At 68.0% G+C, this 47,634-nt stretch carries 49 protein-coding genes (1 of these 49 only partly in view); 25 read left to right on the plus strand and 24 right to left on the minus strand.

Going from position 1 to position 47,634, the window contains the following annotated elements; genetic code table 11:
• Window positions 1–878, plus strand: the 3' portion of a protein-coding gene (gene mmsB, locus ACV22V_RS19220; RefSeq protein WP_448015098.1) for a 3-hydroxyisobutyrate dehydrogenase. 13 nt of this gene lie to the left of the window's left edge; the window shows 878 of its 891 coding nt (coding positions 14–891); its start codon lies beyond the left edge, outside the window; its stop codon occupies window positions 876–878.
• Between the two features lie 112 nt (window positions 879–990).
• Here mmsB and ACV22V_RS19225 read toward each other — a convergent pair whose 3' ends face one another.
• On the minus strand, window positions 991–1,323 hold the full coding sequence (locus tag ACV22V_RS19225) for a hypothetical protein (RefSeq protein ID WP_059524879.1): 333 nt from the start codon (window positions 1,321–1,323) through the stop codon (window positions 991–993).
• Window positions 1,324–1,671: 348 nt separating this feature from the next.
• On the opposite strand from ACV22V_RS19225, the gene ACV22V_RS19230 reads away from it, so the two are divergent.
• Window positions 1,672–2,436: a DUF4397 domain-containing protein gene (locus ACV22V_RS19230; RefSeq protein WP_059524878.1), complete on the plus strand. Its 765-nt coding sequence runs from the start codon at window positions 1,672–1,674 to the stop codon at window positions 2,434–2,436.
• Between the two features lie 51 nt (window positions 2,437–2,487).
• Here the strand turns inward: ACV22V_RS19230 and ACV22V_RS19235 are convergent, their stop codons facing one another.
• Together ACV22V_RS19235 and ACV22V_RS19240 are read right to left on the minus strand one after the other, a co-directional pair.
• On the minus strand, window positions 2,488–3,036 hold the full coding sequence (locus tag ACV22V_RS19235) for a DUF3005 domain-containing protein (RefSeq protein ID WP_223962699.1): 549 nt from the start codon (window positions 3,034–3,036) through the stop codon (window positions 2,488–2,490).
• A 194-nt stretch (window positions 3,037–3,230) separates the two neighbouring features.
• Window positions 3,231–3,485, minus strand: a complete 255-nt coding sequence (locus tag ACV22V_RS19240) for a hypothetical protein (RefSeq protein WP_059524876.1) — start codon at window positions 3,483–3,485, stop codon at window positions 3,231–3,233.
• A gap of 236 nt (window positions 3,486–3,721) precedes the next feature.
• Between ACV22V_RS19240 and ACV22V_RS19245 the strand changes: the two genes are divergently transcribed.
• The 3 genes from ACV22V_RS19245 to ACV22V_RS19255 are packed head-to-tail and all read left to right on the plus strand — an operon-like array spanning window position 3,722 to window position 7,208.
• The gene (locus ACV22V_RS19245) at window positions 3,722–5,254 is read left to right on the plus strand and encodes an NCS1 family nucleobase:cation symporter-1 (RefSeq protein ID WP_448015100.1); all 1,533 of its coding nucleotides are present in this window, start codon (window positions 3,722–3,724) and stop codon (window positions 5,252–5,254) included.
• Between the two features lie 22 nt (window positions 5,255–5,276).
• The gene (locus ACV22V_RS19250) at window positions 5,277–6,005 is read left to right on the plus strand and encodes an aspartate/glutamate racemase family protein (protein ID WP_059524874.1); all 729 of its coding nucleotides are present in this window, start codon (window positions 5,277–5,279) and stop codon (window positions 6,003–6,005) included.
• 24 nt (window positions 6,006–6,029) lie between these two features.
• Complete coding sequence (locus ACV22V_RS19255; protein ID WP_448015102.1) at window positions 6,030–7,208, plus strand: LysR family transcriptional regulator; 1,179 nt, start codon at window positions 6,030–6,032, stop codon at window positions 7,206–7,208.
• A gap of 63 nt (window positions 7,209–7,271) precedes the next feature.
• Here ACV22V_RS19255 and ACV22V_RS19260 read toward each other — a convergent pair whose 3' ends face one another.
• The gene (locus ACV22V_RS19260) at window positions 7,272–8,840 is read right to left on the minus strand and encodes an MFS transporter (RefSeq protein WP_448015104.1); all 1,569 of its coding nucleotides are present in this window, start codon (window positions 8,838–8,840) and stop codon (window positions 7,272–7,274) included.
• A 100-nt stretch (window positions 8,841–8,940) separates the two neighbouring features.
• Between ACV22V_RS19260 and ACV22V_RS19265 the strand changes: the two genes are divergently transcribed.
• Complete coding sequence (locus ACV22V_RS19265) at window positions 8,941–9,819, plus strand: LysR substrate-binding domain-containing protein (RefSeq protein WP_448015106.1); 879 nt, start codon at window positions 8,941–8,943, stop codon at window positions 9,817–9,819.
• 217 nt (window positions 9,820–10,036) lie between these two features.
• Complete coding sequence (locus ACV22V_RS19270) at window positions 10,037–11,026, plus strand: ABC transporter substrate-binding protein (RefSeq protein WP_448015107.1); 990 nt, start codon at window positions 10,037–10,039, stop codon at window positions 11,024–11,026.
• Between the two features lie 16 nt (window positions 11,027–11,042).
• Here the strand turns inward: ACV22V_RS19270 and ACV22V_RS19275 are convergent, their stop codons facing one another.
• On the minus strand, window positions 11,043–11,183 hold the full coding sequence (locus ACV22V_RS19275; RefSeq protein ID WP_448015108.1) for a hypothetical protein: 141 nt from the start codon (window positions 11,181–11,183) through the stop codon (window positions 11,043–11,045).
• A gap of 265 nt (window positions 11,184–11,448) precedes the next feature.
• Here ACV22V_RS19275 and ACV22V_RS19280 point away from each other — a divergent pair, with 265 nt between their 5' ends.
• Both ACV22V_RS19280 and ACV22V_RS19285 read left to right on the plus strand, forming a co-directional pair.
• Entirely contained in the window at window positions 11,449–12,525 is a 1,077-nt protein-coding gene (locus tag ACV22V_RS19280; RefSeq protein ID WP_448015110.1) for a glycosyltransferase family 2 protein, read from the plus strand.
• A gap of 16 nt (window positions 12,526–12,541) precedes the next feature.
• A complete protein-coding gene (locus ACV22V_RS19285; RefSeq protein ID WP_448015111.1) occupies window positions 12,542–13,804 on the plus strand; it encodes a glycosyltransferase family 87 protein in 1,263 nt (420 codons plus the stop codon).
• Here the strand turns inward: ACV22V_RS19285 and ACV22V_RS19290 are convergent.
• From ACV22V_RS19290 to ACV22V_RS19350, 13 genes are all read right to left on the minus strand, one after another.
• Window positions 13,768–14,808 (minus strand): TadG family pilus assembly protein, encoded by a 1,041-nt coding sequence (locus ACV22V_RS19290; protein WP_448015113.1) that lies wholly within the window; start codon window positions 14,806–14,808, stop codon window positions 13,768–13,770. The two genes, ACV22V_RS19285 and ACV22V_RS19290, sit on opposite strands and share 37 nt — an antisense overlap.
• Window positions 14,801–15,229 (minus strand): TadE/TadG family type IV pilus assembly protein, encoded by a 429-nt coding sequence (locus ACV22V_RS19295; RefSeq protein ID WP_448015115.1) that lies wholly within the window; start codon window positions 15,227–15,229, stop codon window positions 14,801–14,803. The genes ACV22V_RS19290 and ACV22V_RS19295 overlap by 8 nt, the downstream gene beginning before the upstream one ends.
• Window positions 15,226–16,083: a tetratricopeptide repeat protein gene (locus ACV22V_RS19300; protein WP_448015116.1), complete on the minus strand. Its 858-nt coding sequence runs from the start codon at window positions 16,081–16,083 to the stop codon at window positions 15,226–15,228. The genes ACV22V_RS19295 and ACV22V_RS19300 overlap by 4 nt, the downstream gene beginning before the upstream one ends.
• Window positions 16,080–17,024: a type II secretion system F family protein gene (locus ACV22V_RS19305; RefSeq protein WP_059818837.1), complete on the minus strand. Its 945-nt coding sequence runs from the start codon at window positions 17,022–17,024 to the stop codon at window positions 16,080–16,082. The genes ACV22V_RS19300 and ACV22V_RS19305 overlap by 4 nt, the downstream gene beginning before the upstream one ends.
• Window positions 17,021–17,998 carry a type II secretion system F family protein gene (locus ACV22V_RS19310; protein WP_059700004.1) on the minus strand — a complete coding sequence of 326 codons (978 nt, stop codon included), beginning with the start codon at window positions 17,996–17,998 and terminating at the stop codon, window positions 17,021–17,023. Before ACV22V_RS19310 ends, ACV22V_RS19305 begins: the two co-directional genes overlap by 4 nt.
• Window positions 17,995–19,434 carry a CpaF family protein gene (locus tag ACV22V_RS19315; protein ID WP_448015118.1) on the minus strand — a complete coding sequence of 480 codons (1,440 nt, stop codon included), beginning with the start codon at window positions 19,432–19,434 and terminating at the stop codon, window positions 17,995–17,997. Before ACV22V_RS19315 ends, ACV22V_RS19310 begins: the two co-directional genes overlap by 4 nt.
• Window positions 19,416–20,639 carry an AAA family ATPase gene (locus ACV22V_RS19320; protein ID WP_448015120.1) on the minus strand — a complete coding sequence of 408 codons (1,224 nt, stop codon included), beginning with the start codon at window positions 20,637–20,639 and terminating at the stop codon, window positions 19,416–19,418. The genes ACV22V_RS19315 and ACV22V_RS19320 overlap by 19 nt, the downstream gene beginning before the upstream one ends.
• A gap of 22 nt (window positions 20,640–20,661) precedes the next feature.
• Window positions 20,662–21,045: a CpaD family pilus assembly lipoprotein gene (locus tag ACV22V_RS19325; protein WP_059524851.1), complete on the minus strand. Its 384-nt coding sequence runs from the start codon at window positions 21,043–21,045 to the stop codon at window positions 20,662–20,664.
• A gap of 14 nt (window positions 21,046–21,059) precedes the next feature.
• Window positions 21,060–22,442, minus strand: coding sequence for a type II and III secretion system protein family protein (locus tag ACV22V_RS19330; RefSeq protein ID WP_448015122.1), 1,383 nt, complete (start codon window positions 22,440–22,442; stop codon window positions 21,060–21,062).
• Between the two features lie 54 nt (window positions 22,443–22,496).
• Window positions 22,497–23,537 (minus strand): Flp pilus assembly protein CpaB, encoded by a 1,041-nt coding sequence (gene cpaB / locus ACV22V_RS19335; RefSeq protein WP_448015124.1) that lies wholly within the window; start codon window positions 23,535–23,537, stop codon window positions 22,497–22,499.
• A 19-nt stretch (window positions 23,538–23,556) separates the two neighbouring features.
• Window positions 23,557–24,036, minus strand: a complete 480-nt coding sequence (locus ACV22V_RS19340) for an A24 family peptidase (protein WP_448015126.1) — start codon at window positions 24,034–24,036, stop codon at window positions 23,557–23,559.
• Between the two features lie 88 nt (window positions 24,037–24,124).
• Complete coding sequence (locus ACV22V_RS19345) at window positions 24,125–24,307, minus strand: Flp family type IVb pilin (RefSeq protein ID WP_044843866.1); 183 nt, start codon at window positions 24,305–24,307, stop codon at window positions 24,125–24,127.
• 485 nt (window positions 24,308–24,792) lie between these two features.
• Entirely contained in the window at window positions 24,793–24,966 is a 174-nt protein-coding gene (locus ACV22V_RS19350) for a hypothetical protein (protein WP_448015128.1), read from the minus strand.
• Between the two features lie 94 nt (window positions 24,967–25,060).
• Here ACV22V_RS19350 and ACV22V_RS19355 point away from each other — a divergent pair, with 94 nt between their 5' ends.
• From ACV22V_RS19355 to ACV22V_RS19380, 6 genes are all read left to right on the plus strand, one after another.
• The gene (locus ACV22V_RS19355) at window positions 25,061–26,143 is read left to right on the plus strand and encodes an ABC transporter substrate-binding protein (protein ID WP_059524843.1); all 1,083 of its coding nucleotides are present in this window, start codon (window positions 25,061–25,063) and stop codon (window positions 26,141–26,143) included.
• Between the two features lie 15 nt (window positions 26,144–26,158).
• Window positions 26,159–26,998, plus strand: coding sequence for an ABC transporter permease (locus tag ACV22V_RS19360; protein ID WP_059689795.1), 840 nt, complete (start codon window positions 26,159–26,161; stop codon window positions 26,996–26,998).
• Between the two features lie 22 nt (window positions 26,999–27,020).
• Window positions 27,021–27,845, plus strand: a complete 825-nt coding sequence (locus ACV22V_RS19365; RefSeq protein WP_448015130.1) for an ABC transporter permease — start codon at window positions 27,021–27,023, stop codon at window positions 27,843–27,845.
• Window positions 27,846–27,880: 35 nt separating this feature from the next.
• Window positions 27,881–28,738 carry an ABC transporter ATP-binding protein gene (locus ACV22V_RS19370; protein WP_448015131.1) on the plus strand — a complete coding sequence of 286 codons (858 nt, stop codon included), beginning with the start codon at window positions 27,881–27,883 and terminating at the stop codon, window positions 28,736–28,738.
• Between the two features lie 163 nt (window positions 28,739–28,901).
• On the plus strand, window positions 28,902–29,858 hold the full coding sequence (locus ACV22V_RS19375) for a TauD/TfdA dioxygenase family protein (protein WP_059524839.1): 957 nt from the start codon (window positions 28,902–28,904) through the stop codon (window positions 29,856–29,858).
• A gap of 172 nt (window positions 29,859–30,030) precedes the next feature.
• On the plus strand, window positions 30,031–30,978 hold the full coding sequence (locus ACV22V_RS19380) for a TauD/TfdA dioxygenase family protein (RefSeq protein ID WP_059818827.1): 948 nt from the start codon (window positions 30,031–30,033) through the stop codon (window positions 30,976–30,978).
• Between the two features lie 43 nt (window positions 30,979–31,021).
• Here ACV22V_RS19380 and ACV22V_RS19385 read toward each other — a convergent pair whose 3' ends face one another.
• Complete coding sequence (locus ACV22V_RS19385) at window positions 31,022–32,683, minus strand: ABC transporter substrate-binding protein (protein WP_448015133.1); 1,662 nt, start codon at window positions 32,681–32,683, stop codon at window positions 31,022–31,024.
• A 360-nt stretch (window positions 32,684–33,043) separates the two neighbouring features.
• On the opposite strand from ACV22V_RS19385, the gene ACV22V_RS19390 reads away from it, so the two are divergent.
• Both ACV22V_RS19390 and ACV22V_RS19395 read left to right on the plus strand, forming a co-directional pair.
• Complete coding sequence (locus tag ACV22V_RS19390; RefSeq protein ID WP_059524833.1) at window positions 33,044–33,451, plus strand: DUF427 domain-containing protein; 408 nt, start codon at window positions 33,044–33,046, stop codon at window positions 33,449–33,451.
• A 213-nt stretch (window positions 33,452–33,664) separates the two neighbouring features.
• Entirely contained in the window at window positions 33,665–34,657 is a 993-nt protein-coding gene (locus tag ACV22V_RS19395; protein ID WP_059524830.1) for a sulfonate ABC transporter substrate-binding protein, read from the plus strand.
• Between the two features lie 20 nt (window positions 34,658–34,677).
• Here the strand turns inward: ACV22V_RS19395 and ACV22V_RS19400 are convergent, their stop codons facing one another.
• From ACV22V_RS19400 to ACV22V_RS19415, 4 genes are all read right to left on the minus strand, one after another.
• The gene (locus tag ACV22V_RS19400) at window positions 34,678–35,262 is read right to left on the minus strand and encodes a putative glycolipid-binding domain-containing protein (RefSeq protein ID WP_448015135.1); all 585 of its coding nucleotides are present in this window, start codon (window positions 35,260–35,262) and stop codon (window positions 34,678–34,680) included.
• A 188-nt stretch (window positions 35,263–35,450) separates the two neighbouring features.
• Window positions 35,451–36,608 (minus strand): iron-containing alcohol dehydrogenase, encoded by a 1,158-nt coding sequence (locus tag ACV22V_RS19405; RefSeq protein ID WP_448015136.1) that lies wholly within the window; start codon window positions 36,606–36,608, stop codon window positions 35,451–35,453.
• A complete protein-coding gene (locus ACV22V_RS19410; protein ID WP_059525651.1) occupies window positions 36,605–36,940 on the minus strand; it encodes a putative quinol monooxygenase in 336 nt (111 codons plus the stop codon). Before ACV22V_RS19410 ends, ACV22V_RS19405 begins: the two co-directional genes overlap by 4 nt.
• Window positions 36,941–37,116: 176 nt before the next feature.
• On the minus strand, window positions 37,117–37,833 hold the full coding sequence (locus tag ACV22V_RS19415) for an SDR family oxidoreductase (RefSeq protein ID WP_448015138.1): 717 nt from the start codon (window positions 37,831–37,833) through the stop codon (window positions 37,117–37,119).
• 133 nt (window positions 37,834–37,966) lie between these two features.
• Between ACV22V_RS19415 and ACV22V_RS19420 the strand changes: the two genes are divergently transcribed.
• The 4 genes from ACV22V_RS19420 (at window position 37,967) to ACV22V_RS19435 (ending at window position 41,297) form a co-directional block, all read left to right on the plus strand.
• Window positions 37,967–38,962: a LysR family transcriptional regulator gene (locus tag ACV22V_RS19420; RefSeq protein ID WP_448015160.1), complete on the plus strand. Its 996-nt coding sequence runs from the start codon at window positions 37,967–37,969 to the stop codon at window positions 38,960–38,962.
• Window positions 38,963–38,998: 36 nt separating this feature from the next.
• Window positions 38,999–40,387 (plus strand): nucleobase:cation symporter-2 family protein, encoded by a 1,389-nt coding sequence (locus ACV22V_RS19425; protein ID WP_448015140.1) that lies wholly within the window; start codon window positions 38,999–39,001, stop codon window positions 40,385–40,387.
• A gap of 98 nt (window positions 40,388–40,485) precedes the next feature.
• On the plus strand, window positions 40,486–40,908 hold the full coding sequence (locus ACV22V_RS19430) for an NUDIX hydrolase (RefSeq protein WP_448015141.1): 423 nt from the start codon (window positions 40,486–40,488) through the stop codon (window positions 40,906–40,908).
• Window positions 40,909–40,994: 86 nt separating this feature from the next.
• Complete coding sequence (locus ACV22V_RS19435) at window positions 40,995–41,297, plus strand: hydrogenase maturation factor (protein ID WP_448015142.1); 303 nt, start codon at window positions 40,995–40,997, stop codon at window positions 41,295–41,297.
• A 50-nt stretch (window positions 41,298–41,347) separates the two neighbouring features.
• On the opposite strand, the gene ACV22V_RS19440 is transcribed toward ACV22V_RS19435, so the two are convergent.
• Window positions 41,348–41,560, minus strand: coding sequence for a hypothetical protein (locus ACV22V_RS19440; protein WP_059524815.1), 213 nt, complete (start codon window positions 41,558–41,560; stop codon window positions 41,348–41,350).
• Between the two features lie 365 nt (window positions 41,561–41,925).
• Here ACV22V_RS19440 and ACV22V_RS19445 point away from each other — a divergent pair, with 365 nt between their 5' ends.
• The 4 genes from ACV22V_RS19445 to ACV22V_RS19460 form a co-directional block, all read left to right on the plus strand.
• Window positions 41,926–43,086: a DUF4382 domain-containing protein gene (locus ACV22V_RS19445; RefSeq protein ID WP_448015144.1), complete on the plus strand. Its 1,161-nt coding sequence runs from the start codon at window positions 41,926–41,928 to the stop codon at window positions 43,084–43,086.
• 811 nt (window positions 43,087–43,897) lie between these two features.
• Window positions 43,898–46,231, plus strand: coding sequence for a GH92 family glycosyl hydrolase (locus tag ACV22V_RS19450; RefSeq protein ID WP_448015146.1), 2,334 nt, complete (start codon window positions 43,898–43,900; stop codon window positions 46,229–46,231).
• Window positions 46,232–46,562: 331 nt separating this feature from the next.
• Window positions 46,563–47,309: a hypothetical protein gene (locus ACV22V_RS19455; RefSeq protein WP_448015147.1), complete on the plus strand. Its 747-nt coding sequence runs from the start codon at window positions 46,563–46,565 to the stop codon at window positions 47,307–47,309.
• Between the two features lie 85 nt (window positions 47,310–47,394).
• The coding region (locus ACV22V_RS19460) for a transposase (protein ID WP_448015162.1) at window positions 47,395–47,634 on the plus strand (240 nt) is incomplete at its 3' end.

Genomic DNA, 47,634 nt, shown 5'->3' on the forward strand with positions numbered 1-47,634 from the left:
TCATCGGACTCGGCAACATGGGCGGCCCCATGGCCGCCAACCTGCTCAAGGCCGGCCACACGCTGGCGGTATTCGACCTCGATGCGAACGCGGTCGACGCCGCCGTGCGTGCGGGCGCGACGGCGGCCGCGTCGCCGCGTGACGCGGCCGCCCGCGCGTCGCTGGTGATCACGATGCTGCCGGCCGCGCAGCACGTGCGCGCGGTTTATCTCGGCGACGACGGCGTGCTGGCCGGCGCGCGCGCCGGCGCGACGTTCGTCGACTGCAGCACGATCGATCCGGACACCGTGCGCGCGCTGGCCGACGCCGCCGCGCAGCGCGACTTCCCGCTCGCCGATGCGCCGGTGTCGGGCGGCACCGGCGGCGCGCAGGCCGGCACGCTGACCTTCATGGTCGGCGCGGAAGGCGCGCTGTTCGAGCGCATCCGCCCGGTGCTGCTCGACATGGGGAAGAACGTCGTGCATTGCGGCGGCACGGGCACCGGGCAGATCGCGAAGATCTGCAACAACCTGCTGCTCGGGATCTCGATGATGGGCGTGTCGGAAGCGATGGCGCTCGGCGCCGCGCTCGGCATCGATCCGGCCGTGCTGGCCGGCATCATCAACACGTCGACCGGCCGCTGCTGGAGCTCGGACGCGTATAACCCGTACCCGGGCGTGAACGACGCGGCGCCCGCCGCGCGCGGCTACTCGGGCGGTTTCGCCGCGAACCTGATGCTGAAGGATCTCGGGCTCGCGACCGAAGCCGCGCGCAGCGCACGGCAGCCGGTGTGGATGGGCGCGCTCGCGCAGCAGCTTTATCAGTCGATGAGCCAGCAGGGGCTCGGCACGCTCGACTTCTCCGCGTGCGTGAAGCTGTACGAGGCGCAGCCCGCGTAACGCGGCCGGCGGACGTGCGTCGACCCGCGATGCCCGTCAACGGCATCGCGGGTCGATTCACTTCCGGAGCAGCACGGGCGTGGCGGCCACGGCCGCGCGGGCGACGCGGCGCTTATCCGCGCGGGTTCGACGCCGTCTCGAAGGTCGGATGGCACTCGAACGCGAGTTCCGAGCGCGCGTCGACGCGGCGGCCGCCGGTCACCGACTCCTGCTTCAGGCTCGCGCGCATGCCGCGCTGCGTGCAGTAGTTGGTCGCTTCGTTGACGGCTTTTTCATGGGCGTCGGCCCACGTCGTCGACACGCCGAGCGTGCGCGTCGTCACGGTGAAGACGTTCGGGTTCGACGTCGTGGTCACGTCGGAGGCGGTCGAACACGCGGCGAGCAAGCATGCAGCGGCCGCGATGGTCAACCCTCGCAGGGATCGAAAAGGTACTGGGATGGACATGGGGGGCAAGCGCACGTCGATTCGACGGCATTGAGCAACATAGGCGACAGTATGCCTGCCCGATTGCCGGAGATCATGCCCTTTTCGGTGAACACATTGTTTCGAATGGTTAAACGATGGGTGTCCGCGGCAAGATTTACGGGGCCGCGGCGCGCCCGGCGTTGCCGCCGCACCTCCGCCACACGGGCGCCCGCGCCGATTCCGTCGCGTGGGCACATCGCTTGCGACATCCATCCGCCCGCCGCCCCGGCGGACGGCAATTCCTTCCTTCAATCCGGCGCTGCGTACCGCGCGATGCCTCGCGCGGCGACCGTATCGCAATCAGGTTCCCTGAATGAGAGGACGACAATGAAATCCATTCGAACAATAGCAGCCCTGTGCTCGGTCGTTTCCATGCTCGCGGCATGCGGCGGAGACGGCAACGACGTCGGCACCGAACTCGGCATCTCGAAACCGCAGGCGCGCTTCATCAACGCGGTGCCGGCCGGCCCGAATCTCGATTACTACCTGAATGCGAAGGTCGATGCGTCGGGTGTCGCGTACAAGGGCGTCACCCGCTATCACGACATCGACTCGGGCACGCAGACCGTCAGCTACGACGTGTCGGGAACGACCACGACCGTCGCGTCGCAGTCGTTCGGCGCGGCGAACGGCCATCACTACACCACGATCGCGTTGCCGAGCACGTCGTCGGCGATTTCGGTGATCGACGATCCGTTCGACAAGAAGCTGCTGTCCGACAAGGCGCGCGTGCGCAGCTTCAACGCGTCGCCGAACGCGCAGAACGTCGACGTGTACGTCGTGCCTCCCGGCACCGACATCAACGCGCAAAGCCCGACGCTGGCGGGCGCCGCGTATCAGAACGCCGTGCCGGCATCCGGGCAGGATTCGGTCTACCTGAACGGCGGCAGCTACCAGGTGATCGTCACGACGGCCGGCAGCAAGTCGCCGATCCTGAAGACCGCACCCGTGAGCATCAACAACAATGCCGACTGGCTGCTGGTGACGATTCCGTCGGGCGGCATCGGCGACGTGACGCCGAACGACGTCCACGTGCTCGTCGCGCAAGGCAACGATGCGGACACGTCCGCGCAGGAACTCGGCCCGCAGTAACGGCCATCGGCGGACCGCCGGCCGGCGGTCCGCCTCGCGTCCATCGATACGTCAGTCGGTCCGCTCGAGGCGGATCACGTGCTCGGCCCGCGTGCCGTCGCCGTGCTCGACATCGACGTCGCCGACATAGCGGACGCGCCAGCCCGGCCGCGTCGCGATTTGCGGCATGTTGCCGCCCGGGCGGCTCTCGATCCCGCCGAGCCCTTCGTCGGGCGTGTCGACCGCGTCGTCGAGCGACGCGTTCGAATAAATCACGTTGTCGTGCCATTCGGTCGCGCCCGCACGCGCCTCCAGGCCCTTGCCGTCGACGTCGACCGTGTTGTCCGTCATCGCCATGTTGGCGTTGTCGAGCGTGACGATCCGGCCGGCCGCGCGACGCACGGGGTCGCCGCTGTCGACCGCATGCGCGTCGACGTCGATCGGCGGCAGGCCGGTCGGCGTTTTCGCCGCGACCGCCTCCGGCGTCAGCGGATGCTTCGCGACTTCGGCTGCCTGGGTCGCCGCATCCGGCATGTCGCCGGCCGCCGGCGTCTTCACCGGGCTCTTCCGGATCTGTTCCCGCTGCTGTTCCGGGGTTGGGTTCGATTCCGCGTTCTGCATCGCACCTCCTGTTCCCGACGGCGTGCGCCGGCATGACGCGGCCGGCGCCGCTCCGGGAATCGCTACAACGGTCCTTGCAAATCTTTCACGCGCAGCGCGCCGCCCGCGCACGTCCTGCGACGCACGTGCCGAGCGGCATGGCGTGACGGCGGCGCACGGGCGATCCGCCCGCGCACGCCGCCCGCTCCCGCCGATCAACCGCCGCTTGCGCCCGTCGGCGCGGATGCCGCGCCCGGCATGCTCGCCGCGCCGCCGGCCGTGCCGCTGCCCGGCATGCCCGACGGTGCGGTGGACGGCGCCGGCGCCATGCCGCCGGTGGCGCTCGTGTCCGAACTCGCGCCGGTGCCGGTGTCGCTCTTTTTCTGACAACCCGCACCCGCCGCCAGACCGGCGATCAGGATGCCGGCGAAGACGGCCCGCGATACGTGACGAATGGAATATCGCTGCATGACACCTCCGCTGATGTCGATGTGGATGGAGCCCTTCAATACGCAATTCGCGTGCCGCGCGGTCGATCCATCCCCATTCATTTTTCAAATGACGCCCAGCCGAATATTTAATTTCCCATCGCCGCGCCCGCCGCCCATACTCGCGAACAAATCCGAGACATAACGTCCACGGCGGCCGGCCCGCGCTGCGTGCACACGCTGCCGGTTCGCGCCCCGCACATGGAAGGAGACAAGGCGTGCAACTGGAAGCCATCCACCGCGCGGGCATCGTGCCCGGCGCGCACGACGCACTGCATCGAACCGATACGCCCGCGCGCGATCCCGCGTTGAGCCCGCGGCTGCACAACGCCGACCTCGCGCCGACCAAGGCCGAGGGCCGCACCTGGGGCCGCTACAGCATCTTTGCGCTCTGGACCAACGACGTGCACAACATCGCGAACTACTCGTTCGCGATCGGCCTGTTCGCGCTCGGCCTGTCGGGCTGGCAAATGCTCGCGTCGCTCGCGATCGGCGCCGTGCTCGTGTATTGCTTCATGAACCTCACCGGCTACATGGGCCAGAAGACCGGCGTGCCGTTCCCGGTGATCAGCCGGATGAGCTTCGGCATCTACGGCGCGCTCTTGCCCGCGATGATCCGCGCGGTGATCGCGATCGCATGGTTCGGAATCCAGACCTATCTCGCATCGGTCGTGCTGCGCGTGCTGCTCACCGCGATCTGGCCGGGCCTCGCCGCCTTCGACCACGATGCGATCCTCGGGCTGTCGACGCTCGGCTGGATCACGTTCGTCGCGATCTGGCTGGTTCAGATCGGCATCCTGACTTACGGCATGGAGATGGTCCGCAAGTACGAGGGGCTCGCCGGCCCGGTCATTCTCGTCACGACGCTGTCGCTCGCCGCGTGGATGTTCAGCCGCACCGGCGGCCATCTCGCGATGTCGATCGGCAAGCCGATGACCGGCCTGAAGATGTGGACCGAGGTGTTCGCGGGCGGCTCGCTGTGGCTCGCGATCTACGGCACGCTGGTGCTCAACTTCTGCGATTTCGCACGCTCGTCGCCGAGTGCGAAGACGGTGCGGGTCGGCAACTTCTGGGGCCTGCCGGTGAACATCGTGGTGTTCGCGGCGATCAGCTTCGTGCTCGCGGGCGCGCAGTTCAAGCTGAACGGCCAGATCATCCACAGCCCGACGGAAATCATCGCGACGGTGCCGAACAAGCTGTTCCTCGTGCTCGGCTGCCTCGCGTTCCTGATCGTGACGGTCGCGGTGAACATCATGGCGAACTTCGTCGCACCGGCCTTCGTGCTGACGAGCCTCGCGCCGCACCGCCTGACGTTCCGCCGCGCGGGCCTGATCAGCGCGACGGTCGCGGTGCTGATCCTGCCGTGGAACCTGTACAACAGCCCGATCGTGATCGTCTACTTCCTGTCCGGCCTCGGCGCGCTGCTCGGTCCGCTGTACGGGATCATCACGGTCGACTACTGGGTGGTGCGCAAGCAGCGCGTGAACGTGCCGGATCTCTATACCGAAGCGCCGACCGGCGCCTATTTCCATACGCGCGGCGTGAACCGCAAGGCGCTGGCGGCCCTGGTGCCGTCCGCGCTGATCTCGATCGCGCTCGCCGTCGTGCCGGCCTTCGGCGCGATGACGCCGTTCTCCTGGCTGCTCGGCGCGGCCGTCGCGGGCGGCGTGTACTGGCTGACGGCCGATCGCAAACGGCAATACGAGGAGCGCTCGGGCGAACACATCGCGGTCGCCTGCGCCCGACACTGAACGCAGCATACGGAGTGCACCGATGAGAATCCTGGTAGTCAACGTCAACACGACCGAATCGATCACCGACGCCATCGCCGCGCAGGCGCGCGCCGCCGCGTCGCCCGGCACGGAGATCGTCGGGCTGACGCCGCGCTTCGGCGCGGAGTCGGTCGAGGGCAACTTCGAGAGCTACCTCGCGGCGATCGCCGTGATGGACCGCGTGTTGAGCTACGACGAGCCGTACGACGCGGTGATCCAGGCCGGCTACGGCGAACACGGCCGCGAAGGGCTGCAGGAACTGCTGACGGTGCCCGTCGTCGACATCACCGAAGCGGCCGCGAGCGTCGCGATGCTGCTCGGCCATCGCTATTCGGTCGTCACGACGCTCGACCGCACGGTGCCGCTGATCGAGGATCGCCTGAAGCTCGCCGGGCTCGATGCGCGCTGCGCATCGGTGCGCGCGAGCGGTCTCGCGGTGCTCGAACTCGAGGAGAACCCGGCCCGCGCGATCGAGTCGATCGTCGACCAGGCCGCGCGCGCGGTGAAGGACGATCACGCGGAAGTGATCTGCCTCGGCTGCGGCGGGATGGCCGGCCTCGACCGGCAGATCGAGGAATGCACGGGCGTGCCGGTCGTCGACGGCGTGTCGGCCGCGGTCGCGCTTGCCGAATCGCTGGTGCGCCTGAAGCTGAAGACGTCGAAGGTCCGCACGTATGCGCCGCCGCGTCCGAAGCGGATCGTCGGCTGGCCGGGCACCTTCGCCAAATGACGGGCCGCGCGAACGCGTAGCGACATGCGGGACGCACCGGAGCCGAACGGCGTTGCCCTCGACGCGTCCGACGCAACCGGCGCGCTCGACGTGCTGGACGCGCGGCTGATGCGCATCCTGCTCGTGCTGCTCACCGAGCGCACCGTGTCGCGCGCGGCCGTGCGGCTGAACATGTCGCAGCCGGCGACGAGCGCCGCGCTCAAGCGCCTGCGCACGCTGCTCGGCGATCCGCTGCTGGTGCGCAGCCGCTACGGGATGGTGCCGACCGAGTTCGGCGCGCGGCTGATCGAGCCGCTGCGCAACGCGCTGCGCGTGATCGACTTCATCCGCATCCAGCAGCCGACCTTCGACGCGCGCACGTCGGTGCGCACTTACCGGATCGGCTGCCCCGACTACCTGAACGTGCTGTTCGTGCCGAAGCTCGTCGCGCTGTTCCGCGAACGCGCACCGAACGCGCAGCTCGTGTTTCATCCGCTCGGCGACGGCTTCGACGACGAACGGGCACTCGCCGACGGCGAGCTCGACGTCGTGATCGACAACCGCCCTGCCCGCTCGTCGCGGTTCCGTCAGGACGACCTGTTCGACGATCGCGTCGTGTGCCTGATGCGCGCGACGCATCCGCTCGCGCGGCGCGGCGCGATGACGGCCGCCGACTTCGCGCAGGCGCCGCAACTGTGCCCGACGCCGTCGTGGCTCGAAGCGTCCGGCGCGATCGACCGGCAGCTCGAACGCGTCGGCCTGCAACGGCGGATCGTCGTCACGCTGCCGCACTTCGAACTCGCCGCGCATGCGCTGGTGCGCTCCGACCTGATCCTGACCACCACGTACCGGCTCGCGCGCCACTACGCGAAGCTGCTGCCGCTCGGCACGGTCGCGCTGCCGGCCGAGCCGCCCGACATCGTGTACCGGATGACGTGGAACGAATCGGGCGCCTGCGTCGACGGTGTGCGCTGGCTGCGCGGGCTGATCGCCGAGGCGACGCGCGGCTGGCTCGATGCGGAAGCGGCACGGCCGGCCGTTGCGGCGGTCGCCGCGAGTGCGGATGCGGATGCGGACGCGCGAACGAACGCGCCGATCGCCGATGCCCCGCCCGAGCCGACGCGGCGCACACGCCGCCGGCAGGCGACGCATTGCGGTGCATCGCAGCGACCGCACGTCGCGCGCGCTGCGCGCATCCATCGCCTCGCGATGAAATCGCGCTGAACCGCGGGCTCGACGACGCCGCGTCGTCGTGTGCAACGGGCAGTACACGCATCGCGACAGGCGTCACGCATCGCGCATCGGTTGCGCAAGCAACGTGTATGCAATGGCGGCGACAGCAAGCGCGAGCACGCCGCTCACCGTCAGCGCGGCGGCGAATCCGCTCGCGAAGGCCGCGGGCGCCGCGTCGGCGAGCGTGCGCGCGGCCGACGGCGGCACGTGCGCCAGCGCCTGCCCGAGATCGCCGGCCAGCAGGCTCGACATGAACGGCGCATCGACGAACGCGCGCACGTCCGCCACGGCGGACAACATCCGGTCGAGTCGCGCGTGCGTGCTGGCGGCCAGCACCGCGCCGAGCACGCCGACGGCCGTCACGATCGCCGAGAAGCGGGTGGTCGTGCTGATGCCCGACGCCATTCCGGTCCGGTTCGGCGGCACGCACGCCATGATGGCCTTCTGCGTGTCGCCGTTCATGATGCCGGCACCGCAGCCCGTCACGAACATCCCGAGCGCGACGAGCCGGTAGTCGCCGAAAGCGGTCAGCGCCGCGGTCGCGAGATTGCCCGCGCCAATCAGTGCGAGCCCGCCCGCCAGCACGCCGCCGGACGACACGCGCGACGCGAGCATGCCGCCGAGCGACGGTCCCGCGATCATCGCGAACGCGAACGGCAACATCCCGAGCCCCGCGTCGATCGCCGACATTCCGAACGCGTTCTGCAGGTACAGCGGCAGGAACGTCATCATCACCTGCGCGCACGCCGCGTAGCCGAACATCGCGAGCACGGCGCCGACGAAGCGCGGCTGGCGAAACAGCGCGAGATCGATCATCGGCCGCGCCTGCCAGCGCTCCGCGCCGATGAACGCGGCCAGCAGCGCGCCGGCGAGCGCGAACCGGCCGAGCGTCGCGGCCGACAGCCAGCCGTGCGACGGCGCGCCGATCAGCGCCGCGATCGCGCACGCGAGCGCCGTGCCGAACAGCAGGCTGCCCGCGGCGTCGACCCGTTTCGCATGCGGGTCGCGCGACTCGTCGATCGCCACGCGCGCGCCGACCGCGAGCAGCGCGCACACCGGCAGATTCAGCAGGAACACCCAGCGCCAGCCGATCCACTGCGTGATCGCGCCGCCGACCAGCGGCGCGACGGCCGTCGCGATCCCCATGCACATTCCCCAGATCGCCCACGCGCGGGCGCGTTCGCGCCCGTCCGGAAAGCGGTTCGCGATCACCGCGAGCGCGGCCGTCAGCAAGAGCGCGGCCCCGCCGCCCTTCACCGCGCGCGCGGCGATCAGCCAGCCGGCCGACGGTGCGATCCCGCACCCGAGCGACGCGAGCGCAAAGAGCGCGAGCCCCGCGCCGAGCATGCGTTTGCGCCCGAAGCGATCCGCGAGCCCGCCGGCCGGCAACAGGCATGCGGCGAACGCGGTCATGTAGGCGCTCACGACCCACTCGATGTCGGCGAAACTCGCATGAAAGCTGCGCGCGACACTCGGCAGCGACACGGCGACGACGTTCGTGTCGAGCACGATCAGCGAGCACGTCGCCGAGGCGACCGCGAGCGTCGCGGCGGCCGGCAGGCGGGCATGCGCATGCGCGGCGGCGGGCGCGCCCGCGCGCGGGGCGGGAGAAGACTGGGACATCGACGGGCTCCGGAGCAAGAGGGACGAGCCGTATGCTAGGCTGGCCCGTATTGCCTGTCATTGACATACCCATGCAGTTTCATTGACGAAAATCGCAATCATGAATCCGCTCGAATTCCGTCACGTGCGCGCGTTCCTGGCCGTCGCGCAGCACCTGCATTTCGCCCGCGCGGCCGACGCGCTCGACATGGCGCCGCCCGCGCTCACGCGGCAGATCCAGGAAGCCGAGCGGGTGCTCGGCGCGCGGCTGTTCCAGCGCTCGCGCCGCGCGGTCACGCTGACGGCGGCCGGCGAGGCGTTTCTCGCCGAGGCGAGCGCCGCGTTCGAGCATCTGCAGCGCGGGCGCGAACTCGCGACGCTCGCCGAGCGCGGCGAGCTCGGCCGCCTCGAGATCGGCTATGTGTCGTCGGCCGTCTATTCGGGCACGCTGCAGCGCACGGTCGGCGCGTTCCGCGCCGCGCATCCGCGTATCGAGCTGAACCTGCGCGAGGTGCCGATGGACGACGTCGCGAAGCAGCTCGACACGGGCCGGCTCGACCTCGCATACGTGCGCCCGCCGTTGCCGCTGCCGGGCGGCCTGCGGATCGTCACGCTGCAACGCGACGTGTTCGTCGCGGCGGTGCCGGCCGATTCGCGTTACGCGGCGATGACCGCCGTGCGCGCCGCCGATCTCGCCGACGCACGCTTCGCGGTGCCGGAACAGGAACGCGGCACGCTCGAAGTCGCACGCCGCGGCCGCTTCGCGCCGGTGATCGCCGCGCGGCCGGGCGGGTTGCTCGCGGTGCTCGCGTGCGTGTCGGTGAACGGCTGGGTCGCCGTGATCCCGGACGCGCTCGCCGGCTGCGTGTCGTTGCCGGGCGTCGTGTACCGGCCGATCGCCGGCAAGCCGATCATGTCCGAGCTCGCGCTCGCGCATCGGCGCTTCGAAAAGGCGCCCGCGGTGCGCGCCTTCCTGCGCACCGTTCCGGCCGCTGGCTAGGGCCTGGGCCTGTTCGCGCCAGCAACGGACTGGCGCCGCCCCGCCGCCGCCGAGCATGCGTCGAGGGCGGCCGCGGCCGTGGCTTCTCCACACCGCCACTCACCACCCTCGCGTGAATAAGCATTTCGCGATTCGATGTTTGCCGGCGCGAAACCGATTCCGTAATCTGCCCGGCAGCCGCGCGGCTTGCGCGCGGATCACCGAGGACCTGCCGCCGATGACTTCGCCCCCCGCCCCGGCCCGCCGCCGCGCCCTGCTGCGCGTCGCCGCCCTGGCCGCCGCACCGCTGGCCGGCGCCGCCGCATCGCCCGTGCGCGCGGCCGGCCCCGACCTGTCGAACGTCACGCTGGTGCTCGGCGACCAGGCCGGCGGCCTGCGCGCGCTGGCCGAAGCCGCGCGCGTGCTCGACGGCGTGCCGTACCGGTTTCGCTGGGCGAATTTCCAGGGCGCGGCACCGTTGTTCGAAGCGCAGCGCGCGGGCGCGATCGATCTCGCGCCGGCCGGCGATCTGCCCGTGTTGACGGCCGCGCTCGGCGATCCGGCGCTGCGGATCGTCGCGACGCGCGTCGGCTCGCCGACGTCGCTCGGCATCGTCGTGCAGCCCGATTCGCCGGTACGCACCGTCGCCGACCTGAAGGGGCGCACCGTCGTCGTGTCGTCGGCGCGCGGCAGCATCTCGCAATACCAGCTGTACGGCGCGCTGCGCGAACACGGCTTCGCACCGGGCGACGTCGAGGTGCGTTTCGTGCTGCCGGTCGATGCGTTCGCCGCATTCGAGGCGAAGCAGATCGGCATCTGGGCGACCTTCGATCCGTATTACGGACACGTGGTGCGGCGCGGTGCGCGCATCGTGCGCGACGGCAGCGGGATCAATTCGGGGCTCGCGTTCCTCACGTCGCCCGTCGACACGCTCGACGATCGATCCAAGCGCGCGGCGCTGTCGGACGTGCTCGCGCGCCTGACCCGCGCCGGCCAGTGGGCCTTGTCGCACTCTTCCGATTACGCGGCCGTCTATGCGTCGCTCACGCGCCTGCCGCGCGATGCGGCCGCCGACATCGTCCGCCGCGCGGCGCTCGCGCAGCGAGGCGTCACCGGCGCGGACATCGACGTGCTGCAACGTGTCGCCGACCGTGCCGCCGCGGACGCGATCCTGCCGAAGCGCGTCGACGTCGCGTCGATCGCGATACGCAACCTGTCGGCCGCCTAATCGGTTTCGCGCGCGTTCAGCGCGGTTTCGGCACCGGCGTGCCGCCCGGTTCGCGAATGACCGTGCACCGTGCTGCGTCGACGCGCGGCGCGCCGAGGTCTTCCGCCATCGCCACCCAGAAATCGGGCGGCGCACCGGCCAGATCCTGAACCTGCATCGCGCCCTCCAGCGGTCTTGAAAACGCCATCCTGGCGCCGCCGTCCGATGTTTTCCCCGGCAAACCGGCCAGGCATGCAAATCCACCGATACGTGTTACGAATCGGCGATTCCTGCCTACAATGAACGCAATGCCTGTCGTCCGGTACGCGGTGGACGAACAGGCCGGAACCGACTTCACGCCGAACCGGGCCGGGCCCGCTCGGCGAACGACAACCGGAACCATACGGTGCAGCGCAGGCCGGATCTCTCGGGGGAACCGCAGCATGTCCACGCACGCCAGGAAGCCGCTGATATCGCTCGTCGTGCCGTTTCACGACGAAGAGGAAACGATCGACGCATTCTTTGCAGAAACGCTGCCCGTTCTCGAGTCGGTCGCCGGGGTGCGCTTCGAGATCGTCTGCATCAACGACGGCAGCCGCGACCGCACGCTCGACCGGCTGGTCGCGGTCGCCGCACGCGACCCGCGCGTGCACGTCGTGGATCTCACGCGCCGCTTCGGCAAGGAAGCGGCGCTCACCGCGGGCCTCGACGAGGCCGCCGGCGCCGCGGTGATCCTGATCGACGCCGACCTGCAGGACCCGCCCGCGCTGATTCCCGCGATGATCGAACACTGGCGCGGCGGCGCCGAAGTCGTCGCCGCGAAACGCACCGACCGGATGTGCGATCCGTACCTGCAGCGCGCGGCGGCGGCACTTTACTATCGCGTGCACAATGCGCTGTCCGAAGTCGAAATGCCGGAAAACGTCGGCGATTTCCGCCTGATGGATCGCGAGGTCGTCGATGCGCTGCGCGCGCTGCCGGAGCGGCGGCGGTTCATGAAGGGGCTGTTCGCGTGGGTCGGCTTTCGCACCGCGATCGTCGAATACACGCGCGCGCCGCGCAGCGGCGGCCGCTCGAAGTTCTCCGGATGGCGCCGCTGGAACTTCGCGCTCGAGGGCATCACGAGCTTCAGCACCGTGCCGCTGCGTGTGTGGACCTACGTCGGCCTCACGTTCGCGATGCTGTCGCTCGTGTACGGCGCCTTCATCGTGGTGCGAACGCTGCTGTTCGGCAATCCGGTGCATGGCTACCCGTCGCTGATTTCCGTCGTGCTGTTCGTCGGCGGCATCCAGTTGATCGGCATCGGCGTGATCGGCGAATACCTCGGCCGGATCTATCACGAGTCCAAGCAGCGCCCCGTCTATCTCGTGAGGCGACGCTATCGTGCCGAGCGCGATGCCGCCGGGCAGCCGGCATCGAAGCTGCTGCAGTTCCCGCTGAAGCGCGCGAACGCCGCGCGCCGCCGGACGGCGCTGCCGGCGGCAACCGGCGTCGCCGCTCGCAAGGCGTCGTCCAAGTAGAACCGGGCGGCCGCAATTGGACATTCCCCGGCAATCGCTGCGCTCGGCGGAGCGCCCGATCGTCGCGTGGCTCACACCGCGACGCGTCATCCTGTACAGCACGCTGATGCTGGCGTTGTCCGCGCTGTTCGTCGCGATCTGGATATCCGTCGTGCGTCATGCGCACGGCAGCGTCCTGTCGCGCGCCGGCGCCGACTTCTCGGTGTTCTGGTCCGCGTCGTATGTCATGCTGCACGGCTCGCCCTCGCAGGCATACGATTTCTCGGTATTCTCGCGGCTGACGGCCGAACTGTTCCCGAATCTTCGTCGCGACGCCTTCGCCCCGTGGCTGTACCCGCCCACGTATCTGCTGCTCGTGACGCCGCTGGCGCTGCTTCCGTTCGCGCTCGGTTATCCGCTGTTCGTCGCGTCCGGTGTCGCCGCGCTGGGCCTCGCCGCATGGCGCGTGGCGCGTCTCGGCGTGATTCCCGGCGCATGGCGCGCCGGCATCGTTGCGCTGCCCGTCGCGCCGTGCGTGTTCGTCACCGGGGCGCTCGGGCAAAACGCGTTCCTGACCGCATCGTGCGCGGCGCTGGCCGTCTACTGGACCGAGCGGCGGCCGATGTGGGCGGGCCTTTGCATCGGACTGCTGTCCGTCAAGCCGCAGATGGCGCTGCTGTTCCCGTTCGTGCTGGTGGCGACACGCGCATGGCGCACGATCGCGTGGGCTGCGCTCGCCACCGGCACGTTCGTCGCGCTGAGCGTCCTGGTCTGCGGCATCGAGTCGTTGCGCCTGTTCGTGGCCGGCACGGACCTCGTACGCTCGATCGTCCTCGAACACGGTGTCGTGTTCTGGCTCGCGTCGCCGACGCCGTTCGCGACATTCCGCCTCTCGGGCGTGCCGCTCGGCGCCGCGTATGCGGCACATGCGGGTATTGCCGCGATCGCGATCGCGGCCGCCTGCATCGCATGGACGCAGTCGCGCGATACCCGCGTGCGCGCCGCCGTGCTGACGGTCGCGACGCTCGTGGCCACCCCGTACCTGTGGCACTACGAACTCACATGGCTCGCCATCGCGATCGCCTGCATGCTGTCGATCGGCTGGCACGACGGCTGGCTGCGCGGCGAACAGACCGCGATCGCGCTGATGTGGGCACTGCCGATCGTCGAATACCTGAACCCGTGGCTCCAGTGGCCGCAGATCGGCCCGGCCGTGACGCTCTTCGCGCTGCTCGTGCTGCTGCGCCGCGCGCGCCACGACGCTCACAGCGCGAGCCGCGGCGGCACGTATACGCCGTAGTACGGCCCGACGCCCGTCGCGACGCCGGTCATCTTCACGCCGGCGACGAAGTGCCCCTGGATGTACTTGTACGTCCCGCCGAGCGACACGTCGATGTGGAACGCCGCGAACGCGACGATCGGCACGTAGGTGCTGCTCGCCGTCTGCGTGACGACCGGCAGCACGACCGTCGTGCCGACCGGCACCGACGTGTAGAGCGTGGCCTTCACGCCGGTCGCAAGATAGATGCTGTCGCCGATGTTGAGCGTCGTCGGGTTGCCGGTCACCATCAGACCGCCCATCGTCGTCGTGTCGGTCGCGGTCGACTGGAACGACGTCCACTGGCCGCCCATGCACAGCGCGCCGTAGGTCTGGCCGTTCGTGATCGAGAATTCGTACGGCAGGCCGGTCAATGGATTGATCAGCGGCTGGTTGGTCGCCGCGTTCCAGTACTGGTTGTACACGCACTGGTCGATCGCGATCGGAAAGAGCCCGCCCGCCGCGACTCCGCCAGGCGCGGCGAGCACCGCGATCGCCGTCGCGCTGCCGGATGCGCCGGGAATGCCGAGCAGCCCGCCGAGCAGCAGCGGAATCGACCCGCCGTTCACGCCCGGCGCGCGCGACACGGTCACCTGCACCGCGGGCACATCGTAAGAGCCGGGCGTGATGGTGGTCGGCTGCATCGACGCGGGGCTGCGCGTCACGTTCCAGTAGCCGGTCGTCACCGTGCCGGTCGCCAGCGGTGCGCCTGCCGCCGCGTTCTGCGCGATCACGCCGTTCGCCGCGGGCGCGGCCTGCGACCAGTTCAGCACGCCGCCGGTCGGCGACATCATCGCGTCGGCCCCCGCGAGCGCAGCCGCGTCGGCGGCGTTCTGCAGCTGGTTGCGCACGGTGGCCACCCACGCGATGTCGATCGCCAGCGCGCCGAACGACAGCAGCGGAATCAGGAACATCAGGAAGAACAGCGCGACGGAACCGCGCTCGCGTACGGCGCCGATCCCCGGCGCGTCGGCGGCGTCATTCATAGAGCATCACCGAGCTGGCCGAGATCGTCACCGGGCCGGTCAGCGCGCTGAATGCCGAACCCAGCACCAGCCCCGAATACGTGTAGGTCACCGTGACCGTCAGCGCGGTGCCCGCCGTCGTGCCGTTCGCCTGCGTCACGGTCACGGTCGGCGGCGTCGCGGCGCCGCCGGTGATCAGGCTGTTCTGCGTGTAGCTCGATGCGACGCTGGCGATCTGCGTCGTGGTCAGCATCGGCACGCGCAGCATGACGCCGGCGCGCGCGGCTTCGCGGCTCGCGTTCGTGATGACGGCCTTGTCGCAAAGCAGCAGGCTGGTGTCGATGATGCCGATCAGCACCATCAACAGGAACGGCAGCATCAGCACGAATTCGAGCGACACGACGCCGCGCGCGCGGCGCGCGCCCATCGCCCCGCGTGTCATTTTTCGGCCTCCGCGGCGGGCCACACGGCGCGCGGCTCGAGCGCGGCGCCCGTCGACGGCCGCGCCGAGGCGGACGCCGGGCGCGACGCGAGCTGCGCGCGCACCGCCTGGTAGACGCGCAGATTGTCAGCCACCGCCGACGCGGGCAGATCCGCGGACAGCAACTTCTTCGCCGAATCGATGTTGCCGAGCACGCCATACGCGAACGCGAGATTCTGGCGCGCCTGCCACGGCGCGTCGGGCAGCCCGGCCACGTCGAGCAATACGTTCACGCCCTCGCGCGGCCGGTTGCCCAGCACGAGCGACAGCCCGAGGTCGACACGCAGCCCCTGCGCATCCGGATGCGCGCGCAGCGCATCCCGGTACACGGCCTGCGCGTCCTCGTGACGGCCCTGCAGATCGAGCACCGTGCCGAGCCCTTCGGCCGCGAGCGGAAGGTTCGGCTGCGCGGCGAGCAGGTCGCGGTAGCGCCGTGCGGCCTCGTCGAGCCGACGCTGCCGCAACGCGACACGCGCAAGCCCGATCTGCGGCCCGAGTTCGGCGGGCGCCTGCTGCCGTGCCTGCTCGTAGAGAATTCGCGCGCGCTCCAGATCGCCCGCGCGGTAGTTGACGTCCCCGAGCCCCAGACGCGCCGGGAGCGAATCGGGATGCCGGGCAAGCACCTTCTCGTACAGCGTCGATGCGAGATCGACGTTGCCGCCAGCCAGCGCGCTGTCGGCAATGCGCAATTCGGCCTGCGGATCGTCGCTCTTGTGCGACAGCGCCGGCCGCGTCTGGATACCCGGCGCGCAGCCGCCGGCCAGCACCGGCAACACGGCCGCGAACGCGAGCGCACGGAGGACGGATCGTGTCATTTGAATACCTCGAGCAGGCGGATCGCCGCCGGGCCCGCCGCGATCAGGCCGACCGTCGGCAGGATGAACAGCATCATCGGCAGCGTGATCTTCGGCGCGAGCTTCGCGGCCTGTTCCTCGAGCGCGACGATCTGCTCGGTCCGCTCGCTGCGCGACAGCGTCCGCAGCGCCTGCGTGATCGGCGTGCCGAATCGCTGCGATTGCGTAAGCGTCGTGGCAAGCGAACGCGCCGACGCGAAGTCGACGCGTATCGAAAAGTGCGCAAGCGCTTCGGCCACGTTGCCGCTCAGCGTCAGCTCGTCCGCGCACACCTTCAGCTCGTCGGCGAGCGGCGGGCAAATGCGCTCGAGTTCGCGCGCGACACGCCGCACGCCCGATGCGAGGCTGTTGCCGGCCATCGTGCAGATCACGAGCAGGTCGAGCGCATCCGGAAAGCACGCGGAGATGATGCGCCGGCGCCGCCGGATCATCGCGCCGAGCACGTATTCAGGCACGATCACGCCGATCACGAACGCGGCGACCATCGCCAGCGCGCGGATCACGAAGTATTCGCCGAAGCGCGGAATGTACGGGCTGAACACGATCGCGACACCCGCGAACAGCACGCCGCAACTCAGCTTGATGCCGATCATCGACGACACCGCACGCCGCTCGCGAAAACCCGCGCGCGTGAGCTGCAGCCCGAGCTTCGCGCGCTGCATCGGGTCGAGCACGGGCAGCCGCTCGCCGAGCTGCGCGAGGCGCCGGGTCAGGTCCTGACGCACCTCGCCCGGCTGCAGCCGCCCCGACGCCAGCGACAGCGAGCGCTGCCCGGCCGCCTGCTGCACGCGTTCCGCGATCCGCCGGCGCGTGCCGCCGCCGGGCGGCGCGAGCGCCGCCGCGACGCACGCGAGCAGCAACAACAGTTCGAGGCCGCGGGCGGCCAGCATCGACATCGTCATCGCGCGGTATCCAGTTTCGAGATCTTGCGGATCATAAGCAGTCCGATCGTCAGCAGCGCCGCGGCGATCGTCAGCATCACGCGTCCGGGATGCGTGTCGAACAGCAGCATCACGTACGCGCGGTTCACGAGGAACAGCGCACCGATCATCACGAACGGCACCGCCGAAATGATCTTCGTCGTGATCCGCCCTTCGGCGGTCAACGCGCGCGTCTTCAGGCGGATGTCGCGGCGCGTGCGAATGATGCTCGACAGCTCGTCGAGCGTCTCGCCGAGGCTGCCGCCCGTCTCGCGCTGCAGCAGCAGATAGACGGTGAAGAACGAGAAGTCCGCGATCATCAGCCGGTCCGCCGCGAGCGTCAGCACGTCCTTCAGATCCGCGCCGACGCGCAGGCTGTCGCCCATCGTGCGAAAGGTCGAGCGCACCGGCTCCGCCGCGCTGTCGCCGACCGTGCTGATCGCCTGCGTGACCGGAATGCCCGCGCGCACCGCCCGCACGATCAGGTCGATCGCGTCCGGGAACGCTTCGAGAAAGCGCAGCCGGAACCGCTCGACCAGCGCGCGGTAACTGGCGCGCATCGCCACGAGCGGCAACCCGACGTAGATCAGCGGATGAAGTACGCTCGGCAGCGCGACGAGCTCCACCACGGCGATCGCGGCGATCGCGCCGGCGAGCGTGCCGGCGACGACGATCCGCATCCCGCGTTCGCCGCCGACCGCCCGCACGCGCGTCACGTAACGCTGCAGCCACGCGCGCGCGCGGCTTTGCCGGCGCGGCAGGTTGAACAGCGCGACGCCGGGCGCCGCGGCCGCACCGGCCTCCCGGCCCGCCAGCGATGGCGCAAGGTGCCGCATCCGCGCGCGAATGCGCTGCTCCGGCGTGTGGCGCGCGCGATCGAGCAGCGCGGACAGCGCGAGGCCCACCGCGAGGATCACGACGAATGCGCCGAGCGCGAACAGGTCCGCGGCGCTCATTGCCGGAATACCTCGGACAGCGCGTCCTCGACGCCGTAATACGCGGCGCGCGGCGCGAACGCCGGCCGCAGCGACGACGCCTCGAACACGCCCTTCACCACGTCCCGCGTCGTGTCGCCTTCCTGGCGGAACGCGAAGAGATCCTGCGTGATCACCACCTCGCCCTCCATCCCGACGATCTCGGTGATCCGGGTCACGCGGCGCACGCCGTCGCGCATCCGCTCGACCTGCACGAACAGGTGCACGGCGCTCGCGATCTGGCGCCGGATCGACAGCAGCTGCAGGTTCGCGTTCGCCATCATGACCATGCTTTCGAGCCGGCTGATCGCGTCGCGCGGCGAGTTCGCATGGATCGTCGTCATCGAGCCGTCGTGCCCCGTATTCATCGCCTGCAGCACGTCGAACGCCTCCGCGCCGCGGATTTCGCCGAGGATGATGCGGTCGGGCCGCATCCGCAGCGCGTTGCGCACGAGGTCGCGCTGAGAAATCCCGCCGAGCCCTTCCGTATTCTCCGGCCGCGTCTCGAGACTCACGACGTGCGGCTGCAGCAGTTGCAGCTCGGCCGCGTCCTCGATCGTCACGATTCGTTCGTGCTCCTCGATATGTTGCGACAGCGCGTTGAGCAGCGTCGTCTTGCCCGAACCCGTACCGCCCGAGATCACGATGTTCAGCCGGCACGCGCACGCGATCTTCAGCACCTGAAGCATCCCGTGCGAGATATTGCCTTGATGCGCCATGCGCGCGAGCGTGATGTCGCGCTTCGCGAACTTGCGGATGGAGATCGACGCGCCGCGCATCGCGATCGGCGGCAGGACCACGTTCACGCGGCTGCCGTCGGCGAGACGCGCGTCGACCATCGGGCTGCTTTCGTCGACGCGACGCCCCACCGCCCCCGCGATCCGCTGCGCGACGCTCGTCACGTGCGCGTTGTCGCGAAACTTCAGCGGCGTGAGTTCGAGCCGGCCCGCGCGCTCGACGTACACCTGATCGGGGCCGTTCACGAGAATGTCGGAGACGGTGTCGTCGGCGAGCAGCGGCTCGATCGGCCCGACGCCGAACATGTCGTTCAGGATCGCATCGACGATCAGCACCTGCTCGCCCGTCGTGATCTTCAGACGTTCGCGCTCGACGGTGTGCGCGGCCACCTGCTCGATGCCCGCACGCACTTCGTCGCGCGTCTTCATCAGCGCCGCCGACATGTTCATCGACGAAAACACCGCGGTGCGAATCGCATCGAACTTGCCGGAGCGAATGAGCGCCTCCTGGGTATCGGCCGACGCCAGCGCGCGCGCGGACGCGGGCGCCGGGCTCGCGGCCGGACCCGCGCCCGGGCCCGGCCCGGGCGCGCCGTCGCGCGGCGCGGCGGGCGCCCCTGCGGGCGTGGGGTCCGGCGTCGACTGCTTGCGGGTACCGAACGTCACGATCCCTTCCTCCATTTGACGAAGCGCGCGTACCACGGCTCGGCGACGGCCATCGATTCGCCGGTGATGCCGTTCGCGAGCAGCCGGATCTCGTCCAGGAAGCCGTGACGTTTCGCGCGCTCGATCGGCTCGCCGAGGTTCTCGGCGACCGCGAGCGGCTGCGGCTCGTGCGGCAGCTCGCGCAGCCTCACGCCGCCGAATGCGTCCTCGAAGTCGGTCTGCGCGACGCGCCCCTTGACCGGTTCGAGCGGGTTGTTCAGCATCATCGACAGCAGCCGCTCGCCGGGCAGCTCCTTCACGAAGCGCGCAAGCCGCGCGGCTTCGTACGCGGCGTGCACCGAACGGTCGGCGACGATATAGACGAGATCGGACACCGCCAGCGCGTCCTCGAACAGCTTGCCGACGCGGGTGCCCACGTCGAACAGCACGTAGTGGAAGCGGTCCTTGAGCATGTCGACGAGCAACGCGACCGCATCGTCGCGCAACGACGCTTCCTCGCCGTACGCCAGTTCGGCCGACAGCACGTGCAGGCGATCACCCTTCGTGACGAACATGCGGTCGAACAACGCGTCGTCGGGACGCTGCTCCATGTTCAGCAATTCGATCAGCCCGTTGTTGCTCGACAGCCCGAACATCGAGTTCGCGCCGCCGCCATGCAGGTTGAGGTCGACGTACGCGACGCGGCGGCGCTTCTCGCCCGCCAGGCAGCGCGCGAGACTCACCGCGATCGTGGTCGCGCCCACCCCGCCGCGCGCGCCGACGAAGGCGACGATCTTGCCGGTGCGAGCCTGCACGACCGATTCCGTCGCGGTCAGCGCGCGCCGCATCAACTCGACGGTCAGCGGCTTCACGATGTAGTCCTGCACGCCGATGCCGAGCAGGTTGCGGAACAGCCCGACGTCGTTCTGCGTGCCGATCGCGATGACCCTCACCGACGGATCGCACACGTCGGCCAGCCGCATCAGGTCGGATACCGGCAGCACCGAATCCGACACGTCGACGATCAGCTGGCGCGGCGAGCGTTCATGCTGCTGCAACAGCCGGATCGCGTCGTCGCAGTTGCCCGGCTGCACATGGGCGCGCGTGATCGACAGATCCTGCGCGACGCGCCGGATCACGTCCTCGCTGCCGGCGTCGGACACGACCGCGACGAGGTCCGCCGCTCCGGCTGCGGCGGCGTGCTTGGCATTCTGGCGGTCGAGGACGTTCATGGGCGGCATCGCGCTTCGCATCGGGAGTGGGTCAATGGCCGGGCGAGCCGGTCGTCGTCAACGTCTTGCCGGGTGCGGGCTGCTTCACGCGATCCTCGACGTAGCGGCGCACGGCGTCGGCCGCGACTTGCGCGTCCGCGCCGCCATACGGCACGGGCGCGACGAGATCCTCCGGGCGCGCGAGCATCGTCGCGAGATTCGTGTAGGTCGCGCAGCCGAACGGCACGCCGGGCCGCCCGAACCCGGCATCGACGAGATGCGACGGCTGCATCAGCTTCGCGCAGTCGGGTGGTACCGCGTGCACGCCGTCGAAGCCGATCGCGCGCGCATCGGGCAGGTTGATCGGCGGCGGCGCCGACAGGCAACCCGCCAGCGCCGGCGGCAACAGGACGGAGACGATGGTTCGAATTCGCATGCGCGCTCCTCCGGTCAGTACACGAAGCCCGCGGCGCCGACGAGGCGCGGCGTGTCGCCCGACAGCATGTCGATCCCGAGATTGCGCTGGATCGCGAACTCGAGATCGCTGCTCGGCCGCGCGACGGTGTCGAGCGCCTGCTCGAGCTGGCCGGGGCCGGTCGGCTGCACGATGTACGGCGTCACGATCACGACGACCTCGGTCTTGTTGTCCTGGAAGTTCTTCGACGAAAACAGCCGGCCGATGATCGGCAGCCGGCCGAGCCCCGGGATCTGCGACACGGTATCGGCCGTCTGGCTCTGCAGCAGCCCGCCGATCGCGAAGCTCTGCCCGCTCGACAGCTCGACCGTCGTCTCGACGCGCCGCACCGAAAGCCCCGGCACCGTGACGCCGCCCGTCGTCACGCTGTTGCTCGAGTCGACCTCGCTCACCTCCGGCCGCACCTTCAGGCTGATCCGGTTGTCGGCGAGCACGGTCGGCGTGAAGTCGAGCGACACGCCGAACGGCTTGAACTCGACCGTGATCGCGCCGGTCGTGGTGCCGGCCTGCGCGACCGGAATCGGAATTTCGCCGCCGGCGAGGAAACTCGCGGTCTGGCCGGACATCGCGGTGAGATTCGGCTCCGCGAGCATCGTGATCAGGCCTTCCTGGTCGAGCGCATCGAGCACGACGTCGATCGACCAGCGCCCCGCGTGGAAACCGCCGAGTATCGAATACGCGCCGGTCGGCGACAGGTTGAACAGCTTGGTCGTCGGATCGAACAGCGTGCGTCCGTTGAACAGCCCGCCGACGAAATTGCCGGCCGCGCCGAGCGAGCTCCAGTTGATGCCGAGCTGCTGCGTGACGTTGCGGCTCACCTCGGTCACGCGCACGCGCAGGTTCACCTGGATCGGGCGCGACAGCGTGAGCCGGTTGACGATCTTTTCCTTGTCGTTGAGATAAGGCGTGAGCGACTGCATCACGGCGTCCGCGTCGGCTGCGCTCGGCACCTTGCCCGACACCATCAGCGAGCCCGGCGCGCCGGACACCGACAGCTTCAACTGCGGAAAGCGGCTGTCGAGCACCGCCTGCAGCGACGCGGTATCGACCTGCACGATCACCGTCCGGCGCAGGATCGGCCGATGGTTCGCGCCGAGCGCGATCAGCGTGGTGGTGCCCGCCTTCTTCCCGAACACGAACACGGTGCGCGGCGACGGCACCTGGATGTCCGCGATGCTCGGGTCCGCGACGAACATCGCGATCGCGGGTTCGGACAGCGACAGCATCTCGCCCTTGCCGGTCGCGATCGACAACGCCGCGCCGGCGTCCGCCGCCTGCGCGCGCGGCGCGAGCACGACGCCCGGCGCGACGATGCAGGCCAGGCACCAGAAAGCGATCCAACGAACCATGCGCACCATGCGTCTTCCCGTCAAATGCCGGCCGCCGGGCGGCCGGCCCGAATCGTCATGCCGTCACTGCGGCACGGCCGCGCGCGGCGCTTGCGCCGTCGCGTCCGCGGCAACGTTGCCGCCCGCGGGCGCGGCCGGCGCAACCGGCATGCCTGGCGTGCCTGGCATAGCCGGCCACCCGGACGGCAGCGGCGGCAAGCCCGGCGTGCCGATGCCGCCGCCGCGCGACCCGTCGTCGACCGACGAGCCGCGATAGATCACGACCGTGTTGCCCTGCACCGCCGGCCGCGTGCCGCCGTCCGTTCTCCCGGACGGCGCCCGCGCCGCGTCACGGGCCGCGCGCGACACGTCGCCGACCCACACCGGCGGCGTATCGGGCTCCTGTTCGCCGCCGCCCGCCGCCTGGCGGCGATCGCTCGTCGCGAAGCTGCGCAACGCCAGCGACAGCGAGCCGAGGCGCGTCGCGACCAGCACGACCTGGGCGGTGCGCGGCGCGACCTCGAGCGTGACCGTGCGCGCGCGGACCGGCACGTCCGGCGCGCTCGCGGGTGTCTTCGCACGCTGGAATTCCGAGCCGACCGCGAGCACGCGCGCACGCCGCACGACCGTCTCCGCTTCGAACGTGCCGGGCGTCGTCGCGGACCCGCCGATCTCCTGCGTGAGCACCACGTCGACGAAGTCGCCCGGCTGGATCAGCCCCGCGTTGCCCGACACGTCGTCGACCGGCACCGAGATCGCGCGCATGCCGGGCTGCAGCGCGGCCGCGAGAAAATCCGGCGCGCCGGCCGCAATCACGTTGTCCGCGCGGATCGGCGCACCGGCGTCGACACGGTTGCGCAGCAGCGCGCCCTTCAGGTCCGCGCCCGGTTGCGACTCGACGAACGCACCGGCCGGCACCTGCGTGCGCGGCATGCGCTTCCACGCGAGATCGTTGTCGCGCAGCAGCAGCCCTTCGGGCAGGTCCGCCGCCGCGACGCGCACGCTCACCTCGGCCGCTTCGCCGGGCGCGGAAGGCGTCGACGCGGAGACGTACAGCTGACGCAGGATGAACGCGCCGATCGCGGCAGCGATGATCAGCACGGCCATTCTCAGGGGTTTGGGCATGGCGGCGTGCGTCCCCCGGCTAGGTAAGCGAAACCGCGTGAGGAAACGGCGCCCAGACGGCCAGCATGCCGCCGAGCGCGAGCGCGATGCCGTACGGCACGCCGCGCGGCGCGATCGCACGTGCCGGCGCGGTGTGACGCCGCCATGCAACGGCCGCGAGCGCGGCGACGCCGTACAGGGCGCCGCTCGCGGCGACGAGCGTCAGCACCGGGAACGCGAGCGTCGGGCCGGCCCACAGGAATACCGCCGCCGCCAGCTTCACGTCGCCGCCGCCCATCCAGCCCGCGTGACGCAAGCCCGCGAACAGCAGCAGCATCGCCGCGGCGGTCGCCACGTGACCGGCGAGTTGCGCGAGCCCGTCGCGCGCGAGTGCCGCCGCGATCAAATACAGCATCGCGAACGCCAGCACGGCGCGATTGGACAAGCGCCGCTCGCGCAGGTCCTGGGTCGCGAGCGACACCAGCACGAGCGTCGCCGCCGACTGTGCGAGAAAGAGCATCGGAGAGCCGTCCGTCGGCGCGCCCCGGCTGGAAACGTCGTACCGCTGCGGATCCGTGTGTCCGCCGACGGCGCGCGGGTTCAGGAGATCAGATCAACGCCGTGACCTTGTTGATCAGTGCGGTGAACACGGCCGGCAAGCCGCCGGACGTGCTGCTGAGAATCACCCCGACCGCCGCCAGCGCGACCACGACGATACCGGCCAAAACCGCATATTCGAGCGAGCTGACACCACGTTCATCGCGCAGCAAGGTCTTGACGTATTGCAGCATGACAACCTCCGTGTGGCGGGGTCGGTGATCGACCGTTGAATGTAATGACGCGGTGTTGCACGGGGTGGTGCGCACGGCGTTCGCCCATTCGTGACCCATGCGGCGGCCCCGGCATCGGACCGTGCGCATTCCCCGGAATCCATTCGATCGCTGCAACGCGTGGTGTGCGGCGACGGCATTCGCCGCTACATTCGCGCGTTTGTGGCGAGCCGCATTGACACGATGCGGATTACGCCAATTCGTCTAGGGTATAGACAATTTTTTGGGCGAATTCAAATAATTTGGCGTCGGAATGCATTTACGCGCGGAGCGCTTCAGCGATGAAATACGCGCACGTCATTTACCGCTTTTCCAGCGAGGCGCGGCAGGCCGGTCATGGCTCGAAGTAAGAATGTTAATGCCCGGCCGCATCATTGCCGCCAGCGTTCAATTCGATGGTTTTTTATTCAGTTTTTCAATATGCCGCACGCTTCGCATTGACGAATTCAGAACACACTCTCGCGTGCGTTGCCCGGCAATCCTTTCGTGCATGCCAGCGCGATCCGGAAAATATTGCACGCGCCGATCGGCTGCGGGATCGGTGCTCGGCGCTCGCGCGATTCGACATTTCCAATTGGCGCCACGCGTGATTTGCCAACCGGAAACGCGGCGATAAGCATAGTTCAAATCGTTGCTTGTCCCGCGCCGGCGGCGTCCTCCAGAATGGTTCGACGCCCTCCGGCCCGATTTCCACTCCTCGCCATCCGACGCGCCATGATCGACCGATTCCCGTCTCCGCTGCGCCTGCTGCGATCGTTGCTGATCGCGTCCCTCGTCGCGTTCCCCGCGGTCGCCGCGCACGCCGACAAGCCCGCCACCATCCGCATCGGCGTCGCCCAGCAGGGCACCGGCGATCCGCCGACCTTCGGCGGGTCGAGCGCGGCCACCGCGCAATTGCAGCAACTGGTCGAAAAGGAGTTCGCGACCGACGGCATCAAGGTGCAGTGGCTGTTCTTCAAGGGCGCCGGCCCGGCCGTCAACGAGGCGATCGCCAACAAGGCGCTCGACTTTGCCTACCAGGGCGACCTGCCGGCGGTGCTCGCACGCTCGAACGGAATCAGGACGCGCCTGCTGCTCGCCGCGAGCGTGCGCTCGGGCGTGAAGATCGCGGTGCCGCCGGACTCCGCGATCCGCTCGATCGCCGACCTGAAGGACCGCCGCGTGTCGATCTTCCGCGGCACGAACCTGCAGCTCGTCGCCGACAATGCGCTCGCGAAGAACGGCCTCGGCGAACGCGACCTGCGCGTGATCAACCTCGACTCGGCGAGTTCGCTTGCCGCGCTCGCGTCGAAGGGCATCGACGCATCGGTCGGCGACTATCAGTTGTACAAACTGCGCGACGCGGGCCTTGCAAAGATCATCTACGAATCGCAGAACGACGGCCCGCAGTTCACGCGTCAGACCCACCTGCTCGTGCTCGACGACTTCGAGCGCGCGCATCCGGACATCGTGCAGCGTGTCGTCGACGCGCTGGTCAAGGGCGCTCAATGGTCGTCCGATGAAGCGAACCGCGACGCGTTGTTCAAGCTGTGGGCGAAAAGCGGCGTGCCTTATACGTCGTGGCAGGCCGACTTTGCGAACCAGCGCCTGAAGGACCGCCTGTCGCCGCTGATCGATCCGTTCCTCGTCGCGCGCTACAAGGCCGTCGCGCAGGACGCGCTGAAGCTGAAACTGATCCGCCAGCCGGTCGACGTCGACGGCTGGTTCGAACCGAAGTATCTCGACAACGCGTTGCGCGCGCAGCACCTCGAGCACTACTGGCCGCGCTACGACGCGTCCGGCAAGCCCCTCTCCTGACCCGGACCGGCCCCGATGAGCGACACCGCGATCCCGATTCCGTCGTCCGACCCGCCTGCGCTCGCGGCGCAGTCCCGCGCGGCGGCCGTGAAGCGCGTGGCGTGGCGGCTCGCGCCGTGGGCGCTGCCCGCACTGCTGTTCGCGCTGTGGACCGTCGGCAGCGCGCGCGGCTGGATCGCGCCGCAGATCCTGCCGCCGCCCGAACAGGTCGCCGACTCGCTCGCGGAACTCGCCGCCAGCGGCGATCTCGCGCGCCATACGCTGATCAGCCTGCAGCGCGTGCTGGTCGGCTTCGCGGCGGGCACGCTGCTCGGTTTCGCGACCGGTGCGGCGCTCGGCCTGTCGCGCACGCTGGAAGCCTACGTGCTGCCCGGCTTCAATGCGCTCGTGCAGATTCCCGTGCTCGGCTGGTTGCCGTTCCTGCTGCTGCTCGTCGGCGTCGGCGAGCCGCTGAAGTACCTGCTGATCGCACATGCGGCACTCGTCCCCGTGACGATGAGCACGCTGCAGGGTTTCCGCCAGACGCCGCCTGCGCTCGATGAAGTCGCGCGCGTGTTCGGCTATACGCGCCGCCAGCGCATCGCCCACGTCGTGCTGCCCGCCGCGATCCCGACGCTCGCGACCGGTGTACGGCTCGCCTTCACGAAATCCTGGCTCGCGCTCGTCGTCGTCGAACTGGTCGCATCGTCGGAAGGGCTCGGCTACCTGATCGTGTACGGGCGCCAGCTGTTCCAGCTCGATCTCGTGATGGCGGCGGTGATCGTCGTCGGCGCGGTCGGCCTCGCAATCAACCGGCTGCTCGACGCGCTCGAAGCACGGCTGCGCCGTGGCGTGCCGTCCGCGTTCCGCGGCTGAACCCGATTCAAGGATGCCGCTCATGCCGCCTGCCGCCACGTCGATACCCGACGCCTCGTCGCCCGCCGTCTCGACCGCCCGGCGCTTTCCCGTGCCCGACTGGCGCGGTTTCGTCCTGCCACTCGGCGCGTTCGCGCTCTGGTGGGCCGTCTCGTCCGCGCATCTCGTCAAAAGCGGGCTGCTGGTCGGCCCCACCGACGTGCTGCACACGGCGTGGACCCAGACGACCAGCGGTGCGCTGGCGCGCGCGCTGTCGGCTTCGCTCGCGCGCGAAGCGTGCGGCTTCGCGATCGGCGCGACCGGCGGCCTGCTGCTCGGCGCCGCGCTCGGCCTGTCGCGCATCGCTGCGCGGGTGGTCGGCCCGAGCTTCGACACGTTCAAGCAGATCTCGCTGTTCGCGTGGATTCCGCTGATTTCCGTCTGGTTCGGCCTCGGCGACGCCGCCAAGGTCGTATTCCTGTCACTGGCCGCGCTTCTGCCGGTCGCCACGCATACGTGCGACGGCATTCATGCGGTGCCGCGCGCGTATGTCGACGTGGCCCGCGCGCTGCGCTATTCGCGGCTTCAGCTGGTGCGTTACGTGCTCCTGCCCGCCGCGCTGCCATCGATCTTCACCGGGCTGTATCTCGGCCTCATCTACTCGTGGCTCGCGACGCTCGGCGCCGAGTACCTGCTCGTCGCGGGCAGCGGGATCGGCAACACGCTGATCGACGGCAGCGAGCAGTTCCGGATGGACCTCGTGCTGTTCGGAATCATCGTCGTCGGCGTGACCGGCTGGGCGCTGAACGCGATCGCGCGTGCGGTCGAACGCAAGGTGCTGGCCCGGCGCGGCGACCTGCGCCATTGATCGCCCTCCTTCTTCCTGTCGCTTCCTGCTCCGCCATGACGAACCTCGCTTCCGATTCGCTCGATATCCTCCACGTGAGCAAGCGCTATGCGCAACGCGGCGCGACGCTTGCCGTGCTCGACGACGTGTCGCTGCACGTGCGTGCCGGCGAATTCGTCACGATCGTCGGCGCGAGCGGCTGCGGCAAGTCGACGTTGCTGCGGCTGATCGCCGGGCTCGACACCGACTACGCGGGCGAAATCCGCGCCGGGGACGAACCCGTGCGCGACACGTCGCTGCAGCGCGGGATCGTGTTCCAGGATCACCGGCTGTTCCCGTGGCTGACGGTCGCGCAGAACGTCGAGGCCGCGCTGCGCAATGCACCGCTCGACGCTGCGAGCAAGCGACGCGCAGTGGCCGAGCACATCGCGCTCGTCGGGCTGAACGGCTTCGAGCATGCGTACCCGAACCAGCTGTCGGGCGGGATGGCGCAGCGCGTCGCGATCGCACGCGGCCTCGTCAACCGGCCGCGTGTGCTGCTGCTCGACGAGCCGTTCGGCGCACTCGATGCACAAACGCGCGCTCGAATGCAGAACGAACTGCTGCGCATCTGGGAGCAGGAACGCATCACGATGGTGCTCGTCACGCACGACGTCGACGAAGCCGTCTATCTCGGCGATCGCGTCGTCACGATGGCACCGCGCCCCGGGCGCATCGAGCGCATCGTCGACGTCGCGCTGCCGCGGCCGCGCCGACGCGATTCGCCGGAATTCGCGCGGCTGCGCGATACGGTGCTCGCCGATTTCGACGATCGTGCACCGCCGGGTGGCGGTGATGGCCGCGATGGCGGCCGGGCGAAGCGCGTCGATGCGCCCGATGCGCACCGGATCGGCGAATGGCGGCTCGCGTGGTGACACGGTCGCGCCGCATGACCCGACACCGTGCCCGAATTGCTCAGCATGACGACACATATCGATCATCGCGGCGCGCGCTAAGGATGTGACGATTCATCGGTTCCGGTTCCGCGCGGTCCCTGCTTGAATGGAGACTCGACCGATCCGATCCAGGAGACTCCCGATGTCCGAAGTCCAGCACGCCGCTCACCCGTCATCGCATGCTTCGCACGCCGCCGCGCCGCGCACGGCCGCCGTCCCGCTTCAGGTTCGCCAGGTCGCCGGCCGGATCGGCGCCGAGATCGCCGGGGTCCGGCTGTCGGGCACGCTCGACGACGCGACGTTCGACGCAATCCAGGCCGCGCTGCTGCGCCACAAGGTGCTGTTCTTCCGCAACCAGGGCCATCTCGACGACACGGCGCAGGAAGCCTTCGCGCGCCGCTTCGGCGAGATCGTCGCGCACCCGACCGTGCCGTCCGTCGACGGCAGCGCGCACCTGCTCGAACTCGATTCCGCGCACGGCGCGCGCGCCAATTCGTGGCACACCGACGTGACCTTCGTCGACGCGTATCCGAAGGTGTCGATCCTGCGCGCGGTCGTGATCCCGCCGTTCGGCGGCGACACGGTGTGGGCCAACACGGCCGCCGCGTACACGCATCTGCCCGAATCGCTGCGCGCACTCGCCGACACGCTGTCTGCAGTGCATACGAACGCTTACGACTACGCGTCGACGCACGTGCATGCCGACGACACGCAACTGAAGCGCTACCGCGAAGTGTTCACGTCGACCGTCTACGAAACCGAACACCCGGTCGTGCGCGTGCATCCGGAGACCGGCGAACGCACGCTCGTGCTCGGGCACTTCGTGCAGAAGATCAAGGGGCTGTCGTCGCAGGATTCCGCGCATCTGCTGCAGGTGCTGCACGAACACGTGACGCGCCTCGAGAACACCGTGCGCTGGAACTGGCAGCAAGGCGACGTCGCGATCTGGGACAACCGCGCGACGCAGCACTATGCGATCAACGATTACGGCGATGCGCACCGCGTCGTGCGTCGCGCGACCGTTCACGGCGACGTGCCGGTCGGCGTCGACGGCCGCCGCAGCGTCGTGCTGAAGGGGCCCGGCGCGACGCTGCAATGACGTTCGCCGCGCGCGGCGGCGACTTCGGCCGCCGCCGCGCCGGCCACCTTTCCGCATTCCCGCATTGCCGACCGGAGGATCCGACCATGACGTTCCCGCCACCGGGCCGACGCTTGCATGCGCAACGATGTCGCCGGCCGTCCACCCCGTTCACTTCCGCCAGGAGCGTCGCATGAGCGCCCTACCCGAACCCGCCGCCCAGCCGGTCGACGTGATCCCGCTGTCCGCCCACATCGGCGCGGAGATTCGCGGCATCGACCTCACCCAGCCGTTGACCACGCCGCAGATCGCCGCGATTCGCGCCGCGCTGCTGAAATGGCGCGTGATCTTCTTCCGCGAGCAGTTCCTCACGCACGAGCAGCATGTCGCGTTCTCCGCGCAGTTCGGCGAGCCGACCGTCGGCCATCCGGTGTTCGGGCACGTCGACGGTCACCCGGCCGTCTATTCGATCGCGAAGCATCGCAAGGCGACGCGCTTCGAAGGCGAGCCGGTGCGCCGGCCGTGGACGGGCTGGCACACCGACGTGACGGCCGCGGTCAATCCGCCGTGGGCGTCGATCCTGCGCGGCGTGACGATTCCGCCGTACGGCGGCGACACGCACTGGACCAACCTCGTGCGTGCGTACGAGACGCTGTCGGCGCCGCTGCGCGGCTTCGTCGACGGCTTGCGCGGCATCCACCGCTTCACGCCGCCGGCCGGTGCGCGCGCGACCGGCGCATTCGATGAAGCCGTCGAACGCCGCCCGCTCGTGACCGAGCATCCGCTGGTGCGCGTGCACCCGGAGACCGGCGAACGTGCGCTGTACGTGAGCCCGAGTTTCCTGAAGTCGATCGTCGGGCTGACGCCTCGCGAAAGCCAGGCGTTGCTCGAACTGCTGTGGGAGCACGTGACGCGGCCGGAATTCACGATCCGCTTCAAGTGGGAGCCACGCAGCATCGCGTTCTGGGACAACCGCGCGACCGCGCATCTCGCGCCGGTCGACATCTTCGATCTCGACTTCGATCGCCAGCTCTATCGCACGACGCTCGTCGGCGACGTGCCGGTCGGCCCCGACGGCCGGCCATCCGTCGCGCTCGAAGGCTCGCCGGTCGAAGCGGCGGCCGCGGTCGCACTGAACTGACCGTCGCGTCGACGGCCGGCGCACGCGCGCCGGCCTGCCTTCCTCAATCCAGCGAGACGCCGTCGAACCGGTGCCCGCCGAGCGGCGAGAACGTCACCCCGTGCACGCGCTTCGAGAGCGGCAGCGACACGATCGATGTCGCGATCGGCGTGAACGGCACCTGACTCTTGAATACGACCTGGGCCTGCTCGTAAAGCGACGTGCGTTTCGCGACGTCCGCGTTCGTGCGCGCCGCATCGACGAGCCGCTCGAAATCCGCGTTGCACCACTTCGCGAGGTTGCTGCCGTGCACCGCGTCGCAGCCGAGCAACGTGCCGAGCCAGTTGTCGGGATCGCCGTTGTCGCCCGACCAGCCGTACAGGATCGCGTCGTGCTGCCCGTCGTGTTTCGCGCGGCGGTTGTACTCGCCCCACTCGTAGCTGACGATCTTCGCGCGCACGCCGATCCTCGCCCAGTCCTGCTGGATCAGTTGCGCCATCAGTTGCGCGTTCGGGTTGTACGGGCGCTGCACCGGCATCGCCCACAGCGTCAGGTCGAAACCGTTCGGGAATCCTGCTTGCGCGAGCAGCGCCTTCGCCGCGGCCGGATCGCGCGGCGCGTCCTTCAGGCGCGGGTTGTACGACCATTGCGCGGGCGGCATCGGGTTCGTCGCGATCGTCGCGTCGCCGTTGAACACGGTCTTGATGATCGCCGCCTTGTCGATCGCGATGTCGAGCGCGCGTCGCACGTCGACGCGATCGAGCGGCGGATGCTGCGTGTTGTACGCGACGAAGCCGACGTTGAAGCCCGTCCCCGAAAACAGCGTCAGCTTCGGATCGCGCCGCACCGTCTCGAGATCGGCCGGCCGCGGAAACACCGACACCTGGCACTCGCCGGCCGTGAGCTTCTGCAGGCGCACGGCCGGATCGGGCGTGATCGCGAACACGAGATGCGCGAGCTTCACGTCGTCCGGCTTCCAGTAGTCGGGGTTCGCGTCGTAACGGATCGTCGCGTCCTTCTGGTACGCGCGCAGCTGGAACGGCCCCGTGCCGACCGGGAACTGGTTGATGTCGGCCTCGCGATGGCTCGCCGTCAACTGCGCCGCGTATTCGGCCGACAGGATCGACGCGAACGCCATCGCGAGATTGCGCACGAACACGACGTCGGGCGACTTCAGCACGAAGCGCACCGTGTCGTCGTCGACTTTCTCGATACGCTCGATGTTGCGGTCGAATCCGAGATCGCTGAAATACGGGAAGCTGACCGGATAGGCCTTGCGGAACGGATCGTCGGGGTCGAGCATCCGGCGGAACGTGAACACGACGTCGTCCGCCTGGAACGGCCGCGTCGGCTTGAACCACGCGGTCGTCTGGAACTTCACGCCGCGCCGCAGATGAAACGTGTAGACGCGCTGGTCGGACGACACGTCCCAGCTCGTCGCGAGCGACGGCGCGAGATCGAGCGTGCCGCGCTTGAACTGCACGAGCCCGTTGTAGATCGTGTACGTGCTCGCGTCGAAATCGGTGCTGGTCGTGTGCTGGCCGGGGTCGAAACCGGCCGGGCTGCCTTCGCTGCAGAACACGAGCGTCTTGCCGGCCGGCGCCGCGAACGCGTGCGTGACCGCGCCGGCGAGCAGCAGCGACGCGGCCATGCCGCGCAGCGCTGCAACGGCAACGGATGCGGGCCGCGCGCGATGCGCCGAGAACGAAACGAATGGAATCTTCATGGTGGCGATCGAGAAAGGACTGTCATGCGAATGACGACCGCCGATCTTCGCGCGCCGCCCGCCGATCGCTTACCAATTAATTCCGCGTTGCTTATCGCGGCGGATGCATCGCGCTGCCGCTGCATGAAAATGTCCGCGCGAGCGTCGGGCATGCCGGCGAATTCCGGCTGCCACGCGCCGCCGCTCCGCGTCGTGCAGCGACGCCATTCGCGGCCCGCCTTCCGGCCCCCTGCAGAGTCTCCGGAATTGGCGCATCGTATCGGTTGGTCAACGCCGGCACCGGCGCGCGCGCATTCGCCCGCGCGCACGTTGCGGCGCGGCGCGCCTGCCGGCGCGCTGCCCCTTCCTGGAGGACCCACGATGTCGATCAGCCCCGATACGCCCTCTCGTCCCGTGAAGTCGCCGGGCCCCGATCATCCGATCACGATCGAACCGCATCCGTCCCGCGTGGTGGTCAAGGTGGCCGGCAAGGTCGTCGCCGATACGCGCCACGCGCTGGCGCTGCGCGAGGCCAGCTATCCGGCCGTGCTGTACGTTCCGCGCGAGGACGCCGACATGGCGCTGCTGCAACGCACCGACCATGCGACGTACTGCCCGTACAAGGGCGATTGCGCGTATTACTCGATTCCCGCCGGCGGCGAACGCGCGACCAACGCGGTGTGGACGTACGAGCATCCGAACCCGGCCGTCGAATCGATTCGCGCGCACCTCGCGTTTTACCCGGATCGCGTCGACTCGATCGAGGAAAGCCCGCTCGGCACCGATTGAGTGCGGCGGCGCCTGCCGGCCCGTCGTTCACGTATCGTCCGGCAGGTGATTTGCATATGCGGATTCATTGGTTGGCCGCCGATTCGCGCGGCCGTATCGTCGTGCATCCGGCGCGGGCCGGCCGCCCGCGCGCAGCTTGCGCATCCGGCTGCGTCCCGTGCCGATCGCGCCGCAAGCGCGCGCGACCCGTGAACCCGCCCGCAGGACGCCTCGATGAACGACGAATCACACGCAGACCTTGAAACGACCCCGGCAAATCCGCGCCGCCGCCAGTGGCTGCACGGCGCGGCCGCCGGACTGGCCGGGCTCGCGCTCGGCCCGCTCGCGGGCATGCCCGCACTGGCGCAGGGCAGCGAGAAGCGGCTGCGCGTCGGCTTCCAGAAATACGGCAACTTCGTCGTGCTCAAGGCGCGCGGCACGCTCGAGAAGCGGCTCGCGAGCCAGGGCGTGACGGTCCAGTGGCTCGAATTTCCGGCCGGCCCGCAATTGCTCGAGGGGCTGAACGCGGGCGCGATCGACGTCGGCACGGTCGGCGAGACGCCGCCGATCTTCGCGCAGGCCGCGGGCGTCGATTTCGTCTATCTCGGCAACGAACCGCCCGCGCCGCACGGGGAGGCGATCGTCGTGCTGCCCGATTCCCCGATCCGCACCGTCGCGCAGTTGCGCGGCAAGAAGGTCGCGTTCAACAAGGGTTCGAACGTCCACTATCTGCTCGTGAAGGCGCTGGAACATGCGGGCCTCACGTATGCCGACATCCAGCCGATCTATTTGACGCCCGCCGACGCGCGCGCCGCATTCGTGCAGCGCAGCGTCGACGCGTGGGTGATCTGGGATCCGTATCTGGCGGCCGCCGAACGGCAGCTCGGCGCACGCGTGATCGCGGACGGCGACGGGCTCGTGCGCAACACGCAGTACTACCTCGCCGCGCGCAAATATGCCGCCGCGCAGCCGCAGGTGCTGCGCACGCTGCTCGACGAAGTCGACGCGGTCGATCGCTGGGGACGCGACCACGTTCCGGAAGTCGCCGCGCAACTGTCGCCGCTCGTCGGCCTCGACGCGCCGACGCTCGAAGTCGCGCTCAAGCGCGCCGGCTACGGCGTGCAGCCCGTCACCGATGCGACGCTCGCGTATCAGCAGAGCATCGCCGACGCGTTCAGCGCGCTGAAGCTGATTCCCGGCAAGGTGACGGTCGCCAACGCACGCTGACGCGCCGTCGCTGCGACGCGTTACGGCGAACGCGTCGCGCCGATGCGCCGCCACTCGTCGTAATCGGTGACGAGGCCCGCATCGTCGACCGCGATATCGGCCGCATACGTGCCGCTCTCGTAGCGGTAAACGTGCTCCGCCGTGCGCGCATAGCGCTGCTCGCCGCGCACGATCTCGAACGCCGGAAAACGCAGCCAGGCCGTGTGAATGACGGCCGACGCGCCGACCGCCAGCCCGAGACGCCGGATCGGCAGCGTATTGGTCGACGGACTGAAGCCGAGATCGATGTCGGTCGCGCCCGCGAGGGCCGGCGCGTCGACGCCGTCGATCGTCCAGCGCCCCACGTCGCGTTCGATTGCGAGCTGCCGTGGCGGCGCTGCGCCGAGCCAGTACGTCACGTGCGCCGATCGCGTCAGCCAGTCGGCCCCGCACGCGATCGCATAGTCGACGCGAAACGGCGTGCCGTCGATCGCGCCCGCGACCGCGCCCGACAGGTCGATGCCCGCATGCGTCTCGACGAGCCGGCACCATTCGGCCGCCTGCCAGGTCTGCGTGTTCTGCCACGCGACGCATCGCGTGCGCGCCGCTTCGTCCCGTTGCGTCATGTCGTCTCCCGTCGGTTGCATGAGCCGGATTTACGCTCACGGCGTCGATGATCTGCTGGGCCTTTGATCGGTGACGGCGACGCGCCACCGACGCCCGCTGTTCGACACGATCCTGGCCGGCGGCGGCATCGGCGTCGTGCAGGCACCGGCCTGCGGCTATGCGCTCGCGCACGGCAAGCGCGTCGCGATCACCACGCCTGCCGATAAATCGCCAGCGCGTCGGCTTCCGTGACTTCGCGCGGATTGTTCACGAGCAGGCGCGTCTGCAGCATCGCGTCCGACGCCATCCTCGGCAAGTCGCCCTCGCCGACGCCGACCTCGCGCAGCGTGCGCGGAATGCCCGTCGCGACGATCAGGCGATCGATCTCGTCGATCAACGCCTGCGTTTTCGCTTCGTCGCTACCCGTCGCCGACGGCGCGACGATCGCCGCGAGTTCGGCATACAGCGGCGCGGCAGCCGGCGCGTTGAAGCGCAGCACATGCGGCAGCACGAGCGCGTTCGACAACCCGTGCGGCACGTGGAAAATGCCGCCGACCGGATAGGCCAGCGCATGCACGGCCGCGACCGGCGCGTTCGCGAATGCCTGGCCGGCGAACATCGCGCCGACCAGCATCGCTTCGCGCGCGTGGCGATCGCCGCCGTCGTCGCATGCCTTCAGCAGGTTGCGCGACAGCAGCGTCAGTGCCTGCACGGCCCGCATGTCGGACACCGGATTCTTGAGCCGCGACGACGTATACGCCTCGATCGCATGCACCATCGCGTCGATGCCGGTCGCGGCCGTGGCCGCGCGCGGCAGCCCGAGTGTCAGCTCGGCGTCGAGGATCGCGACGTCCGCGAACAGGTGCGGCGACACGACGCCCATCTTGCGCGCCTCGCCGACCGTGACGATCGACACGGCCGTCACTTCGGAGCCGGTGCCGGCCGTCGTCGGCATCTGCACGAGCGGCAGCCGTGACGTCGCAACCTTGTCGACGCCGTACATGTCGGCCAGCGCCTGCCGCCCCGGCGCGAGCACCGCGATCAGCTTCGCGACGTCCATCGACGAACCGCCGCCGAGGCCGAGCACGATTTCCGCATCGGCCGCCACCGCCCGCGCGGTCGCTTCGAGCACGACGTGCTCGGGCGGATCGGCGATCACGTCGTCGATCACGGTCACCTGCCAGCCGTGCGCGGCGAGGCTCTCCAGCGCGGGCGCGAGCACGCCGCTGCGATGCAGGAACGCATCGGTGACGACGCACAGCCGCGCGAGCGCCGGAAAGCGTTCGCGCAACAGCGCACCGAGCCGGCGAGCAGCGCCGAATTCGACGATCTGCGTCGGAACGGTACGGAATTGAAACGGGTTCATCGGATGCCTCCCGGTGGCGTCGCCGTGCCGGTGTCCGGCTGCACCACGAAGCGCGTCACGTCGCGGCGATCGAGCAACGGAAAGATCGCACCGACACCGATCCGCTGGAAATGCGGCGTTTCCCGATGCACGTCGAGGCCGTCGGCCTCGCGATAGCGCTCGAGGATCACGATGTGGTCGGGATCGACCGGCGACCGGAAGTATTCATAGTCGAGGTTTTTCGGCTCGGTGCGCGTGGCCGGCGCGAGTTCGGCCAGCAGTTCGATCACGCGGTCGCCGTTGCCGGGTTTCGCGAAGAAATGCGCGATGACCTGCAGGTAAGGTTCGTTCATGCTGCGCTCCGTATTCGCCAGCGGCCCGTCATGACGGGCCGTCATTCCACCATGCGCGATTGCGCGCCGAAAGTGGCGGTCGGCGGCCCGACGCGGCGCCGACGCCCCGACGTCGCATTGTATTGAATCGGCGCCGCGTGCGCAGCGCATCGTCACGCGTCCCGCCGCGCCGGCCGCTACCACGGCACGGTGCGCCCCTGGTAATCGAGGTATTCGAGCCCCGCGCGCCGTTGCTTCCCGATCAACACGTTCACGAGGCTCGGCACGCTTTCGTCGATCGTCAATCGCGCATCGGGCCCGCCGAGTTCCGTGCGGACCCAGCCCGGCGCCATCAGCACCATCGCGCGCGGCGTGCCGGTCTGGCGCGCCGCGAAACTGCGCATGAACTGGTTCAGCGCGGCCTTGCTGCCGCGGTAGACCTCGCGCATGCCGCTTACATTGTTCGCGACGCTTCCCTGCCCCGACGACATCGCGCCGATCAGGCCATCCGGGGTCACGAGATCCTGCAGCGCGTCGATCACGCGCATCGGCGCCAGCGCATTCGTGATCATCACGCGCACGAATTCGTCGGTCGTGACGTCGCCGATCGTTTCGTTCGGGTCGTTGGTCGTGCCGGCGTTCACGAACAGCATGTCGAAGCGCCGGCCCGACAAGCGCGCGCGCAGTGCGGCCAGTTGTTCCGGCGCGCAGATGTCGAGCGTCTCGATCTCGAGCCGTCCGTCGAAGCGGTCGGCGAGCGCGTGCAGCTGCGTGCGCCCCGATGCCGCGCGCACGGTTCCGGTGACGTGCCAGCCCTTGTCCAGGAATTGTTCCGCCATCGCGAGCCCGAGGCCGCGCGAGGCCGCGACGAGCAGGATCGAAGGTGTCCTGGGGGTCGATACGGTCGATTGCATGGATTTCACCTTTGCCGGAGTTCGTCATCCGGCCACTATAGGCGCGCACCATCGCATGCACCAGACGCACCAAACTCAATCGATAGTTGCATCGAACGCCCTGTCACATCGTGCGATGTCGTATGCTGTCCGGATGGAAGACATCGACCTGAACCTCGTCGCCGAGCTCGACGTGCTGCTGACCGAAGGGAGCGTAACCGGCGCCGCGCGCCGGCTCGGACTGAGCACTTCCGCGATGAGCCGCACGCTCACGCGGCTGCGCACCGCCACGGGCGATCCACTGCTCGTGCGTGCCGGACGCCGGCTCGTGCCGACGCCGCACGCATCGGCATTGCGCGATCGCGTGCACGCCATCGCGAGCGATGCGCGTGCCGTGCTTCGTCCGGCCTCGGCCGACGTCGACATGGCCACGCTGTCGTCCACGTTCACCATCCGGGCGGCCGCGTCGTTCATGGACATGCTCGCGGGCCCGGTGGTCGCCGCGATCGGCGACATCGCACCCGGCGTGCGCGTGCGTTTCGTCGCCAGGCTCGACCGCGATCCGGGGCCGCTGCGCGACGGCACGGTCGACCTGGAAATCGGCAAGCGCGGCGACGACGCGCCCGAACTGCACACGCGCGAGCTCTTTCACGACGGACACGTCGCGGTGGCACGCGCCGGGCATCCGCTGTTCGCGGCGACCAGGATCACGCCTGCGCGCTACGCGGCCTGCCGCCACGTGATCGCATCGCAGCTCGGCGACTTCGGCGGGCCGGCGAACGATCCGGCAGACACGCTCGCGCCCGCTCACATCGTGCAGGTCGTGGTGCCCGGCTACCCCGACGCGATGCGCGTCGCGGCCGGCACCGACCTGATTGCGCTCGTGCCGCGCTCGAGCCTCGGCAACGCATTCACGCCGGGGCTCGTGGACGCGCTGGAGCTGCGCAGCTTCGCGATACCGGTCCGGCTGCCCGAGATCCTGATCTCCGCGCTCTGGCATCCGCGGATGCAGCGCGATCCCGTGCATCGCCGTCTGCGCGAGGCCGTCATCGACGTGTGCAAACGCGCGTATCCGGCGGCCCGCGCGCCCCGCGCACCGAAGCGCGGCCATCGCAACGCGCCCGACGGCGCCGGCGGGCCCTTCGGCTAAAATGCCGCACTTTCCATCCTGTCCGGCCCGCTCGCCATGCAACCCGCCTCCCCCGCCCGATCCGCCTCCCACGGCGCCGACGACGCAGATTCGTCGCGCGACCTCGTCTATGGCCCCAATGAACGGCCCGCGCCGATGGTCGCCTTCGTCGCGGCACTCCAGCACCTGCTGGCGATCATCGTGCCGATCGTCACGCCCGGCCTGCTGATCTGCCAGGCGCTCGGCGTATCGAGCCGCGATACGACCCTTATCGTGTCGATGTCGCTGGTGATTTCCGGTATCGCGACCTTCGTGCAGTGCAAGCGGTTCGGTCCGCTCGGCGCCGGCCTCCTGATCGTGCAGGGCACCAGCTTCAACTTCGTCGGCCCGCTGATCGCCGGCGGCAGCGTGATGGTCAAGCAGGGCACGCCGGTCGAGACCGTGATGGCCGCGATCTTCGGCGTCGTGATCGCCGGTTCGTTCGTCGAGATGGGCGTGTCGCGCATCCTGCCGTTCGTGAAGCGCCTGATCACGCCGCTCGTCACCGGCATCGTCGTGCTGCTGATCGGCCTCACGCTGATCAAGGTCGGCCTCATCAGCATGGGCGGCGGCTACGGCGCGATGGCCAACGGCACGTTCGCGAGCGCCCAGAACCTGACGCTGTCGTGCCTCGTGCTCGGCACGATCATCCTGCTGAACCGCGTGCCGATCGTGTGGGTGCGCAGCACCGCGCTCGTGATCGCGCTCGCGATCGGCTATGCCGCGGCCGCGGTGCTCGGCCGCCTCGACTTCACGGGCGTGCATCAGGCCGCGCTGTTCCAGGTCCCGACGCCGCTGCACTTCGGCATCGGTTTCTCGTGGTCGCTGTTCGTGCCGATGCTGATCATCTACCTCGTCACGTCGCTCGAGGCGATCGGCGACGTCACCGCCACCAGCAAGATCTCGAAGGAGCCGGTCGAGGGGCCGGTGTGGATGCAGCGGATCAAGGGCGGCGTGCTCGTGAACGGCGCGAACTCGCTGCTGGCCGGCGTGTTCAACACGTTCCCGAGCTCCGTGTTCGCGCAGAACAACGGCGTGATCCAGATTACCGGCGTCGCGAGCCGCTACGTCGGCATCTGGATCGCGGGCATGCTCGTGGTGCTCGGCCTGTTCCCGGTCGTCGCGGGCGCGCTGCAGGCCGTGCCGGAGCCCGTGCTCGGCGGTGCGGCGATGGTGATGTTCGGCGCGGTGGCCGCATCGGGCATCAACATCCTGTCCGGCATCCAGCTCGATCGCCGCGCGCTGCTGATCATCGCGGTGTCGCTCGCGCTCGGCCTCGGCGTGTCGCAAGTGCCGGACATCCTGAACAGCCTGCCGCATGCGTTGAAGAACGTGCTGGAATCGGGCGTCGCGACGGGCGGCATCTGCGCGCTCGTGATGAACTGGTTCTTGCCGGAACAGAAGTAACGCTACGGACTCCGTGACGACGCGGCCCGACCGACGGGCCGCGTCGCGCTCGGCGGCTCCGGCTTGGCCGGGCGCCCGAGTCTCGCTAGAATCGGGGCATGTCTCAAGCCCCCGTCTCCACGAATGCGCCGGAAGCCAGTGCGGTCCTCGTCAAGGAACGCGCGACCGTCGTCTGCTACCGCGAACAACAGGTCTTGCTCGTTGCGCGCGTTTCGTCGCGCTGGGCGCTGCCCGGCGGCACGATCAAGCGCAGCGAAACGCCGCTCGAGGCCGCACATCGGGAACTGCTGGAGGAAACCGGCATCGTCGGCCAGAACCTCGTCTACTCGATGCAGTTCACCGGGCTCGCGAAGGTGCACCACGTGTTCTTCGCGGAAGTCGGCCCGGAGCACCAGGCCCAGGCGAGCAACGAGATCGAGAAGTGCAAGTGGTTTCGCATCGACAACGTCGATGCGCTGCGCGCGAGCATCCCGACGAAGCGCATCGTCGAGCTCGTCTACCGGCACGAAATCCTCAAGTAGGTAGACACCCCACCCCCGCCGGCTCGCACGAGCCGATATCATGCGCCCACGGTCCGTCGTCGCGTTCCCTTTCGAGCGAGCTGCAGATGAACAGTGCGTACACCTACCGCGGATACACCATCGATGTCCGCTGCGAATTCCGGCTCGACGAACCGCGCGACCACGCGCCGCCACCCGCCACGCTTCGGTTCGGATTCGTGGCGGTCGTGCAGGTCCGCGCGGCCGGCATCGCGCCGCGCCTGCTGGCGCCGGTCCGGCTCGGCGACGATGGCGGCCGCCTGTTCGACGACACCCTCGACGCGCTGCGCGCCGGCCGGGCGGCCGGCGAAATCATCGTCGACGACCTGCTGGTCGATTCCGGCTCCACCGACGGGCGCGCGCATGCCTGAGCCTGCAATTGGCCCGGAGCGTTCTGCGCGGGTCGACGGTGCCCCGACGCTCAGTTCAGGCGCTTTCGTCGTAGTTCGTGTGTGGAATAGACGACGAGGAAGATCCCCAGCATCGCGACGCCAGATGCCATGAAGTCGTTTGCGGTTCCCATGCTGTTCAGCGATTTCGGGAAAATGCCGAGACTCAGTCCCGCGGCGGCCAGGAGCACGCCTGCCGCCACACCCCATACCGGTCCGGTGGTCTTTTCGATTGTGTTTTTCATACAGCACCCGTCTTCAGTCGTTACCTGAACGGGGGCGGCGCATGTCGCTCGCGACCACCGTTCGTGCTTCGACTATAGCGGCGAAATAATCGGGGCGGATTCAGTGCTTTCACCGATCAAGTTTTCGCCGATCGCGAATTGGGCCGTGTTCCGGCGACACGCGTTCTCGCCGATCGGTTCGGAGCATGATTCATTCCCCGCGCGCCGCAATACGTGCCACCGGGTCGCGAATACCGGTCGAGAAGCGCCTCCCCTTACGCTCCGACGCAGAATTTACGGTTCGTTTCAAAGCTGTCCACACTGTGGGCATTCCCCGACACTATGCTTCGTTGCATCCACAATAATTTCCTGGAGGGGGCAAAACAATGAACCATTCATTCTGGAAGGCCGCACTATGTGCGGCAGCGGTGCCGTTCGCGCTTGCAGCGTGCGGCGGCGGCGACGATGGCGGCAGCCCGCAATCCGGCACGCTGCATGTCGCGATGACCGATGCGCCTTCATGCGGCTTCGATCATGTCTTCATCACCGTCTCGCAGGTTCGCGTCAATGCGAACGGGAATGCTTCCGACAACGACGCCGGCTGGTCGACGATCACGCTGGCCACACCGCAGAGGATCGACCTGCTGTCGCTGACCAACGGCGTGCTCGCCGATATTGGTCAGACGGCGCTGCCGGCAGGTCAGTATCAACAGGTCCGCCTGGTTCTCGCGCAGAACCAGGGCAACACCCTCGCGAACTCGGTCGTCCCGACGGGCGGCACGGAACAGGCGCTCGCGACGCCAAGCGCGACGCAAAGCGGCTACAAGATCATCCAGCCTTTCACGGTTCAACCGAACACGCTCGTCGACCTCGTGCTCGACTTCAACGCGTGCAAGTCGATCGTCCAACGGGGCAACGGCACGTATGCGCTGAAGCCGGTCGTCACCGCGATCCCGACCGTCGTGAGCGGTGCGATCTCCGGTTACGTCGCATCGGCCGAAGCCGGCGCGACCGTGTATGCGGAACAAGGCGGCAAGGTGGTCCGCGGCACGGTTGCCGACGGTACCGGGAAGTTCGTGCTGTCGCCCCTGATCCAGAGCTCGACGCAAGGCAACTACGATGTGGTGGTCGTGCAGAACAACTTCGCGTCCGGCATCGTGCGCTCGGTTCCGGTCGTCGTGAATACGACCACGGCGGTGTCGACGTCGAACGCGCCGATCGCGCTGCCGGCATCGACGATGAGCACGGTCAGCGGCACGGTGACGGCAAGCGCCGACGCGTTCGTGCGTGCATTGCAGACCGTCGATGCAAAAGCGTACGAGATCACGTCGATCAACGCGAACATGGATACGGGCGCGTACGCGCTCAACGTACCCACGGCCGCGCCGATCGTCGGCACTTACTCGGGATCGCTTCCGGTCGCGCTGGCTGCATCGCCGGGCGCCGCGGCACAATATACGATCGAGGCGGACGCAGCGTCGGGCGCAACGCAATCGACGAACGTCAACGCGACGACCAGTCAGTCGAACGTCAATTTCAGTTTCTGACGCGTCGACAGCATCATCGAAAGGGCCGCACGGCCCTTTCCTCAATAAACGGGAGAACGAAGTGAAGAAAGGGGTTATCGCATTGCTCGCGGCGGCGAGCGTGGTCGGCGCGCTCAGCGGGTGCGTCGCATATGTTCCGGGTCCGCCGGTGGTCGTCGCACCGCAAGGCGGGCCGGGGAACGGGTTCTGCCCGCCCGGACAGGCAAAGAAAGGCAATTGCTGATTGCACGAGGCCCGCGTACGCGGGCCTTTGATTTTCAACGGTGCAGCAACGGGTACGCGGCGAGCCCCATCGACGCCGCGCCCGCCACGATCGCCGGTTCGGGCAGACGTATGTGCTCGCCCGGAACACGCCCAGTTTTGTCCATCGCGAGTCGCCCTTCGCGCTGGACATCCGAGGTATCGCGGGAACGCGCGCATCGATCTCGCGCTCGAGCCCGGAAGAAAACACTCCGGTGCCCCGACGTTCAGGCGCGCCGTTACCTCGAGCTACACCCTCGCTGCCGCTTCTCGAAGCCGGCACGCACTACCCACTCTCGCACATCAAGGCGGCATCGCGGCAAGGCCACCCTGCTCTTCGCACTGCTTACCGTTCTGCAGTTGAAACTGCTCTTCCCAACACGGTCCGGCGCGGCTGCCGCGAATCATCTGCTCCGCTGCGTACATTTCGTCCGAAGTTTCATTCAGTACGTCATGTTTAGCAAAACAAACAAAAAATCAGGGAGACATCTGATAGTTGATAAACCGACGACTCTGTAATATTCCGTAACACCAGGGAGGTGGACAACAATTTCCAACAAGGAGACCGAAGGTGACAAATAGCACACGCTGGATCGTGGCCGCAGTCGCGGCCGCAATGTTGAGCACCGGTTGCGGCGGCGATACGGCTGACAGCCCGCCTGCAGATCATTCACCGATGTATCCCGGCAGGCCATCGAATCCCGGCTCTCCGTCGAATCCATCCAATCCCGGTACGCCGTCCAATCCGACACCGTCCGTCAAGGATTTGCAGTTGACGCGCTATGTCGACCCGATGATCGGCACCGATCAAGTGCCGCCGATCGATCCGGACATTGCGAAAGCCGAAGCTCATCCTGAGGATTTGCTCGGTGGATTTACGACGCCTGCCGCTACGTTGCCGTCCGGCATGGTTCAGTGGGGGCCGGATACTCCGCCCGTTCCCAACGTGTGGAGTCCGCCCGGCTACCATTACAGTCAGACACAAATCACAGGTTTCAGTCTCACGCACCTGAGTGGTGTCGGCTGTAGCGCAGGTGGGGCGTTGCCGGTATTTCCGACCGTTGCCGGCGAGGATGGCCCTTCGTCGTTCAGACATTCGAACGAAACCGCGAAGCCCGGCTACTACGGCGTGACCTTTGACAACGGCATCCGTACCGAACTGACGGCAACATTACGTTCCGGCGCCGCGCGTTTCGCGTGGCCGGACGGTAAGATCGGACAACTAAATATTTCTGCAGAAAGTAACGCAGCCGCGGGTGACGGTTCAATTGCCATCGACCCAGACGACTCGCAAGCGTTGCAAGGCACGTTGACAGGCGGCGGTTTCTGCAGCAATGGCCAGACTTACACGATCAATTTTTATATTAAATTTGATCAGGACTTCAAACCAAGCATAAGTGGTGATAGTGCGAAATTGACATTTTCGCCGTCCAAGCCGGTCAACATGAAGGTCGGCATTTCGTACGTCAGCATCAAGAATGCCAAGGAAAATCTGCAGCAAGAGAGCGGATCACAAACGTTCGACCAACTTGCGTCGCAAGCTGATGCAATTTGGAACAAGGAACTGAACGCAATCCAGGTGACAGGCGGCAGCGACGAAAACCTGAAGAAGTTCTATTCGGCCTTATATCACGCGTTCCTTGCGCCGAGCATTTTCAATGACGCGAACGGCGAATATCTGGCGATGGATGGCACAACAGCCAAAGTTCAAACGGGTCACATCCACTACACCACGTTTTCCACCTGGGATATTTACCGGTCGCTGATGCCGATGATTGCGTGGCTGAAACCGGCTGCAGCAAGCGACATGATGCAGTCGCTTGTCGACGATGCCAACGTGTGCGGCGGCAGCTTTCCGAAATGGGTTGAAGCCAGCACGAACAGCGACGTCATGCCGGGGGACGGCGCGTCAATTCTTGTTGCGCAGAGCTACATGTACGGCGCAACCGGCTTCGATACGAAAAAGGCGTTGTCGATCATGCTCGATACGGCAAACGGTGTCGCCACCTCGTGTAACGGAATTACTGCGCTCCCCGGACTTTCCGATTACATCAGATATGGCTACCTGCCCCCGGAAAACGTCAGCAACGGCCCCGCATCGACGACGCTGGAATATGCAGCAACGGATTATGCGATTTCCCGTTTCGCGCAAGCGCTCGGCGACAGCAGTAACGCGGCGAAACTGCTCAAGCGTTCGGCAAACTGGAAAAATCTGATCAATCCGTCTGCTCCCGGTTATAACGGCACTACGTTGGCGCGCCTGTCGGATCGAAAAGGCGATGGTAGCTGGGTGGCGGACGCCTACAAGGAAGTCGAAGGAAACGTCGAACAATACACGTGGATGGTGCCGTTCGACATTCCGGGATTGATCAATGTCCTCGGTGGTGACAGCGCAGTCGTGCCCCGGCTCGATATGTTCAACCGCTTCCTGAATGCGGGTGAAGGCAGTCAGCACATGTGGATCGGAAACGAACCGTCGTTTGCAACGCCGTGGATTTACAACTGGACGAGCCGCCCGGACCGGACGCAAAAAGTCGTACGCCGGATCGTCAACCAACAGTACACGACGGCCGCATCCGGTCTGCCGGGCAACGACGACGAGGGTGCAATGTCCGGTTGGTTCGTCTGGGCGGCCCTTGGCCTTTACCCGGAAGTTCCGGCTGTTCCCGGCTTTACGCTGACGAGCCCGTTGTTCCAGCATGCGCTGATTAAACTCGGCAACGGCAACATGCTCGCGATTGACGCCGACAATCCGGACTTCACCTACGTGAAAAGCGCCACATTGAACGGCGCGGCGTTGAACAGCACTTGGCTCGACCTGGATCAGGTCAAGAACGGCGGCGCACTCGCTTTCGGCCTGAGCGATGCACCGACGACGTGGGGGCGTTCCGCTGTCGCACACTAACTTTTCAGCGCAAAGCAAACTGCGCGAAACGCATTTGGCGCAGATGCCTCTCTGATGGACAACGCTGTTTTTTTGATATGACGATCTGACCGACCTCCATTGCCCCTCCTAACTCGATCCCGAGGGGCAATTTTACGGCGGGTGTCCATTTTCCTGGCACCCGCTCTTTTTCGTACTGCAAACGATGTGATGTCGATTTGGAAAACGTTCAGGACCAGGAAGATATTCCCTCGACCTGGATTTACTGCAATCTCGTAAAGCATCAGCGGTTCGTCCCGAGAAGCTGTCAGCCGAATACGCAGCCATTGATCTGATCCACCAGAGATAGACCATGACCCATGCAGCAACCCTCCATTTGTCTGCCGATCGGCTCGAAGCCGCGCAGACCAAAGTCACTGACATATTTCACGCGATCGGAACAGTCTTGACTCTCATAAAAGAAGGGCCGGACATTCAACTCGAACTGGCGACCGACTGTATCAAAGTGGCCGAGTTCAGTCTCGCCGGGCTATGCAGCCTAATGGGCGTCGACACCTTTACCTCAAGGGAGCGCGAGCAGCGTTACCTACACCTTCGAGCAGCCAACAAGCGCATTCGTGATCTCGAGACGCAGCTTGGCAACACGGCGTCCCCGGAGATCACTCAACACGCCATCAAGAACATCGCCCTTCACCTCAAGAAGTGGTGGAACCGCGACGGATTCGGCTATGTGCACGACCTCGAATTCGGCGCCTACGGTACCTGCCATGGCAAATTCTCGTTTCGGCTCAACGCTGGAGTCCCGACCCCCGACTCGGACACGCCTGCCTTCGACAAGCGGAACGACGCAGCGCGAATAGATAGCCTGCGCAACCGAGGCTTCGTAATCGTTCGGGATGACAGACAATGGGCGATCGCCGACTGCGATGCCAGCCGTGCTGCATTGATCGATCTTTTCGCCAAGAACATTCCGTCGGCCAAGGTTTTCAGGATCGAGAACGTAAATCGCTGGCGTGCGAACGACTTCGTCCTGACAGCCGCCGAAGTCTACATTCATGACCTTACCGAAATTATCGCGCTCCCAATCCCTCCTGTTTGACGACCATTGCCATGGCTACCCGTGGACCGGCCAGCCTTCCGTAGACATCTTCGAGCCATAATTCATGGCAACCGAGGAGGTCAGGATGAGCGGCAAGCGGTACACGGATGAGTTCAAGATCGAGGCAGTCAAACAGGTAACCGAACGGGGTCATTCGGTGGCGGATGTGGCGCAGCGGCTGGGCATCACGACCCACAGCCTTTACGCCTGGAAACTGAAGTTCGGCAGGCCCGACGTCGTGCGGCAAGCGGAGCTGGATCAGAGCGCCGAGGTTCGGCGACTGAAGGCCGAGCTCAAACGCGTGACCGAGGAGCGCGACATTCTA

Source organism: Burkholderia sp. AW33-5, assembly GCF_053427615.1.

Excerpts from the sequence above, each read along its gene's own strand:
- ACV22V_RS19225 (WP_059524879.1), bottom strand. The coding sequence starts at position 1,323 with ATGTCCATCCCAGTACCTTTTCGATCCCTGCGAGGGTTGACCATCGCG.
- ACV22V_RS19230 (WP_059524878.1), top strand. The coding sequence starts at position 1,672 with ATGAAATCCATTCGAACAATAGCAGCCCTGTGCTCGGTCGTTTCCATG.
- ACV22V_RS19235 (WP_223962699.1), bottom strand. The coding sequence starts at position 3,036 with ATGCAGAACGCGGAATCGAACCCAACCCCGGAACAGCAGCGGGAACAG.
- ACV22V_RS19240 (WP_059524876.1), bottom strand. The coding sequence starts at position 3,485 with ATGCAGCGATATTCCATTCGTCACGTATCGCGGGCCGTCTTCGCCGGC.
- ACV22V_RS19250 (WP_059524874.1), top strand. The coding sequence starts at position 5,277 with ATGAGAATCCTGGTAGTCAACGTCAACACGACCGAATCGATCACCGAC.
- ACV22V_RS19255 (WP_448015102.1), top strand. The coding sequence starts at position 6,030 with ATGCGGGACGCACCGGAGCCGAACGGCGTTGCCCTCGACGCGTCCGAC.
- ACV22V_RS19260 (WP_448015104.1), bottom strand. The coding sequence starts at position 8,840 with ATGTCCCAGTCTTCTCCCGCCCCGCGCGCGGGCGCGCCCGCCGCCGCG.
- ACV22V_RS19265 (WP_448015106.1), top strand. The coding sequence starts at position 8,941 with ATGAATCCGCTCGAATTCCGTCACGTGCGCGCGTTCCTGGCCGTCGCG.
- ACV22V_RS19270 (WP_448015107.1), top strand. The coding sequence starts at position 10,037 with ATGACTTCGCCCCCCGCCCCGGCCCGCCGCCGCGCCCTGCTGCGCGTC.
- ACV22V_RS19275 (WP_448015108.1), bottom strand. The coding sequence starts at position 11,183 with ATGCAGGTTCAGGATCTGGCCGGTGCGCCGCCCGATTTCTGGGTGGCG.
- ACV22V_RS19280 (WP_448015110.1), top strand. The coding sequence starts at position 11,449 with ATGTCCACGCACGCCAGGAAGCCGCTGATATCGCTCGTCGTGCCGTTT.
- ACV22V_RS19290 (WP_448015113.1), bottom strand. The coding sequence starts at position 14,808 with ATGAATGACGCCGCCGACGCGCCGGGGATCGGCGCCGTACGCGAGCGC.
- ACV22V_RS19295 (WP_448015115.1), bottom strand. The coding sequence starts at position 15,229 with ATGACACGCGGGGCGATGGGCGCGCGCCGCGCGCGCGGCGTCGTGTCG.
- ACV22V_RS19300 (WP_448015116.1), bottom strand. The coding sequence starts at position 16,083 with ATGACACGATCCGTCCTCCGTGCGCTCGCGTTCGCGGCCGTGTTGCCG.
- ACV22V_RS19305 (WP_059818837.1), bottom strand. The coding sequence starts at position 17,024 with ATGACGATGTCGATGCTGGCCGCCCGCGGCCTCGAACTGTTGTTGCTG.
- ACV22V_RS19310 (WP_059700004.1), bottom strand. The coding sequence starts at position 17,998 with ATGAGCGCCGCGGACCTGTTCGCGCTCGGCGCATTCGTCGTGATCCTC.
- ACV22V_RS19315 (WP_448015118.1), bottom strand. The coding sequence starts at position 19,434 with ATGGAGGAAGGGATCGTGACGTTCGGTACCCGCAAGCAGTCGACGCCG.
- ACV22V_RS19320 (WP_448015120.1), bottom strand. The coding sequence starts at position 20,639 with ATGCCGCCCATGAACGTCCTCGACCGCCAGAATGCCAAGCACGCCGCC.
- ACV22V_RS19325 (WP_059524851.1), bottom strand. The coding sequence starts at position 21,045 with ATGCGAATTCGAACCATCGTCTCCGTCCTGTTGCCGCCGGCGCTGGCG.
- ACV22V_RS19330 (WP_448015122.1), bottom strand. The coding sequence starts at position 22,442 with ATGGTGCGCATGGTTCGTTGGATCGCTTTCTGGTGCCTGGCCTGCATC.
- cpaB (WP_448015124.1), bottom strand. The coding sequence starts at position 23,537 with ATGCCCAAACCCCTGAGAATGGCCGTGCTGATCATCGCTGCCGCGATC.
- ACV22V_RS19340 (WP_448015126.1), bottom strand. The coding sequence starts at position 24,036 with ATGCTCTTTCTCGCACAGTCGGCGGCGACGCTCGTGCTGGTGTCGCTC.
- ACV22V_RS19345 (WP_044843866.1), bottom strand. The coding sequence starts at position 24,307 with ATGCTGCAATACGTCAAGACCTTGCTGCGCGATGAACGTGGTGTCAGC.
- ACV22V_RS19350 (WP_448015128.1), bottom strand. The coding sequence starts at position 24,966 with ATGCTTATCGCCGCGTTTCCGGTTGGCAAATCACGCGTGGCGCCAATT.
- ACV22V_RS19355 (WP_059524843.1), top strand. The coding sequence starts at position 25,061 with ATGATCGACCGATTCCCGTCTCCGCTGCGCCTGCTGCGATCGTTGCTG.
- ACV22V_RS19360 (WP_059689795.1), top strand. The coding sequence starts at position 26,159 with ATGAGCGACACCGCGATCCCGATTCCGTCGTCCGACCCGCCTGCGCTC.
- ACV22V_RS19365 (WP_448015130.1), top strand. The coding sequence starts at position 27,021 with ATGCCGCCTGCCGCCACGTCGATACCCGACGCCTCGTCGCCCGCCGTC.
- ACV22V_RS19370 (WP_448015131.1), top strand. The coding sequence starts at position 27,881 with ATGACGAACCTCGCTTCCGATTCGCTCGATATCCTCCACGTGAGCAAG.
- ACV22V_RS19375 (WP_059524839.1), top strand. The coding sequence starts at position 28,902 with ATGTCCGAAGTCCAGCACGCCGCTCACCCGTCATCGCATGCTTCGCAC.
- ACV22V_RS19380 (WP_059818827.1), top strand. The coding sequence starts at position 30,031 with ATGAGCGCCCTACCCGAACCCGCCGCCCAGCCGGTCGACGTGATCCCG.
- ACV22V_RS19385 (WP_448015133.1), bottom strand. The coding sequence starts at position 32,683 with ATGAAGATTCCATTCGTTTCGTTCTCGGCGCATCGCGCGCGGCCCGCA.
- ACV22V_RS19390 (WP_059524833.1), top strand. The coding sequence starts at position 33,044 with ATGTCGATCAGCCCCGATACGCCCTCTCGTCCCGTGAAGTCGCCGGGC.
- ACV22V_RS19395 (WP_059524830.1), top strand. The coding sequence starts at position 33,665 with ATGAACGACGAATCACACGCAGACCTTGAAACGACCCCGGCAAATCCG.
- ACV22V_RS19400 (WP_448015135.1), bottom strand. The coding sequence starts at position 35,262 with ATGACGCAACGGGACGAAGCGGCGCGCACGCGATGCGTCGCGTGGCAG.
- ACV22V_RS19405 (WP_448015136.1), bottom strand. The coding sequence starts at position 36,608 with ATGAACCCGTTTCAATTCCGTACCGTTCCGACGCAGATCGTCGAATTC.
- ACV22V_RS19410 (WP_059525651.1), bottom strand. The coding sequence starts at position 36,940 with ATGAACGAACCTTACCTGCAGGTCATCGCGCATTTCTTCGCGAAACCC.
- ACV22V_RS19415 (WP_448015138.1), bottom strand. The coding sequence starts at position 37,833 with ATGCAATCGACCGTATCGACCCCCAGGACACCTTCGATCCTGCTCGTC.
- ACV22V_RS19420 (WP_448015160.1), top strand. The coding sequence starts at position 37,967 with ATGGAAGACATCGACCTGAACCTCGTCGCCGAGCTCGACGTGCTGCTG.
- ACV22V_RS19425 (WP_448015140.1), top strand. The coding sequence starts at position 38,999 with ATGCAACCCGCCTCCCCCGCCCGATCCGCCTCCCACGGCGCCGACGAC.
- ACV22V_RS19430 (WP_448015141.1), top strand. The coding sequence starts at position 40,486 with ATGTCTCAAGCCCCCGTCTCCACGAATGCGCCGGAAGCCAGTGCGGTC.
- ACV22V_RS19435 (WP_448015142.1), top strand. The coding sequence starts at position 40,995 with ATGAACAGTGCGTACACCTACCGCGGATACACCATCGATGTCCGCTGC.
- ACV22V_RS19440 (WP_059524815.1), bottom strand. The coding sequence starts at position 41,560 with ATGAAAAACACAATCGAAAAGACCACCGGACCGGTATGGGGTGTGGCG.
- ACV22V_RS19445 (WP_448015144.1), top strand. The coding sequence starts at position 41,926 with ATGAACCATTCATTCTGGAAGGCCGCACTATGTGCGGCAGCGGTGCCG.
- ACV22V_RS19455 (WP_448015147.1), top strand. The coding sequence starts at position 46,563 with ATGACCCATGCAGCAACCCTCCATTTGTCTGCCGATCGGCTCGAAGCC.